This is a genomic window from Streptococcus oralis, from assembly GCF_001578935.1.
In the GTDB taxonomy this organism is placed as follows: Bacteria; Bacillota; Bacilli; order Lactobacillales; family Streptococcaceae; genus Streptococcus; species Streptococcus oralis_R.
The window spans coordinates 789,777-845,738 of the sequence record NZ_KQ969521.1 but is presented as its reverse complement, the minus strand read 5'-3'; the positions used below and the strand labels follow the sequence as shown (position 1 = coordinate 845,738).

The window sequence follows — 55,962 nt, the reverse complement described above, 5'->3', positions numbered from 1 at the left end:
GGCTTCTCTTTTACCTTTAGAGGAGGCTGGTGTAACCCAAGCTCCCTTTGTGACCGTGTTTGATAAAATCGGGATTCCCTATGCTGCTGATATCATGAACTTTGTCATTTTAACCTCGATTTTATCTGCGGGAAATTCTGGACTTTACGCCTCTAGTCGCATGCTCTGGTCCTTGGCAAATGAAGGCATGATTAGCAAGAAAGTCGTGAAAATCAATCAACATGGGGTGCCGATGCGGGCTCTCCTCCTGTCCATGATTGGGGCAGTTCTAGCACTCTTTGCCAGCATCTATGCAGCTGACACTGTCTTTCTTGCCTTGGTTTCCATCGCAGGATTTGCTGTAGTAGTGGTTTGGCTCTCCATTCCCCTCGCTCAAATTCGCTTCCGAAAAGAATGGCTCAAAGAGCATAGCGAGAATGAACTTGCTTATAAGACCCCTTTTAACCCATACTTGCCTTATGTGACCATCTTGTTATTGATTGTTTCGATTATTGGAATTGCCTTGGATGAATCGCAACGACCTGGGCTTTACTTTGGTTTGCCCTTTATGGCTGTAACCTATCTTTACTATTATCTTGTTCATAAAAAGTGGTGATACTATGGGAATTTTAAAAGAACTCTTAGAAAAAAAGCAAGTGCTCCTTTTAGATGGAGCACTAGGAACAGAACTGGAGTTGCAGGGACATGACATCTCTGGAAAACTCTGGTCTGCCAAATATCTGGTAGGCGATCCTAGCGTTTTAGTGGATCTCCATGCCCAGTATGTGGCAGCGGGTAGCGACTTAATTACCAGTGCAAGCTACCAAGCCAGCCTAACAGGATTTTTGGAGGAAGGCTTGAGTTTAGAAGCAGCCAAGGCAGCTCTGACTTCAACGATTGGTTTAGCACGACAAGGAATCGAAAGAGCCTGGTCACACTTACCTGAGAAGGAGAAAGAGAAGCGCATCTATCCACTGGTCGGAGCCAGTATCGGACCTTACGCAGCCTATCTGGCAGATGGGTCTGAATACACGGGGCATTATCCAATCGGTCGCAAGGAACTGGAGGCATTTCATCTGGAAAGGATGGAACTGCTTGTCGAAGCAGGAGCGGACTATCTGGCTCTTGAAACCATTCCAAATAAGCTTGAGACTGAAGTTTTGCTCTCGCTCCTGGATAAATTTCCACAAGTAGATGCCTATATTTCTTTTTGCTCCCAGGATGGCAAAAGGATTTCAGATGGCACTCCCATCGAGGAAGTCGGTCAACTTTGTGAGTCAGTAGAAAACCTCGTGGCGGTTGGCCTCAATTGCACAGCACCACGTCACATCACTCCATTGTTAGAGAAGCTGTCAATTGTCACTAAGAAACCCTTGTTAGCCTATCCAAACTCAGGCGAGATTTATGATGGGGAACTAAAATGCTGGCATGAGGCACCAGCAGAAGAAGGTAGTTTAGTTGAAAATAGTCAAACGTGGATCAAATCCGGTGTACAACTCTTAGGCGGCTGTTGCAGAACCAGACCAGCAGATATTGCCAATTTGCGCAAAGCTCTGTTTGAATAACGAAAAACCACCGTGGTTGCGGTGGTTCTTTTTATGGATTAGTGCTGTTTCCCGTACTTGGAGTTGAACTTGTATCTGTATTCTGGCTATTAGATGCCAGAGTTTCTGAGGCAGTCGTTTGGGTATTAGCATCTGATTTTTGCTCATTTTTGCTACTAGAAGCAGGAGTTTCTTCTGTTGTCTTTTCTTGACTAAGGTCACTTCCTTGATTGGCAGTGGTATTTTCCTGAGGGACTTCTTTCTGAATTTCCTTGACAATCGTCGTTTGGGGCGTTGAGTTGTCCTTCTGTTTATCCTGATTTTTATTCATGGCGTTCATAATGGTGATAGTAGCGGTGATTAGACCTAGGATACTACCGATGGTAGCAATCGTTTTTTGAAAGACAGTAAATCCCTTTTTGATGTGTTCTGTTTTTGCTTTAGGTTTTGAACTTGAAGTTCTACGATAGTTAGACATGATACTCTCCTTTGATTATGATTTATTATACCTCATTTCTTTAAAAAAATCTTAAAAGAAGGAGATTTTTCTACACGAACTTCAGTAGTCTTAGTTGAAATAAATATAATTTATGATAAAGTAAAATTAAGAAAGCGGTTACAAAAAGGAGGGCGTTTTATGTTCGAAATCAGAAACTTGAGTCTTTCTTTTACAGGTAGGCAGTTGCTAGAGCCGACAGATTTGATATTTGAAAGGGGAAAAGTATATACAATATATGGGAAGTCGGGCGTAGGAAAATCTTCTTTACTAAATAAAATTGGTTTAATCTCTGCTAGTGACCCTAGTGTTTCCTATTTCTTTGATGGAAAAGAGATTGATACCGAAAATAAGAAATCAGTCTCTGCCTTTATAGCTGAAGAAATCGCCTTTGTATTTCAAGGTCAAAATCTAATAAATGATTTGGCCGTATATGAAAATTTAAGACTAGCTTTAAACTTTTATGACTTGGGTCCAGATGAAATAGAAAGCAAAATTGATACAGTATTGGCGGATTTACAGATTTCTTCTTTAAAGCATGCTTATCCAGAAGATTTATCCGGTGGTGAAGAACAACGAGTGGCAATCGCAAGAGCCTTAGTTACAGAAAAGACTCTCATCCTAGCTGATGAACCAACAAGTTCCTTGGATAAAGAAAATAGAGAAAAAGTCTCCTCTTTGTTGATTGATCTAGCTCACAAATATCATAAAATTGTATTGATTGTTTCACATGATGAGGCGATGATTGAAAAAGGAGATGTTCAGCTTCATTTTAAAGACCATCAATTAGTTGGGAATGGTCATATTTTGAATTCTGATGAAGGGAGAAAGGATTCTAAAAAATGGTCTTCCCATTTGTTACCTTCTCACACAAAATTATCCGTTTTGAAGCATAGAAGACCTTTTTTACCTAGATTATTAGCATTTTTTATCGCATTTGTAGTTGCTATAGCAGTCACTTCTATTCATTTTCAGTCCTTATTTGCAGATAAGTATCACCAACTGGTGAACAACTCACTCGAAAATGGCTTCTTGGTGATTCATGATTCGCTTCATTTAAAAACTACAAAAGTATTGGATGATTTTCTCAGTTTTGATAAGGAGGAAATCACCTCAATTAGCACAAGTCAGAATATTCAAACCGTTAAGCCTTATATAGAGTTTCTCTCTTTAGGGATGACGTTTGATAATTCAAAAGACTATTCACAACTTCAAAAGAACTTTCAGCCAACTTTGACGATTGATGGTCAGACCAGAAGTTTGACAAGAAATTTTTCAATTCAACCCTTGTATCAGACAAATACAACACAGAGGCAGATAGAGTATTTTGATAGGAGCAATGAAAAAGGGATTTATCTATCTGAGCAGTTCATTTCAGATGAAAAACTACCCAATATCGTATCGGGTTCTACCGTGACACTGACTTTTTACATTCCAATTTCTTTATATGAATCCAGTATAGAGAAAGAGGGGAATGTATTGAAAGGAGATGGCGATTTATTTGTCAAAGTGGAGAAAACCTATCCTGTTTTAGGCATCGTTAAAAAAAGTTATCCGTTTGAATATTCCCCTCATGGGAACACCCTATTTATGAATATTGCTGAAATGGAAGAATTGCAAAATAAAGCAATTCAACAGCATCCCATGACGAAGATGACTTTGGATGGTTTTCCTTTGAAATCATGGATGCCGAGTGCTGTTCATGTGTTGCTAAAGGATAGCGGTGCTATTCCTGAAGAATTGAGCAGGATAAGAGCCATCTCTCCACAAATTACCATTCTATCCTCATATGAAAACTATGAAGAATTTAATAAAGGACTCACCTATATAAGGCAATTTTTAATGCTACTCTCCCTAGTCCTTCTCATCCTTGTCATCGCAGTATTGTCCTTTGTTTTCTTTTTGCTCAATCGTCCTCGACGCTTTGAAGTAGGGATTTTAAAATCTTTAGGATACAGTACTCAGAATATTGTTTGGCTTTTCTTAAAAGAATTAATCGGTTATAGTAAAACGATTTCGCTCTTAGCAAGTTGTGTTCTCGTTATTCTTTCCATTTTAGCCATTCAAGTGCTTCAATTGGAAATCTCTGCTGTTTTTCAATTCTATCTAACTTCCGTTTTCACTTTAATTGGCTTATCAGTTTCAGTACTGATCATCAGTGGCTTACTTCCTATATCCACAACTTGTAGGTAAACAGTGGTGGATACTATCCGAAAGAATGGATGAGGTGTCATCATGAAACAAGAAGATAATAAAGAAAATCATTGTAGCGGTGTTTACTAGCCTATTGGTAACATTCTCAAATCAGGTACATGCAGGATATGTCAGTAAATCTAGTTCTTTAGATGGGTATAGTTTGGTAGGTTTGAATGTTCTTAATGTGACTTTTCATGCTTCTGGCTATTCTTATGCTTATAGTGGCAGTGTGTCAAATATGTATTTCACTGACTGGGCTTGGTTTCCTAATACGATCAGCAATCGTTCCACTTGGAAAAGTTCGATTCCCTATGGTCAACGTGCAAATGGTACAGTCCAGATAGGTGTAGGAGTCAATTCTCCTTGGGGAGCGGTTAATCTCTGGGGCGGACAACATTACTTTTCTTTAGATTTTTAATAGAGATAATCAAAGTTAGATAGAATGAAACAGAATACTCTTGGTGATGGTATCAAGAGTATTTTATGTTATTCAGATTAATGTAAACATTGCCCTTTCTTGTCGCAGGTCTCTTTTCGTGATACAATAGAGGGAGTGATTTTAGAAAGCGTGAGAAAACATGATCTACTTTGATAATTCGGCGACAACCAAGCCTTATCCTGAAGCACTTGAAACTTACATGCAGGTCGCTTCAAAAATTGTAGGAAATCCGTCTAGTCTCCATCGTTTGGGAGATCAGGCAACACGAATTTTAGATGCTTCCCGGCAGCAAATTGCAGATTTGATTGGCAAGAAGAGTGAGGAAATCTTCTTTACCTCTGGTGGAACAGAAGGAGATAACTGGGTCATCAAAGGTGTGGCCTTTGAAAAAGCCCAGTTTGGCAAGCACATTATCGTATCAGCTATTGAACATCCTGCGGTCAAGGAGTCAGCTCTTTGGCTGAAAAGTCAAGGTTTTGAGGTGGACTTTGCTCCAGTAGATGATAAGGGATTTGTGGATGTGGAGGCGTTAGGAAGTTTGATTCGCCCTGATACGACCCTCGTTTCTATCATGGCAGTAAACAATGAAATCGGCTCTATTCAACCTATCAAGGCTATCTCAGAACTTTTGGCAGATAAGCCGACCATTTCTTTCCACGTTGATGGCGTTCAAGCTCTGGCTAAGATCCCGACAGACAAGTATTTGACGGACCGAGTAGATTTTGCTACTTTCTCTAGCCACAAATTTCATGGTGTCCGTGGTGTTGGCTTTGTCTATGTTAAGTCTGGCAAGAAAATTACGCCTTTGTTAACGGGTGGCGGTCAGGAGCGTGATTATCGTTCGACGACTGAAAATGTCGCTGGGATTGCTGCTACGGCTAAGGCTCTTCGTTTGGCTATGGAGAAACAGGACTTGTTCGCGAGCAAGACAGCCCAGATGAAGGCCGTTATTCGCCAAGCTCTTTTCGATTATCCCGATATTTTGGTCTTTTCGGATGAGGAGGAGTTTGCCCCTCATATCCTGACTTTTGGGATCAAGGGCGTGCGTGGTGAAGTCATTGTTCACGCTTTTGAAGACTACGATATTTTCATTTCCACGACCTCTGCTTGCTCGTCCAAGGCAGGGAAACCTGCGGGAACCTTGATCGCTATGGGAGTGAATAATGACAAGGCTCAGTCCGCCGTACGTCTCAGTCTGGACCTTGAAAATGATATGAGTCAGGTTGAGCAGTTCTTGACCAAGCTAAAATTAATTTACAATCAAACTAGAAAAGTAAGATAGGAGTATCCATGCAGTATTCAGAAATTATGATTCGCTACGGAGAGTTGTCAACCAAGGGCAAAAACCGTATGCGTTTCATCAACAAACTTCGTAATAATATCTCGGACGTTTTGTCTATCTATCCCCAAGTTAAGGTGACAGCTGATCGCGACCGTGCTCACGCTTACCTGAATGGAGCCGACTACATAGCAGTTGCAGAATCACTAAAACAAGTCTTTGGAATTCAAAACTTTTCTCCTGTTTATAAGGTAGAAAAGTCTGTGGAAATTCTGAAGTCTTCTGTCCAAGAGATTATGACAGATATCTACAAGGAAGGTATGACCTTTAAGATTTCTAGTAAGCGTAGCGACCACAACTTTGAACTTGACAGTCGTGAACTCAATCAAACTCTCGGTGGAGCAGTATTCGAAGCTATTCCAAATGTCCAAGCTCAAATGAAAAATCCTGATATCAATCTTCAGGTGGAGATTCGTGAGGAAGCGGCTTATCTTTCTTATGAAACTATTCGTGGAGCAGGTGGCTTGCCTGTGGGAACTTCTGGTAAAGGTATACTCATGTTGTCAGGAGGGATTGACTCACCTGTGGCAGGTTATCTTGCTCTTAAACGAGGGGTAGATATTGAGGCGGTTCACTTTGCCAGTCCGCCATACACGAGTCCTGGTGCCCTTAAGAAAGCCCAAGATTTGACCCGTAAATTGACCAAGTTTGGCGGCAATATCCAGTTTATCGAGGTGCCTTTCACAGAGATTCAAGAGGAAATCAAGGCTAAAGCGCCAGAAGCCTACCTCATGACCTTGACGCGTCGTTTTATGATGCGGATTACCGACCGTATTCGTGAGATACGAAATGGTTTAATTATCATTAATGGGGAAAGTCTTGGTCAAGTAGCCAGCCAGACCTTGGAAAGCATGCAGACTATCAACGCTGTGACCAGCACTCCTATCATTCGTCCCGTGGTTACCATGGACAAGTTGGAAATCATTGATATCGCGCAGGAAATCGATACCTTTGAAATTTCAATCCAGCCTTTTGAGGACTGCTGTACTATTTTTGCACCTGACCGTCCTAAGACCAATCCTAAGATAGAGAATGCAGAGCAGTATGAAAAACGCATGGATGTTGAAGGCTTGGTTGAGCGAGCAGTGGCTGGGATTATGATTACTGAAATCACTCCCCAGGTTGAAAAAGATGCTGTCGATGAGTTAATTGACAATCTCCTCTAATCAGAAAATCCAGAAGAATTCAGAAAAACAAATGAAGAAAGTTAGTTATTTATCCTTAAAATGGACATTAACTGACTTTTTTTCTATTTTTATGGTATAATAAGATAAAATTTTGAATATAGAGAGTTTTCTGACAATGAATCATTCCTACTTTTATTTAAAAATGAAAGAACACAAACTCAAGGTTCCTTATACTGGAAAAGAGCGTCGTGTGCGTGTTCTTCTGCCTAAGGACTACGAGAAAGACACAGACCGTTTTTATCCTGTAGTTTACTTTCATGATGGGCAAAATGTCTTTTACAGCAAGGAGTCTTATATCGGGCACTCTTGGAAGATTATTCCGGCCATTAAGCGGAATCCTGATATCAGTCGCATGATTGTCGTTGCCATAGATAATGATGGTATGGGGCGGATGAATGAGTATGCAGCTTGGAAGTTTCAAGAATCTCCTATCCCAGGTCAGCAGTTTGGTGGTAAGGGTGTGGAGTATGCCGAGTTTGTCATGGAGGTGGTCAAGCCTTTTATCGATGAAACCTATCGTACCAAAGCTGATCGCCAGCACACGGCTATGATTGGTTCGTCGCTAGGAGGCAATATCACCCAGTTTATCGGACTAGAGTACCAAGACCGAATTGGTTGTCTAGGTATCTTCTCATCTGCCAATTGGCTTCACCAAGAAGCCTTTAACCGCTATATCGAGCGTAAGAAATTGTCGCCTGAACAGCGCATTTTCATCTATGTAGGAACAGAAGAAGCAGACGATACGGACAAGACCTTGATGGCTGACAACATCAAGCAAGCCTATATCGACTCGTCGCTTCGCTATTACCGTGATTTGATTGCGGGTGGAGTAGGCTTGGATAATCTTGTCTTGAAAGTTCAGTCTGGTGCCATCCATAGTGAAATCCCTTGGTCGGAAAATTTGCCAGACTGTCTCCGATTTTTTGCAGAGAAATGGTAAGTTAAGAAAGGAGAAAATATGCATATTGAAAACCTCAGCCACTGGAGTGGCAATCTCAACCGTGAAATGTACCTCAACCGTTATGGACATGCTGGGATTCCAGTTGTTGTTTTTGCTTCATCTGGTGGCAGTCACAACGAATACTATGATTTTGGTATGATAGATGCCTGTGCTTCCTTTATCGAGGAGGGACGCGTCCAGTTCTTTACTCTCTCCAGCGTAGACAGTGAGAGCTGGCTAGCCACTTGGAAAAATGGTCATGACCAAGCGGAGATGCATCGTGCCTACGAACGCTATGTGATTGAGGAGGCCATTCCTTTTATCAAGCATAAGACAGGTTGGTTTGACGGAATGATGACGACAGGTTGCTCGATGGGGGCTTACCATGCACTCAATTTCTTTCTCCAGCATCCAGATGTCTTTACCAAGGTGATTGCCCTCAGTGGTGTTTACGACGCACGTTTCTTCGTTGGTGATTACTACAATGACGATGCAATTTACCAAAACTCACCTGTTGATTATATCTGGAATCAAAACGACGGCTGGTTTATTGATCGTTACCGTCAGGCAGAAATCGTCGTTTGTACGGGACTTGGTGCCTGGGAACAAGACGGTCTACCATCTTTCTACAAGCTTAAAGAAGCCTTTGACCAGAAACAAATTCCAGCCTGGTTTGCTGAATGGGGACACGATGTCGCCCACGACTGGGAATGGTGGCGCAAACAAATGCCCTATTTTCTTTGGACACCTGTATCTATAAAAGGAGTTGCCTATGAATTACCTTGTTATTTCTCCCTACTATCCGCAAAACTTCCAACAATTTACCATCGAGCTAGCCAATAAAGGCATCACCGTTTTGGGAATTGGTCAGGAGCCTTACGAGCAACTAGATGAACCTTTGCGCAATAGCCTAACCGAGTATTTCCGTGTAGACAATCTTGAGAACATAGACGAAGTCAAGCGTGCAGTTGCCTTTCTGTTCTACAAGCATGGACCAATCGACCGCATCGAATCTCACAATGAATACTGGCTTGAGCTGGACGCAACACTCAGAGAGCAATTCAATGTTTTTGGTGCCAAACCAGAGGATCTCAAAAAGACGAAATATAAGTCTGAGATGAAGAAACTTTTCAAAAAAGCAGGCGTCCCTGTGGTACCTGGTGCTGTTATCCAGACGGAAGCAGATGTGAATAAAGCTGTGAACGAAATCGGTCTACCAATGATTGCCAAACCTGACAATGGAGTGGGAGCAGCAGCGACCTTTAAGCTTGAGACAGAAGACGATGTAAATCACTTTAAGGCTGAATGGGACCATTCAACCGTGTATTTCTTTGAGAAATTTGTCACTTCTAGCGAAATCTGTACCTTTGACGGACTTGTGGACAAGGATGGTAATATCGTCTTTTCAACGACTTTTGACTACGCCCATACACCACTTGATCTCATGATTTATAAGATGGACAATTCCTACTATGTACTCAAGGATATGGATCCCAAACTGCGCAAGTATGGTGAGGCCATAGTCAAGGAATTTGGAATGAGAGAACGCTTTTTCCATATCGAGTTCTTCCGTGACGGGGACGACTACATTGCCATTGAGTACAATAACCGTCCTGCAGGTGGTTTTACCATTGATGTTTATAACTTCGCTCACTCCTTGGACCTCTATCGAGGTTATGCGACGATTGTTGCAGGTGAAGAGTTCCCAGCATCAGAGTTTGAACCACAATACTGTTTAGCTACATCACGTCGTGCCAATACAAACTATGCCTATTCAGAAGAAGACTTGCTTGCTAAGTACAGCCAGCAATTCAAGGTCAAAAAAATCATGCCCGCAGCCTTTGCAGAGCTACAAGGGGACTACCTTTATATGCTGACTACTCCGAGTCGCCAAAAGATGGAGCAGATGATTGTAGACTTTGGTCAACGTCAAGAATAACGAATAGGATGAAAGGAGTTTGACTCCTTTCATCCTATTCTTAAAGATAAGTTAAATAAAGCGTTTTCCATAGATTCTTTTAGAAAAGATATTGCTAAAAGGCCTAAAAATTGATAGAATAAGGAATGTCTAAAAAAATTTAAGGAGAATCTATCAAATGGATTTTACATGGGCTATTAAATATGCCACAGAATTCTTGGGAACTGCTATTTTGATCATTCTTGGTAATGGTGCAGTTGCTAACGTTGAACTTAAAGGTACGAAAGGTCACCAAAGTGGCTGGCTCGTTATCGCGGTTGGTTATGGTATGGGGGTTATGATCCCAGCTTTGATGTTTGGTAATGTATCTGGTAACCACATCAACCCAGCTTTCACTCTTGGACTTGCTGTTAGTGGACTTTTCTCTTGGGAGCAAGTACCATATTACATCCTAGCACAAGTTTTGGGAGCAATCTTCGGTCAAGCTTTGGTTGTAGCGACTCACCGTCCTTACTACTTGAAGACAGAAAACCCTAACAATATCTTGGGTACCTTCTCAACAATTTCAAGCATCGACCACGGTACAAAAGAATCACGTTTTGCAGCTACTATTAACGGATTCCTCAATGAGTTTGTAGGTTCATTTGTTCTTTTCTTTGCAGCACTTGGTTTGACTAAAAACTTCTTTGGTGCTGAGGTTCTTCAATACATGAAACAAATGGCTACTCAAGCTGGACAAACTGTTGATTTAAGTGAATTGGCAGTGAAAGCTCAAGTAGCTCCACATACAGCTGCTGGGATTTCAGTTGCGCACTTGGCACTTGGTTTCCTAGTGATGGCCTTGGTAACTTCACTTGGTGGACCTACTGGACCTGGTTTGAACCCAGCTCGTGACTTTGGACCACGTCTTCTTCACGAACTCCTTCCAAAATCAGTTCTTGGTCAACACAAGGGTGATTCAAAATGGTGGTATGCATGGGTTCCAGTTGTAGCTCCAATTGCAGCGGGTATTGCAGCAGTAGCATTATTTAAACTACTTTACCTATAAGAAATGAAACTGGGAAATCCCAGTTTTTTTGTTGATAAATTTCTAAAATAAAATAGATAGGGCTTGTAAAATATTCGAAAATCCTTTAAAATAAAAGAGTTGGAGGAATTTATGAATGTGAATGAGATTGTTCGGATCGTTCCGACTTTAAAAGTTAATAATCGAAAATTAAATGAAAGATTTTACATTGAAACCCTGGGGATGAAACCTTTGCTGGAAGAGTCTGCCTTTATTTCTCTAGGTGATCAGACAGGTACGGAGAGATTGATTTTAGAAGAGTCTCCAAGCATGCGAACACGCAGAGTTGAAGGACTTAAGAAGCTAGCTAGACTCTTGATAAAGGTTGAGAATCCTTCTGAAATCGAGGGTCTTCTTTCTCAGATGAAGTCTCTTCCTCGCCTATTTAAAGGTAACCGTGGGTATGCTTTTGAGATTGTCTCTCCTGAAGAGGATGTGATCCTTGTTCATGCAGAAAATGATATAAGAGATTTGGTTCCACTGGAAACCGTTCCTGAATTTTATTCAAATACAAGTATAAAATACGTGAGTCAATTTGAGGTTTCTATGGAGTTGCGTTTACCTGAAGGGATAGAGAGTTTACTTGATCCTGAAGGAGTAGCGCCAGCAATCACCTTTACTAAAGGGCAAGGAGCAGATTTGGCTGTTGAAAATAATGTCACTTGGGACCTGACGATGTTGAAATTTTTAGTCAAGAATTTTGATCTAACCAGTCTTCGTCAGAAATTTGAAAAGACAGGCTACTTTGTCCCTAAGTCTGAAAAATTCTTCCTTGGTAAAGATACCAATAACATTGAATTGTGGTTTGAAGAAGCATGAAGTTGGAAAAAATTCTAAGAAAAATAGAAAATCAAATCGAGGCAGGGATTTATCCCGGAGCCTCTTTTGCGTATTATAAGGATGGTGAATGGAAAGAATCTTATCTAGGATTGAGTGATCCAGAACGGGGCTTAAAGACAGAGAGCGGTTTGGTTTATGATTTGGCGAGTGTGAGTAAGGTCGTGGGAGTGGGGACGGTTTTTACCTTCTTGTGGCAGCAGGACAAATTCGATATTGATCGACCGGTGACGGATTTTTTATCGGAGTGTGATTATCCTGATATCACTATACGGCAACTTTTGACCCATGCCACAGACTTGGACCCCTTTATTCCCAATCGAGACAAGTTAAGTGCAGAGAAATTAAGAGAAGCCATGTTTCACCTCAATAGACGAAATCAGCCAGCCTTCCTATACTCGGACGTTCACTTTTTACTCTTGGGCTTTCTTTTGGAAAAAATCTTTAACCAAGACTTGGATCAGATTATAGAAGAACAAGTTTTGAAACCATGGGGGATGAAAGAGACCAAGTTTGGTCCCGTTGAGGTTGCTGTACCAACAGTGAGAGGAGCGGAGGCCGGAATCATTCACGATCCCAAAGCCCGTCTATTAGGGAAGCACGCTGGAAGTGCTGGTTTGTTTTCGACTGTTAAGGATTTGCAGATCTTTCTGGAACATTACTTGAAAGATGATTTCGCTGTAGGTTTGTGCCGAAATTTTTCTCCCTTAGATGATAAGGAGCGTTCTCTAGCCTGGAATCTGGAAGGGGCTTGGCTCGACCATACGGGCTATACGGGTACCTTTATCATGTGGAATCGAGAGAAACAAGAAGCTGCTATCTTTTTATCCAATCGAACCTATGAGAGGGATGAGCGTGCTCAGTGGATAATCGATCGGAATCAAGTGATGGATATGATTCGTAGGGAAGAGTAGGGGTGAAGCATGTCAAAAACCGTAAAAGGAACTCTATATACAGTAGTGGCAGGGATTGCTTGGGGCTTGTCTGGAACTAGTGGTCAATACCTGATGGCACACGGGATTTCCGCTCTAGTCTTGACCAATTTGCGACTTATCATTGCAGGTTTGGCACTGGTAGTCTTATCCTATGTGACTTCAAAGGATAAACTCCTTTCTTTTTTAAAAGACAGAAAAAGCCTTTTATCTCTGTTGTTATTTGCCTTGTTTGGACTTTTCTTAAACCAGTTTGCCTATCTTTCTGCCATTCAGGAAACCAATGCTGGAACGGCGACAGTTCTCCAATATGTGTGCCCCGTTGGGATTTTGGTTTATACCTGTATGAAAGATAAGGTAGCTCCGACACTGGCTGAGATTATTTCGATTGGATTGGCCATAGGAGGAACTTTTCTGATCGCGACGCACGGGAAAGTTGACCAGTTGTCTATCACACCCCTAGGTCTGTTCTGGGGCCTCTTTTCAGCCTTGACCTATGCTCTTTATATTATTCTTCCAATCACTCTGATTAAGAAATGGGGCAGTATTTTGGTGATTGGTGTGGGCATGGTTATTTCTGGTGTAGGCGCTATTCCCTTTACAGGGGTTTTGCAAGCCAGTATACCGACCAGCTTAGATTTTCTCTTTGCATTTGCTGGGATTATCATCATCGGAACGGTCTTTGCCTATACCGCTTTCCTAAAAGGAGCTAGTCTGATAGGTCCTGTTAAGTCTAGTTTATTTGCTTCCATAGAGCCAATTTCAGCCGTTTTCTTTGCCTTTCTGATTATGAAGGAACAGTTTTATGCGATTGATTTTGTCGGCATGGCCATGATTTTACTAGCCGTGACCATTATTTCATTGAAAGATTTACTGCTGGAAATAAAGAGTAAGTAATAAAATAATCCACTCAATCGAGTGGATTTTGTGTGTATAGATGATTAGTCTTTATTTTCGTGTGGCAAAATCAAGTTTAAGATAATTCCTGTCATGGCTGATAGAGCAGTACCTGAAAGTGTAACTGGGCCAAGTTTGAGGATAGCTCCACCAAGTCCAAGTACCAACATGGCACTTGCGATGATGAGGTTACGCATCTGGCTGAAGTCAACGCGTTCCTTAATCAAAACTTTCAAACCATTGCTGGCGATAACTCCGTAGAGAAGGATGGACATGCCACCGAGCACAGCATTTGGAATGGTTGAAATCAAGGCAGTGAATTTACCTAGGAAGCTAAGAGCAATGGCGATGAAGGCCGCGTTACGGATAACAGAGACAGAAGCGATACGAGTCATCCCGATAACTCCTGTATTTTCTCCGTAAGTCGTATTAGCTGGTCCACCGAGGAAGGCCGATACAGATGTTGCGATACCGTCACCGAGAAGCGTACGGTGAAGACCTGGATCTTTCAAGAATTGACGGCCACAGATTTGACTCAAAACTGTGTGGTCTCCGATGTGTTCTGAAATTGTTACGATTGCAATTGGCAAGATAGCGATTGTTTCAGGACCGAAGTACAAGTTGTACTCTTTAAAGGCTCCACCAGTGCTAAATGGCAAGTAGAAACCAGGAATTTCAAACCAATTGGCTTGAAGGACTGGGGTAAAGTCAACCAAACCAAGCATCATAGCGAAGATATAACCACCGATGATGGCAAAGAGGAAAGGAATGATACGGAGGAAACCTTTTCCTTTTGTATTGATAAAGGCGGCAATCAAGAACGTCACGACAGCTACAAGAGCGTTTTTCCAGTTTCCGTCTGCTACAAGTCCAGCATTCGTTACAGCAGAACCAGCAAGACCAAGACCGATAACGATGATCATTGGTCCGATAATGATTGGGGGCAAGAGTTTGTCAATCCATTTTGTACCTGCAAAACGAACACTTGCTGCTACAAGGACATAGACAAAACCAGTCAAAATAACCCCAGTTTGAGCAGCAGATACATCGCCCCCCATTTCTTTCATGGCTAGTGACATAGCCGTGATAAAGGCGAATGAAGAACCTAGGTAAACTGGAACCTTAAAGCCAGTAGAAATCATGTAGATCAGTGTTCCAATACCGGATGCGAAGAGAGCAACCGATACGGGCATTCCCAAAATTAAGGGAACGAGAATGGTTGCACCAAACATAGCAAACACGTGCTGGAAGCTTAGAAGAATGCCTTTACCAGCAGAAGGACGTTGATCAATGTCTAGTAACAAGTCAACAGTTGATTCCTGTTTCATAAAAACCTCACTTTTGGGCACCAAAAAAGAGCCCATTATTTTGCAGCAATAGGCCCTCAGAGTAAGACTTTTTAAAAAATAGCTATCTTTTAAAAATTTATATAAATCTGCGCCTTCGTCACCTCACAGGATGACATTAAAAACCTTTGCTTAGGATAGTATAGCAGAAAAAAATGATTTTGTAAATCATTTTTTCCCGAGCCCAGAAATGCGAGAGCGAGGTTGATTTTGTAAATTGTTTAAAGTGGGCGTTTGTTGGGCATGCCAGCCTTACGTGGATATTTGTTTGGGGTCTCCTTTTTCTTTTCGACGACAGTGATGTAGCGCGGATCTCCATTTGGTAGGGCATAGCTGAGGTTGTCCTCTACCTTACTAAAGAGGAGGTTGAGGGCATTCTTGGCTTCTAACAATTCCTCTGGGGCATTGCTGGCCTTGAGTGCCAATAGTTTTCCGCCGACTTTAAGATAGGGAATGGTCAGCTCAGACAAAACCTGCATACGAGCAACCGCACGAGCTGTTACAAAGTCATATTGAGCACGGAAGTTTTTGTCTTGGGCAAAGTCTTCTGCCCGCCCATGGTAGAAATGAACTCCGTCCAAATCCAGCTCTTGAGCCAAAAGCTGAAGGAAGTTGATGCGCTTATTTAGCGAATCAATGATGGTCACATCTAACTGAGGATAGAGGATTTTCATGGGTAGACTAGGAAATCCTGCCCCCGCCCCGATATCAAGAAGTTTGATAGTTTCATTTGAAATCAAGCCTTGCAGAATAGGTGCAATTGAATCATAAAAATGTTTGAGATAAACTTCTTCCTTGTCTGTAATAGCGGTCAGGTTAATCTTTTCATTCCATTCGACCAAGACCTCAAAATAGCGTTCAAATTGGTTCTTTTGCTGGTCCGAAAGTGGAAGATTTTGCTCGGCAAGCAAGTTGTAAAATGTTTCTGGTTTCATAGTTATTTCCTTCTTTAGTATCATCTTATTTTACCACAATCATTAAAAATTTGATATACTGGTAGTAATCTAAAAGCAGAAAGGACTTATATCATGACTTGGATTATTCTTGGAGTTTTGGCTCTTGTTGTTATTTTTGTGATTGTTAGCTATAACGGTTTGGTTAAAAATCGTATGCAGACCAAGGAGGCTTGGAGCCAAATTGATGTTCAGTTGAAACGTCGTAATGATCTCCTCCCAAACTTGATTGAAACAGTCAAAGGCTATGCGAAGTATGAAGGTTCTACCCTTGAAAAGGTGGCAGAACTGCGTAATCAAGTGGCGGCAGCGACTTCACCAGCAGAAGCTATGAAAGCTAGTGATGCCCTCACTCGTCAGGTTTCAGGTATTTTTGCAGTTGCAGAAAGCTACCCAGACTTGAAAGCCAGTGCCAACTTTGTTAAATTGCAAGAGGAATTGACCAATACAGAAAATAAAATTTCTTACTCTCGCCAACTCTACAACAGTGTTGTCAGCAACTACAATGTAAAACTTGAAAGTTTCCCAAGCAACATCATCGCAGGACTATTTGGATTTAAAGCTGCAGATTTCCTTCAAACACCTGAAGAGGAAAAGATAGTTCCTAAAGTTGATTTTAGTGGTTTAGGTGACTAAGATGTTGTTTGATCAAATTGCAAGCAATAAACGAAGAACCTGGATTTTGTTGCTGGTTTTCTTCCTACTCTTGGCCTTGGTTGGCTATGCGGTTGGTTACCTCTTTATGCGGTCTGGTCTTGGTGGCTTGGTTATCGCACTGATTATCGGCTTTATCTACGCTTTAACTATGATCTTTCAATCGACAGAGATTGTCATGTCTATGAATGGGGCGCGTGAGGTTGATGAGCAAACGGCACCAGACCTCTACCATGTAGTGGAAGATATGGCTATGGTCGCTCAGATTCCCATGCCGCGTGTTTTCATCATTGAGGATTCTTCTTTAAATGCCTTTGCGACAGGTTCTAACCCTCAAAACGCAGCGGTTGCTGCGACGTCAGGTCTTCTAGCAATCACGAATCGTGAAGAACTAGAAGCTGTTATGGGGCATGAAGTCAGTCATATCCGAAACTACGATATCCGCATTTCGACCATTGCTGTCGCCCTTGCCAGTGCCATTACCCTTCTGTCTAGTATGGCAGGACGGATGATGTGGTGGGGTGGCGCAGGTCGAAGACGGAGTGATAATGATCGTGATGGAAATGGTTTGGAGATTATCATGCTTGTTATCTCTCTCTTAGCCATTGTTCTAGCACCTCTCGCAGCAACCTTAGTGCAACTAGCCATTTCCCGTCAGAGGGAATTTTTGGCGGATGCATCCAGTGTGGAGCTGACTCGCAATCCTCAAGGGATGATCAATGCCTTGCGTAAGTTGGACAATAGCGAGCCGATGCACCACCATGTCGATGATGCCAGCAGCGCTCTTTATATCAATGATCCTAAGAAAGGTGGGGGACTTCAAAAACTCTTTTATACCCACCCACCTATCTCAGAACGAATCGAACGCTTGAAACACATGTAAACAAAATCCAGAGATCGGCTCTGGATTTTTGCTTTCAGTATCTCGCTTTTAACTTGTTATCTCACCGGGAAATAGTATAATATATGTAATTCTATATAATTGAGGTGAATGATGTATAAGCGCTGGATGACGTTTTTCTTGATTTTGATTTTTTTGCCGATTCATTTGAGTATAGCAGAGAAAATCATGCGAATAAATTCATTGCCGCTATCAATCCTTTTTACACTTGTTGAACTTGCAATATTTTTATATGTAGGAAAAAAGTATGACATGTTTCACATTCGGAAAATCCGCCTAAAAGATATTCTTAAATGTTTTCTTTCATACGCCTTGCTTTTCCTCTTTTATATTTTGATCAATTTTTTAGGCTCTACCCAATCAGAGACAATTCAAACTGTGCAAAGTTTATCACTTTCCTGGTCTGTACTTTTTGTGGATCTCTGTGTTTTGGCGCCTGTCACGGAAGAAATCTTTATGCGAGGTATGTTACAGGGGATAGTATTTAAGAATACATATTTTGGCTTGTTTGCTACATCGCTTCTTTTTGCTTATCTGCATGGTCCCTATACTATTCCTAGCTTTATCACCTATTTAGGTATGGGATTTGCATTTGGGATAAGGTATAAGACTTCTGACAACCTATGGAATTCCATTCTTTTGCATGTCCTCAATAATCTGGTTGCGTTTTGCTTTTTGTATATGAGATAATGCTGCATTAGAATGCTTTGAGCTGTAAAATAGTAAAAAATGATTTCTAGTTTATACAATTTAAACAAAAGCCAGAGCATAATATGTCACGTAGATGATGCCAGCAGCGCTCTGTGCATCAATTGTCCTAAGAAAGGCGTATGTAAAATATCCAGAGAAATCTCTCTGGATTTTTGCTATGTTCAACATTTATAAATCTTGTAAATCGACGACCTCCAAACCATTTTCTGTCAAACGATAGATACTCGTACAGACCTCTTTTAAGAAGCGTCTGTCATGGGAAACAGTGATGAGACCGCCAGGATAAGAGGCAAAGAGTTTTCTGATTTCGGGTTGAGAAGTGGGAGAAAAGTTTCGTGTAGGCTCATCCAGAAGGAGAAAGTTTGGTTTGCGCAACACTAAATCCAAAAGTAGGAGTTTACCTTGTTGCCCGCCAGATAGGGAGCGGATTTGGTGGTGCATCTCTGGATAGCTGAAATTAAGACTGGCTAGGTGAGATTGGATTTTCTGTAGTTCCTCTTTTTCCCCAGTTTTTCTGAGATAGGCTACTGGAGATAGATCCAATTGCAGTTTTTTATGGTAATCTTGTGGCATAAAATCAAGCGAAATCTCTCTTTTGGCGCTGAGCAGTTGTTGCAACTTGGCTAACAGAGTTGATTTTCCAACACCATTTGGCCCTATGATACCGATTTTATCTTGGCCACGGACCGTTAGTTGTAACTCCTGAGCTAAAATGCGCTGGCCAATGGACAAATTTTCTTTTTCCAGTTGGAATAAGACTTTAGAAGCCGGTAATGGTTGGATGTCTGAAAAGAAAAGTTGGATTTGTTCCTCTTCAAGTGGCTTTTTGGTCATGGACTGAGCTTCCTTTTCAAAGCGTTTTTCTTGAGAGAGAACAGTTTTCATCTTTTTAGCCAATAGGCGACCAGCAACATCATTTTTAGTGTTACGTAAGGCAGTTTCTACATTTTGCTTGACGCGGCGATGCTTTTCTATGGTTTTGTCATAGAGTCTCTGGTCGTTGGCAGCTTGCTGGCTTTGTCTAGCAAAATTAGCCTTTCTCTGCTCACTATAGCGTTCATAGCCTACATGCTCGACTAGTGTTTCTGCTTCTTTCCGGTGCTTGACCTGTTTCAGGTGGACAATCGTATCTGCCGTTTCAGAAAGAAAGTCTTCATCATGAGAAATGAAAATAACAGTTTGCCTCATCTTCTGTATCTTCCTTTTTAGCCAATCAACTGTTTCAAGGTCTAGGTCATTTGAAGGTTCATCTAAAAATAGAATCTCAAAGGGTTTGGCTAATTCATGGATGAGTTGAATTTTCAAAGCTTCACCCCCCGAGAGGCTGCCAATTTCTTGGTCGCTAGCAAAACGGTCGCTATCAAAGTGTAACTCCTCAGCTAAGCGATAGAGGATACTGTAGTCTAAATCAGCAAAATCCAAAAAGAAGTAGTCATGTAGAGTTTTCTTTTTCAGGTTCTCAGCTATCTTTTGTGGAATGTAGGCTAGTGATTGAAGGTCAGACTGGATGTCGCCCTTGATAGTAAAATCAGGCAATTCTTCTCCCATTAAAGCTCCTAGTAAAGTCGATTTACCATTTCCTTCTTCACCAATAATAGCAACCTTTTCTCCGTCTTGGATGGTCATGCTTAGGTCAGATACAAGGTCCCGCAAATCTTTGTTTTGAGTGATGGTTAGATGATTGATGTTTATCATATTATCGCCCTTTCTAGAATGTCGATAGTGCATAACAAAAAGCTCTACTTTACCTAGTAGAGCCCAAAGTCACTGTCAAAACTCTATTATCCTCGTTGAAAAGCTCGTCAAACTAGCTTGGAAATACCTACCCTAACTCAAGAGAAGCATAACTTTCCAGTTTTTTGATTTTCAATGAGGACAAGATACTAGAAAATCTAGTATAAAAAGAGCACACAAAAAGAGACAAAAACAAGATCTACTAAATAAAGTTCTTTATTTGATAGATTAGTTGTTCATGTCTCCCATACCTCCGAGTATTAGTACCTTTATCCTATACCTTTAAGGAAATTTTGTCAACAGAAAACAAGTAATTTCAAGCTCTAAAAACCAAAAACAGGCCCATAGAGAGTCAATATGTGTTTGACATGTTCGTAGTGGAACTTGTCATAGTTGCGCCAAGCAGTACGAGCTTGATTGTTTAGTTTTAGGCTACCCAGTCCAATCAGTAGACTGGTACGTTGGTAAAATTTCTCAAGGTCGATTAAGATACTGTTGTCCAGCTTTTCTGCTTTTTTTAGTTCCTTAAGAGTGGTGTTCAGCAACTCTTGCAGTCGAAGATCATCGGCAGTTCCTTGTTTACAGCTTTGGTAGCTTTTATTTAACTCGGAAAGGAGTTGGTAAGCTTCAGTGATGAGTTCTTTATCTTCCATATGAGCATCCTCCTTGCTCTGATGTATTCTTGCCTATAGTATAGCACTTATAGGGGAATTTGTCATGGTAAATATGTTAAAAATGAGATTTTAATCTCAAAGTTTGGGAGGCTGACTTATAGCCTTTTCATGGTATAATCAAGTGAGTACATCTTTATGGAGGAAATATGAAGTTAAATATTCAAGAAATTCGTAAGCAACCTGAAGGCTTGCACTTTGAACAAGCTTTAGATCTGGCAGCAGACTTGCGTAAACGGAACCAAGAGATTTTAGATGTCAAAGATATCTTAGCAGTGGGAAAGGTGCAGTACGAAGACCGTCTGTATTTTTTAGACTATCAGTTGTCATATACTATTGTTCTTGCTTCCAGCCGCAGTATGGAGCCAGTTGAGTTGGCTGAGTCTTATCCAGTCACAGAAGTTTTCATGGAAGAAGCGATCAACCAACTGGACCAGGAAGTTCTAGACGATGACTTAGTCTTGCCTATCGAAAATGGGGAAATCGACCTTGCTGAGAGCGTAGCAGATAATATCTTGCTCAATATCCCAATCAAGGTCTTGACGGCAGAAGAAGAGGCGGGCCAAGGTTTTGTGTCTGGAAATGACTGGCAAATCATGACTGAAGACGAATATCAAGCCCAACAAGCAGTCAAGAAAGAAGAAAGCAGTCCTTTTGCTGGCTTGCAAGGACTATTTGATGGAGACGAGTAGATGGTTTTATCTAAGAAACGTGCCCGTCATGTCATAGAGGAAATTATTGCCCTCTTTCCAGATGCTAAGCCTAGTCTTGATTTTACCAATCACTTTGAACTCTTGGTTGCAGTGATGCTATCAGCCCAGACAACAGATGCAGCGGTAAATAAGGCCACGCCAGGTCTATTTGCTGCTTTTCCAACGCCACAAGCCATGTCTGTGGCTACTGAGAGTGAAATTGCTTCGCACATTTCTCGCCTGGGACTGTATCGAAATAAGGCTAAATTTCTTAAAAAATGTGCCCAACAGTTACTAGACGATTTTGACGGTCAAGTGCCTCAGACTCGAGAGGAATTAGAAAGTTTAGCTGGTGTTGGTCGTAAAACAGCAAATGTCGTCATGAGCGTGGGCTTTGGAATTCCTGCTTTTGCAGTGGACACCCATGTGGAGCGTATCTGCAAGCATCACGATATCGTTAAAAAATCAGCTACGCCACTTGAGGTAGAAAAACGTGTCATGGACATCCTACCACCAGAAGAATGGTTAGCAGCCCACCAGGCCATGATTTACTTTGGACGAGCTATCTGTCATCCCAAAAATCCAGAATGCGATCACTATCCCCAACTGTATGATTTTAGTAACGTTTAAGGGGACTCTGAAAAAGTTTTTGCTTGATTTTAAGGGTGCTTTGTGCTATAGTAAATGATAACTAAATAGTCCTTTAATCCTGTCCCGTGAGGCAGGCAAGGAGCGCGATAAAGTAGAAGGGTGAAGTCTATACTGTATACAGTAAGGCTCGCTTGGCTATACATTTCAAGTCTCCTTGTAGAAGGAGACTTTTCTTTTTGGAGGTTTGTCATGAAGACAAAAGAAGTTGTAGACGAATTGACTGTCAAACGAGCGATCACGCGAATTACTTATGAGATTATTGAGCGCAATAAAGATTTGAATAAAATTATCCTAGCGGGGATAAAAACGCGTGGTGTTTTCATCGCTCATCGTATCAAAGAACGCTTGGAGCAGTTGGAAAATATCACTGTTCCTGTTGTGGAATTGGACACCAAGCCTTTCCGTGATGATGTTAAAAGCGGAGAAGATACTTCTTTGATTTCTGTTGATGTCACTGACCGTGAAGTTATCTTGGTGGATGATGTACTCTATACAGGCCGTACCATCCGTGCTGCTATCGATAATATTGTTGGCCATGGTCGTCCTGCGCGCGTGAGTCTTGCGGTGCTAGTTGACCGTGGACATAGAGAATTGCCAATCCGTCCAGATTACGTTGGGAAAAATATCCCAACCAGCCGTTCTGAAGAAATCATCGTAGAGATGACAGAACTTGATGGTCAAGACAGAGTTCTGATTACTGAAGAAGCTTAGAAAGCTGAAGGAGTAGCTATGTCAGAAAATCACCAAGCATTGAACCATGTGGTTTCCATGGAAGACCTTACAGTTGATCAAGTGATGAAATTGATTAAACGAGGTATCGAGTTTAAAAACGGAGCCCAACTTCCCTACGAGAACAAACCTATCGTATCGAATCTCTTCTTTGAAGATTCTACACGGACACATAAGTCCTTTGAAGTGGCAGAGATTAAGCTAGGGTTGGAGCGACTAGACTTTGATGTGAAGACTAGTTCGGTCAATAAGGGTGAAACACTGTATGATACCATCTTGACCCTATCTGCTCTAGGAGTGGACGTCTGTGTGATTCGTCACCCAGAGGTCGACTATTACAGAGAGTTGCTTGCGAGTCCATCGATTACGACTTCCATCATCAATGGTGGGGATGGTTCGGGACAACATCCTAGTCAGAGCTTGCTTGATTTGATGACTATTTATGAGGAATTTGGTCACTTTGAGGGGCTCAAGGTCGCTATTGCAGGTGACTTGGACCACTCACGCGTTGCCAAATCCAATATGCAGATTTTGAAACGCTTGGAAGCTGAACTTTTCTTTGCAGGACCTGAGGAATGGAGAAGTCAAGAGTTTGCGGACTATGGACAGTTTGTAACTATTGATGAGATTGTTGATCAGGTGGATGTTTTGATGTTACTCCGAGTTCAACATGAACGCCACGAAAGTGGAGCCGTTTTTTCAAAAGAAGACTACCATGCCCAACATGGCTTGAACCAAGAACGCTATAATCGCTTAAAAGAAACAGCAATCATTATGCATCCTGCTCCAGTTAATCGAGATGTGGAAATTGCTGACCACTTGGTTGAAGCTCCAAAATCACGCATTGTCCAACAAATGACCAACGGTGTCTTTGTTCGAATGGCAATTTTAGAATCCGTATTGGCGAGTAGAAACGCCAACTAAAACACAAGACGTTAAAAGACGCCAGTGAGCGTCCACGAGAGGTGAAAATATGACAAAAAGACTTCTAGTATTAGAAGATGGCACAGTTTTTGAAGGCAAGGCCTTCGGAGCAGATATTGATGTAACAGGTGAAATCGTCTTTAACACAGGGATGACCGGCTACCAAGAATCCATTACAGACCAGTCTTATAATGGACAAATCTTGACCTTTACCTATCCTTTGGTGGGAAATTATGGAATTAACCGTGATGATTATGAATCCATCATTCCAACTTGTAAGGGAGTTGTCGTTTTCGAAGAGGCGCGTCGAGCTAGCAACTGGCGCAACCAAATGACCTTGGACGAATTCTTGAAAGCCAAGAAAATTCCAGGTATCTCAGGGATTGATACGCGTGCCCTTACTAAGATTATCCGTAAGCATGGTACGATGCGTGCAACCTTGACCCATGTTGGAGACAGTATGGACCATGTGACGGACCAGCTACAAGCAACAGTCTTGCCAACAGATAATATCAAGCAGGTTTCCACTAAAACTTCCTATCCAGCTCCTGGAGTTGGTTTGAGTGTGGTCTTAGTAGACTTTGGTCTCAAACACTCAATCCTACGTGAACTTTCTAAGCGTAACTGTAACGTGACGGTTGTTCCGTATTCAACAACGGCAGAAGAAATTCTCCACCTAAATCCTGATGGAGTTATGTTGTCAAATGGTCCAGGTAACCCAGAAGACGTTCCAGAAGCACTGGACATGATTCGTGGTGTGCAAGGGAAAATTCCAATTTTCGGTATTTGTATGGGACACCAACTCTTTGCCATGGCAAACGGTGCTAAAACCTACAAGATGAAATTTGGTCATCGTGGATTTAACCACGCGGTACGTGAGATTGCTACAGGCCGTGTAGACTTTACTAGCCAAAACCACGGTTATGCAGTCAGTCGTGAGGACTTGCCAGAGCATTTGATCATTACCCACGAAGAAATCAATGACAAATCAGTTGAAGGAGTTCGTCACAGATACCAACCAGGTTTTTCTGTTCAATTCCACCCAGATGCAGCTCCTGGTCCACACGACGCTAGCTACCTCTTTGATGAATTTATCGAGATGATGGAAGCTTTTAAACAATCAAACTAAGAACGAGTAAAAGCTCGTCGGAGAATTTATGTAACTGAACACGGACGGAAAGCTCGGAATTTAGAGAAACCAACTTGGATTGTCAATCCTTCCTTGGTCTCCTAAAATTCAATCGCTTTCTATTCGTCCTTTGTATCTTATTTAATGTCAACCTGAGAGTTGCCGAATAGAAAGGCAGGTCGTTTCTTTTAGTCGCTATCGGGCGAACTAAAAACTCCCTGCACTAGATTTTTTATCGAAAAATATCGTTTCTCTAAAAAATCGTCGGAGAATTTATTTAATGGCAACCTGAGAGTTGCCGAATAGAAAGGAGAAGATACATTGTTCGCGGAAGTGAACACGCCCTAAGAACTGTGTGAAAAAGATAAACATCGTCTTGACGCTAAAGGTGTCTGCACCGAGTTTCCTATTTTCACTATGTTCTTTACGGGCTTTGTATCATAAACTATGCCTAAACGTACTGATATTCAAAAAATTATGGTGATTGGTTCTGGTCCGATTATTATTGGTCAGGCTGCTGAGTTTGACTACGCGGGGACCCAGGCCTGCTTGTCTTTGAAGGAGGAAGGTTATGAGGTTGTCTTGGTGAACTCAAATCCTGCCACCATCATGACAGATAAGGAGATTGCGGACAAGGTCTACATCGAACCGATTACACTGGAGTTTGTGACTCGTATCCTCCGTAAGGAACGTCCAGATGCCTTGCTCCCCACACTTGGTGGTCAGACGGGTCTGAACATGGCCATGGAATTGTCTAAAAATGGTATTCTAGATGAATTGGGAGTAGAACTTCTCGGTACTAAATTGTCTGCCATCGACCAAGCGGAGGACCGTGACCTCTTTAAACAATTGATGGAAGAGCTTGAGCAGCCAATCCCAGAATCTGAAATTGTCAACACAGTGGAAGAAGCTGTTGCCTTTGCGGCGTCAATTGGTTACCCAGTTATCGTTCGTCCAGCCTTTACCCTTGGTGGTACTGGTGGTGGTATGTGTGCCAATGAGGAAGAACTACGTGAAATTGCTGAAAATGGGTTGAAACTGTCACCTGTTACCCAGTGTTTGATTGAGCGTTCCATTGCTGGTTTCAAGGAAATCGAGTACGAAGTCATGCGTGACTCAGCTGACAATGCTTTGGTTGTTTGTAACATGGAAAACTTTGACCCAGTGGGGATTCATACAGGGGATTCTATCGTGTTTGCTCCTGCGCAAACCATGTCAGACTATGAAAACCAAATGCTACGTGACGCGAGCTTGAGCATTATCCGCGCTCTCAAGATTGAAGGTGGGTGTAACGTTCAGCTGGCCCTTGATCCGCATAGCTTCAAGTACTATGTTATCGAAGTAAACCCTCGTGTATCGCGTTCGTCAGCACTCGCTTCTAAGGCGACAGGTTATCCGATTGCCAAATTGGCTGCCAAGATTGCAGTAGGTTTGACCTTAGATGAGGTTATTAACCCCGTTACGGGCTCAACTTATGCCATGTTTGAACCAGCCCTTGACTATGTGGTTGCGAAAATTCCACGTTTCCCATTTGACAAGTTTGAAAAAGGTGAGCGTCGTCTTGGAACTCAGATGAAGGCGACTGGAGAAGTCATGGCCATTGGTCGTAATATAGAGGAATCACTTCTTAAGGCATGTCGTTCACTTGAAATTGGCGTTCACCACAATGAAATGCCTGAACTGGCAACCGTTTCTGACGATGCCTTGATTGAAAAAGTTGTCAAGGCCCAAGATGACCGTCTCTTCTACGTATCAGAAGCCATTCGCCGTGGCTACACGCCAGAAGAAATCGCTGAGCTTACGAAAATTGATATCTTTTATCTTGATAAACTCTTGCACATCTTTGAAATTGAGCAAGAATTAGGTGCCCATCCACAAGATCTAGAAGTCTTGAAAACAGCTAAACTCAATGGATTTTCAGACCGTAAGATTGCTGAACTCTGGAAAACGACAGCTGAGCAAGTTCGCCAACTTCGCTTGGAAAACAAGATTGTCCCAGTTTACAAGATGGTCGATACCTGTGCGGCAGAATTTGACTCTGAAACACCATACTTCTATTCAACCTATGGATGGGAAAATGAGTCTATCAAGTCTGATAAGGAATCCGTCCTAGTCCTAGGTTCAGGTCCAATCCGTATCGGACAAGGGGTTGAATTTGACTACGCAACCGTTCACTCTGTTAAGGCGATCCAAGCAGCTGGTTATGAAGCCATCATCATGAACTCAAACCCAGAGACCGTTTCAACCGACTTCTCGGTATCAGACAAACTTTACTTTGAGCCGTTAACATTCGAAGATGTCATGAATGTTATCGATTTGGAGCAACCAAAAGGCGTTATCGTTCAGTTCGGTGGTCAAACAGCTATCAACCTTGCCGAGCCATTGGCAAAAGCAGGTGTGACCATCCTTGGTACGCAAGTCGCTGACTTAGACCGTGCCGAAGACCGTGACCTCTTCGAGCAAGCCCTTAAAGACTTGGATATTCCACAGCCACCAGGTCAAACGGCTACCAATGAAGAAGAAGCCGTACTTGCAGCTCGCAAGATTGGATTCCCAGTCCTCGTTCGCCCATCTTATGTCTTGGGTGGACGTGCTATGGAAATCGTCGAAAACGAAGAAGATCTTCGTTCTTACATGCGTACCGCTGTTAAGGCCAGTCCAGACCACCCAGTCCTTGTTGACTCTTACATCGTTGGGCAAGAGTGTGAAGTTGATGCCATCTCAGATGGGGAAAATGTTCTCATCCCTGGTATTATGGAACATATCGAACGTGCCGGTGTCCACTCAGGTGACTCAATGGCCGTTTATCCACCACAAACCTTGTCGCAAAAGGTGCAGGAAACAATCGCTGACTATACCAAACGTCTAGCAATCGGTCTTAACTGTCTTGGAATGATGAACATCCAGTTTGTCATCAAGGATGAAAAAGTCTACGTTATTGAGGTCAATCCACGTGCCAGCCGTACGGTGCCATTCCTTTCTAAGGTAACTAATATTCCTATGGCTCAGGTAGCGACTAAGCTCATTCTTGGGCAGAGTCTTGAAGAACTGGGTTACCAAGATGGACTTTATCCAGAAAGCACTCGCGTTCATATCAAGGCACCAGTCTTCTCCTTTACGAAACTAGCTAAGGTAGATAGCTTACTCGGTCCTGAAATGAAGTCAACAGGGGAAGTTATGGGTTCTGATACTACTCTTGAAAAAGCTCTCTACAAGGCCTTTGAAGCTTCCTACCTACACTTGCCAACCTTTGGGAATGTGGTCTTTACCATTGCTGATGATGCCAAAGATGAAGCCTTGGACTTGGCTCGTCGTTTCCAAAATATCGGTTATGGTATCCTTGCGACAGAAGGGACAGCAGCCTTCTTTGCCAGTCATGGACTTCAAGCCCAACTTGTTGGTAAGATTGGTGACGATGAACAGGATATCCCAAGCTTTGTCCGCAAAGGGAAAATCCAAGCGATCATCAATACTGTCGGAACCAAACGAACTGCTGACGAAGATGGTGAGCAAATCCGTCGTTCAGCCATTGAACACGGTGTGCCCCTCTTTACAGCCCTAGATACAGCTAATGCTATGCTCAAGGTGCTAGAAAGCCTTAGCTTTGTCACAGAAGCGATCTAGTTGAGAAAAATTTTTCCCAGTTTTAAAGCCAGCGTCAGAAATCGCTGGCTTTTATAATACTGATGTTACTTATTTCAACTATCATGCTTTTCTTAAGAATCATTTTAAAATGTGATATAATAAGAAAGAATTGGAAATGGGAAACTATTTTCATGATATTTTCAAAAACTCTATTAAGAAAATAGGTAAAGACAGATTAGAAAGTGTAAAATTCCGATGTCTTCTTACAAAAAAGTCTCTCTTTCTGAGATCAACCAATCTATTGAAACTCCCAATAACAATCATTTTTGGCAAAATCTAAAAGCTTTTTTAGGACCTGGAGCTCTTGTAGCAGTTGGCTACATGGATCCTGGAAACTGGATTACCAGTGTGGTTGGTGGTGCTTCCTACAAATATAGTCTTTTATTTGTTATTTTGATTTCATCCATTATTGCTATGCAGTTACAACAGATGGCTGGAAAGCTCGGTATCGTGACTAGGATGGACCTAGCACAGGCAACAGCTCATCATGCTCCCAAGTGGCTTCGCTATAGTTTGTGGCTGATTTTAGAATTAGCTTTAATGGCGACAGACTTAGCCGAGGTTTTAGGCTCAGCGATTGCCTTAAATCTTTTATTTAAAATACCGATTATGGTCGCTATCCTCCTAACCGTTTTAGATGTATTTCTTTTGTTATTGTTGATGAAATTCGGCTTCAAAAAAATTGAAGCCATTGTTACGACCCTTATTTTAACCATATTAGCCATCTTTACCTATCTGGTAGCTTTATCCAATCCAAGTATTCAGGGTATTTTTGGTGGTTATTTACCGACTCCAACATTATTTGAAACACCATTACCAGGTCATGAAAGCCAATTGACCTTGGCTCTAGGGATTGTAGGTGCGACAGTCATGCCCCATAATCTCTATCTCCATTCCTCCCTATCCCAAACAAGGAAAATCAATCACAAAGATAAGAAGGATGTTCGAAAAGCCGTGCGTTTTATGACCTGGGATTCAAATATTCAGCTGTCTCTAGCCTTTATTGTCAATTCCTTGCTTCTTATTTTAGGGGCATCTCTCTTTTTTGGGCATGCATCTGAAATTTCAGCTTTCTCCCAAATGTACAATGCTTTACAGGATTCGACAATAGCAGGAGTGATAGCCAGCTCAACTCTATCAACTTTATTTGCCCTAGCCCTCTTAGCAAGTGGGCAGAATTCGACCATTACAGGTACCTTAACAGGACAGATTGTCATGGAAGGCTTCTTACATCTGAAATTGCCTCAGTGGATTATCCGTATCGGTACACGGATTTTTGCCTTACTCCCTGTGATTATTGTTGCCGTTTTGTTTGGGCACCAAGAAAAAACTTTGGATCAGTTATTGGTCTATTCACAGGTATTTCTGTCAATCGCTCTTCCGTTTTCAATCTTCCCCTTAATCTATCTGACCTCTAAGAAGTCACTGATGGGAGAATTTACCAATGCCAAGTGGAATACAATCCTAGGTTACGCAGTTTCAATCATCTTGACCATTCTCAATATCAAGCTTCTTTTCGATATTTTTTAAACTCGTTTGAAATCAATTATAGTGTCAGCGTGAAGGTTGACAAATAGAAAGTAGTAGTGGTTGGTTCATAAAAAGAAGTACAAAAAAAGAACAGTGGTAACTGTTCTTTTTCTTATTATTTGAGACCGTATTTTTTGTTGAAACGATCCACGCGTCCATCTGCTTGAGTGAACTTTTGACGTCCAGTGTAGAATGGGTGTGAGTCTGATGAAATTTCCACACGGATCAATGGGTAAGTTTCGCCTTCGAACTCAACAGTTTCGTTAGAGCGTTTTGTTGAACCGCTAAGGAATTTGTAACCAGTAGTTGTGTCCATGAAGACAACTGGGCGATATTCTGGATGGATATCTTTTTTCATTTTGCAATATTTCCTTTCTGCCATGGTCTCTTTGCGAGCCATAGATTGTTACCATACTAGTCTATCAGATTCTGATAAGTTTGGCAAGTATTTTCCCTGATTTTATTAAAAATCTTGATAAAAAATCACTCCAGTGTTTACTGGAGTGAGGGTAGAAGAATGATTAGTTCTCTTGATTTGGAGCTTTTTCTTCTTGTTGATTTTTTACTTCTGTTTCTTTTACTGGTTCTACGTTTTCTGCTGCTGATTCAGCTTCTTTTTCAGATTCAGTAGTTTCTGTTTCTGTTGGTTCGTTTACTGGCTCAGCTTCTGTTTTTGTTTCAGATTCAGTAGTTTCTTCTTTTACTGGTTCTGCGTTTTCTGCTGCTGATTCAGCTTCTACATTAGCTGGTTCCTTAGCTTCTTCTTTTTTACGTTCTTGAGATTCTTTTTTGATTTCTTCGACCGCAGTTTTAACGGTAGAGCTTGTTACACGTCCGACAGTTTGAGCAAAATCTTTACTAGACTCAGCTAATTCAGTAAATGATTCTTTGGTAATTTTACCACCTGACATTGCCAAGAGACCAGTTACAACTAGTGCAATGCTAGCAAGAATAGCTAAAATCAAACCAAAGCCGATTGAAATGCCATATCCACCAAAGTTAGACATGTATTTATTTACATTAAAGAGACTATTTAGTGTGACGAGAGTTGCAATTGCACCCGCAACAATGACACCAATTGAGAACCCTTTAGGCATTGCTTTATTCATATTATTCAAGCACGCAAGAACAATAGACACAATAGCCGCGATAATGACAAACCACCCATCTCCTTGGTAACCATTCACACTATAGGATCCAAAAGCACCTGCATTTAAACTAGCCCATGGCAAGAGTGAACCAAGGATTGCTACTCCAGCAGAAATGAGGATAAACAAACGATTTTTTTCCATTATTATGTCTCCTTTTATTCAGTTTGATTTATTATACCATAAACTGAGGTACAAAGAAACCGTATATTTTAAGAATCTAGCATATAAAAGGCCAAGAAAATTCTTTCTTAGCCTTGGTGAATCTGTAGAGCCTCTTTCAGTTCTTGGTATATTTGTTCGTTTTCTTCTAGACTATAGGAATTGGCACCACTGGCTAATGGATGCCCTCCTCCATCGTGTCGTTTGGCAATTTCATTGATAGGGATGATTTTACTGCGCATTCGCACACGGAAGTGCCCATCAGCTTGTTCAACAAAGATAGCCCAAGCCTTAATAGTATCAATTCGACCTGGTGCTCCGACAATCGCAGCTGTTTCAGCATCCGTAACCTTATATTTTTCCAAGATGTCTTGAGTAAGCAGAACGCGTGCAGCTCCATTCTCATCAACTTCTAAGTGGTTATAAACATACCCTTGCAGTTTTGCAATCTTGAAGCTCATGGTATCCATTTGACGAGACAATCCAGCAAAGTCAAAATCAGCTTCTCGGAGCTGGCCAGCTACTCTAAAGGTACGGGCACTAGTTGACGGGTAGAGAAAACGCCCTGTGTCCCCGACAATTCCTGCATAGAGAAGTCGTGCCGCTTCACTAGATAAAGCTAGCTGATTTTCTTGAGCAAATAATGCAATCATCTCACTGGCACTGCTTGAACTTGTATCCACCCAAGATAGGTCACCATAGATATCATCATTTGGATGGTGATCAATTTTGATGGTGAAAGCAGCTTGATCGTAGCGTTTATCATCGATACGAGGACGATTCGCTGTATCACAAATAATAGCAAGAGCTCCTTGGTAGTCACTGTCTTGGACAGTATCCATTTCCGCCATCCAAGTTAGAGTTGGTTCGTTAAAACCGACTGCTTTGATAGTCTTTTCTGGAAAATGGTGTGTAAGAAGAGTTTTCAAGCCTACCTGACTTCCCAAGGCATCAGGGTCTGGTTTCATATGACGATGAATGATAATGGTATCGTATTCTTTGATTTTCTCTAATATTTGCTGGCAAATTTCCATAAATAACCTCAATTCTTTCTCATTTCATTGTAGCACAAGAATTTTTATTTTTAAAATGAAAAAGATATGATATAATGGAGAAAGATAAATTGAGGAGGACGATATGGCATTAGCAAAAATTGTATTTGCCAGTATGACCGGTAATACCGAAGAAATTGCAGATATTGTAGCAGACAAATTGCGTGACTTGGGCTTGGATGTCGATGTGGATGAATGTACGACGGTTGACGCTTCAGACTTCTTGGAGGCGGACATCGCAATCGTTGCGACTTATACTTACGGTGATGGAGAATTGCCTGATGAGATGATGGACTTCTACGAAGACCTAGCAGATCTCAACTTGAATGGCAAAATCTACGGAGTGGTCGGTTCAGGAGATACCTTCTACGACGAATTCTGTAAGGCTGTTGATGACTTTGATCGCGTTTTTGTAGCGACAGGAGCAGAAAAAGGTTCGGAGTGTGTTAAAGTTGATCTTTCTGCCGAAGAAGAAGACATCGAACGTTTGGAACAATTCGCAGAAGAATTGGCTGCAAAAGTAGGATAAGAATCAAACTGCGCTGACTGGAAGAAGTCAGTGCTTTTTTTATTAGTTTTTTTGGATTTTACTAGCCTATTTAGAGGCTTTTTGATACAATAATTCAAATAAAGGAGGAGACACTATGGATTTAGATATTATTCGGCAAGAAATTGATCAAATCGACGATCAAATCGTCAAGCTCCTGGAAGAACGGATGCACCTAGTTGAAGGGGTTATCACTTATAAGAAAGCATCTGGTAAGCCAATCTTAGATTCTAAGAGAGAAGAAGTTATTTTTGAAAAAGTCAAAAATCGAGTAGAAGATAAGCGCTATCAGGAGACCATTGTTGCGACTTTTTCAGACATTCTCAAACGTTCGCGTGATTATCAGGATCAAAACATCAAATGAAAAAAGAACAGTTTTATCCGCTAGGAATTTTTCTGACTGCAATGGTGGGAGGCCTTGTCCGCTATCTGGTTTCCACTTGGTTACCAGCCAGTCCCGACTTTCCTTGGGGGACCCTTCTCGTCAACTATCTGGGAATATTCTGCCTGGTCTATCTGCTAAAAGGCTATCTGGCCTATAAGGGAACCAGCAAAGGCTTGGTTTTGGCGCTGGGGACAGGATTTTGTGGTGGCTTGACAACTTTTTCTAGCCTAATGCTTGATGCCGTGAAACTGCTTGATACCGGGCGTTATCTTAGTTTAGGCATTTACTTACTTTTGAGCATTGGTGGAGGTCTACTCTTGGCTTATGTTCTAGGGAGGAAGAAATGGTAATCGTTTATCTTGCAATCGCCTGCGGGTTTGGAGCCCTGGTGCGTTATTTCTTTTCCCGCTATAATCAAGCTTCAAAATTACCTCTAGGAACTCTCATAGCCAATCTTCTAGGATGTTTTTTGATCGGCCTACTCTACAATCATGTGGAGTCCAAGGAAGTCTATGCTATCCTAGCGACAGGTTTTTGTGGAGGATTAACGACATTTTCAACCTTGAATGACGAGCTGCAAAGACTGTTAAGTGACAAGAAGGTATTTTATAGCTATTTTCTCTTAACTTACATAGGCGGTTTTCTAGCGATTTTTTTAGGAATTCTGCTATAAATTTCTTTACTTTTAGGTGGAAATTTGGTAAACTGTATTTTGTGTGTAATGGACGCACAAAAATACAGTTTATCCGCTGAGGAAGGTTCCTCAAGATTGACAAAGATAGGAGAATAAAATGAATCCATTAATCCAAAGCTTGACTGAAGGTCAACTTCGTACAGATATCCCATCATTCCGTCCTGGTGACACTGTTCGTGTACACGCGAAAGTTGTCGAAGGTAACCGTGAACGTATCCAGATTTTTGAAGGTGTTGTTATCGCACGTAAAGGTGCTGGCATCTCAGAAAACTACACAGTTCGTAAAATCTCTAACGGTGTTGGTGTAGAACGTATCTTCCCAATCCACACTCCACGTGTTGAAAAGATCGAAGTTGTTCGTTACGGTAAAGTACGTCGTGCGAAATTGTACTACTTGCGTGCGCTTCAAGGTAAAGCAGCTCGTATCAAAGAAATTCGTCGTTAATTCGACTTGAGAGGCTAAGAGAAATCTTTTGCCTCTTTTAAGTCCCCTTAGTTCAATGGATATAACAACTCCCTCCTAAGGAGTAGTTGCTGGTTCGATTCCGGCAGGGGGCATGTAATTAGACATCAAAAACCGCTCTGCTGAGCGGTTTTCGTCTATTCTTTCCTTTTACAATACCCATGTACGGATGGCATGGGCAACGCCAGATTCGTCATTTGTTTTGGTGATGTATTTGGCGATTTTTTTGAGTTCAGGATTTCCATTTTCCATGACAACGGGATTTCCAACGACTTCCAGCATGGAGCGGTCATTTTCTTCGTCCCCGATAGCCATGGTTTCCTCTTTAGTCAATCCGAGTTTTTCAGCTAGATGGGTAATAGCTGAACCCTTGTCTACATTCTTTTTAAGGAGTTCGAGGTAGAAAGGAGCAGATTTGCTGATGGAGTAGTGTTCGTAAAATTCGGCTGGTATCTTTTCAATGGCAGCATCGAGAATCTCTGGTTCATCGATAAACATACACTTGACGATTTCCTTGTCAGCCATTTCTTCAGGTGTGCGGTAGAAAATGGGCATGTTGACGAGGGTCGATTCGCGCACTGTGTATTTTCCGATATTGCGATTGGCAGTATAGATACCGTCCTTAGTAATAGCGTGCATGTGGACACCGAGTTTGCGACTGAGAAATTCCATATCTAGATAATCCTCATAGGTCAAGGATTCACTGATAATCTCATGGCCAGTAGCCGTTTCTTGGACAAGGGCACCGTTGAAGGTCACGACATAGTCACCTTGGTCTCTCAACTGTAAGTCGTCCAGAAGTTTGGCAACGCCTGCGATAGGACGACCCGTTGCAATCACGACTTTGACACCAGCTTCTTTGGCATCTTGGATGGCAGAAAAGACTTCAGGAGTGATTTCCTTTTTACTGTTGACTAGGGTACCATCGATATCGACGGCGATTAGTTTAATACTCATAAATTTCCTCTATTCGTTCTTATTTGGGGTAAAATGATCGTTCTCAATTAAGTGTAAAAATTGCTGGGTAATGCTTGCGAAGATGCTGTTTTGGTCCAACATTTCTTTTGGAAAATAGAAACGATTGTCTCCGTGGCGGCTGCCAGCAAGGGATTGGACGATAGGGGACAGGCTAGATAGTTCTGCCAGTTCACCATTTTTCTGTAGAATCTCAATCTGAGTCCGTGGATTTTCAGATTCGGGACGATAGATATCATAAGGGAGGTCAAAATTCTTATGAATAGCAGTATAGTAGTCGGGATCAAAACCGATTTCTTCAACCAGTTGTCTCATGGTTGCGAGTTGGTCTTGGTCTTTTTCTGAAAAAGTAATGGATTTAAAGACCTTGCGGTTGACAAAACGTTGCGACAAGTCGGCTAGTATCTTGTCAGGACTGGTCATCCAGAGTTGAAAGTAGGTATTCATCACGCCATCATCCAGAGCTAGATAGTCAGACAAGGTCACATTTTTTTCAAAGAAAGGGAGGAGATGTGGAGAAGTGCGTGCAAAGAAATCCTTATCCTCAGGATAGAGTTCCTTGGCGCGTTTGAGAAGATTCTGTAGGAGAACCTCCATGGCCCGTGTTGCTGGGTGGAAATAAACCTGCATATACATCTGGTAGCGACTGAGAACATAGTCTTCGATGGCATGCATGCCATTGCGCTGAAAGGCGATCCCATTTTCGACAGGTCGAATCACCCGTAGGATGCGAGTCAGGTCAAATTCTCCATAAGATGCTCCTGTAAAATAGGAGTCGCGCAAGAGATAGTCCATGCGGTCCGCATCAATCTGACTGGAAATGAGTTGCACGACCTGCTTGTTAGGATAGGTATGGTCAATGACACTGGCTACCTTTTTGGGGAAATCAGGTGCCACTTGTAGCAGGACTTGGTGAATCTCTGTCTCAGGACTTTGGATGATTTCCTGGGTAATGGCCTCATGATCTGTATCAAAGAGATGTTCAAAAGTATGGGAGTAGGCACCATGCCCGAGGTCATGTAGGAGCGCAGCTGTCATGGTCAAGAGAGATTCAGCAGGATCCCATTCTTCAGGATATTTTTCTTCAAAAATCTCTGTGATGCGTCGTGCAATCTCATAGACCCCCAAACAGTGGGAAAAGCGACTGTGCTCGCCACCATGGAAGGTATAGCTGGAAGTTCCTAGCTGTTTGATACGGCGCAGACGTTGAAATTCTTTTGTATTGATCAAGTCATAGATGACCTGATTATTAACATGTATATAGTTGTGAACTGGGTCACGGAATACTTTTTCGTTCATATGACCATTATAGCAAAATCCTGCTCTTTTTGGTAAAATAGTAGGACAAGAGACATGAAAGAGGATTTGATGTGAAGATTCGGATGCGAAATAGGATTCAGTTTGATGAGCAGTTGGAAGTCATTGACCAGCTTTATGACGTTGAAGTGCGCGAAAAAGGGGATTTTAGCTATTTACTCTTTTATAATGAGGAAAAGGAAAAAGTGGTTCTCAAGTTTCATAGTCAAGAACTGGTGATGACCCGTTTCTCGAGTCCCAAAACCATCATGCGTTTTCTAAAGGATAGTGATAGTTTGGCCTATATTCCTACACCAATGGGGATGCAGGAGTTCATCATTCAAACGAATCACTACAAATTGGATGGGCAAAAGATTGAGCTCGCCTATCAACTGCAAAATCAAGAGGGACAACCCTTTGCCAGCTATCGATTAGAAATTACTTGGGGATAAGAAAAAGGTTGGCGAATGCCAACCTTATTTGATATAGAGTTCTTGATTTTTTAGAACAATTTCACGAACACTTGCGAATTTCTTGAGTTTTTTAAGTTCTTCAGGATGGGTAACTAGAGTGATAACATAGCCCTCTTTACCCATGCGACCTGTGCGGCCAGCGCGGTGAGTGTAAGTTTCCATGTCTCTAGGAACATCAAAGTTTACGACACATTCTAGGCTATCGATATCAATTCCACGTGCCAAAAGGTCAGTTGCAAGGAGCAGGGTTAACTGTTTGTCTTTAAACTTTTCTAAGATGACTTTTCGAAATTTAACATTGACATCACTAGCGAGGGAGACAGCCAAGATATCGCGATACTGTAGTTTTTCCTCCGCACTTCCAAGATCTGACAAGCTGTTAAAGAAGACCAGGCCACGGAAATCCTCTACATGAGCTAGTTTTCGTAGCATATCCACTCGGTGACGTTGGTCTACCTGCATGTAGAAATGTTGGATGTTGTCCAGTCTTTGACCAGAGAGATCAATGGTACGTGTATTAGGTGCAATCTTTTCTTGGTCAAACTTGGTCGTCGCACTCATGTAGATGAGTTGCTGGTCACGAGGTGCATAGTGAGTGATTTTCTCGACAAAGTGAATCTGAGAATCATCGAGCAATTGGTCAAATTCATCCAGAATGATGGTTTCCACATTCATCATCTTGATTTTTTTTAATTTAATCAACTCAAAGATACGGCCAGGGGTTCCAATCAGAATTTCTGGTCCTTTTTTAAGGCGTTCGATCTGGCGTTTCTGACTTGAACCTGATAGGAAGAGCTGAGCAGTCAAGCCGATAGCTTCAGCCCACGATTTACATACGTCAAAAATCTGTCCAGCAAGCTCCGTATTTGGTGCTAGAATCAAGAGTTGCTGCGCTTTTTTCTTTTTCAGTCTGAGAAGACTAGGTAAGAGATAAGCGAGGGTCTTACCAGTTCCTGTAGGGCTTACTCCTAGGAGGTTTTCTCCAGCAAGTATAGGCTCAAATAGTTGAGTTTGAATGGGGGTAAATTCTTGGAAACCGAGTTGGTTGCTCAATTTCTGCCATTCAGTGGGTAGTTTGGTTTTCATTTTTCTGCCTCAAATCTAATGCCAGCAGTCTGGCGCATGGTATAGAGTAAATCATGAACAGAGCCTGCATCATCCAGCCAAGTCAGGTAAAGCGTCTGGTCTGGTTGCTGGATCATGTGTGCAAATGCAGCAACTTCCTCAGTCATCGTATAGGGAGCTTGTTGGATAGGTAGCTGAACTTGATTTCCTTGGTGGTCGCTAAAAATAGCTGAGCGGACATGTTCAATCGTGTTGAGCGTCAGGGTTCCATCTGTCGTATAAATCTCGCAAGGAAGATTGGAAGTGATGTTTTTCCCAGCCTTGATATGAACTTGAAAGTCAAGGTAGAAGAGGATACCGTCTCCATTTAGGTCAATGCTATTGTCAAGCTGTTGAGCTTGATAAATCGCGTCTTGAGCCTTTCCAAAGAGGTGAACGGCAGCGTAGAGAGGATAAATCCCCAAATCCATAAGGGCTCCACCAGAAAAACGGTCTGAAAAGACATTTGGTGTCTGCCCAGCCAACAAGTTCGGCATCTTGGATGAATACTTGGCATAGTTGAAATCAGCTCCCAACACTTGCTTGTCTGCCAAAAAATTCTTGATAGTGGTAAAAGATTCCTCGTGGTAATTACGAGCTGCTTCAAAGATAAAACAATTATTTTTCTCAGCTGTCTGTCTCAAATCCAGCCATTCTTGTGGCTGAGTGACAGCTGGCTTTTCAAGAATAACATGTTTACCCGCAGACAAGGCAGCTTGTGCCTGAACAAAATGCAAGGAGTTTGGACTGGCGATATAGACTACATCAAAGGAAGACTTAAAGAAGTCTTCTAATTGATCAAAGAGTTGGATATCCTGATACCGAGAAGCAAAGGTTGCGGCTGTTTCTAGCTTTCTAGAATAGACTGCGACCAGTTGGTATTCTCCGCTAGCATGGGCTGCTTCTATGAAATGATGGCTGATAGCGCCTGTTCCGATAACACCTAATTTAAGCATAGATACTCCTTTTCCGATTCTTCCTTCATTATAACATAGAAAGACCTGACTATCCAACAGGGAGTAAAAAATTCAAATAAGCTACTAGGACTTTCCCAAAGAAAGTGGTACAATAATGAGATGAGTAAATGAAATGGGAGGGAAAATGAGGTTACTACCTATAAGAAAAATATCACGTCAGTCTAAGAGGCTAGCGCTTTTTTTGACTTTTTGCGCAGGATATGTGGACGCCTATACTTTTATTGTGCGAGGGAATACTCTTGTAGCTGGACAAACTGGAAATGTCGTCTTTCTATCAGTGGGGCTCATTCAACATAATGTGTCAGATGCCAGTGCCAAAGTAATGACCTTACTAGCTTTTATGATGGGGGTCTTTTTACTAACGATTTATAAGGAGAAATTGAGAATTGTTAAAAAACCTATTCTGTCATTGATTCCTTTAGCAATCTTATCAATCATTATTGGATTTGTGCCGCAAACGGTTGATAATATCTATCTCGTACCGCCCTTAGCCTTTTGTATGGGACTGGTGACAACAGCCTTTGGAGAAGTGTCAGGGATTGCCTATAATAATGCTTTTATGACAGGGAATATCAAACGTACCATGTTGGCTTTTGGAGATTATTTCCGGACCAAGCATACGCCTTTCCTACGAGAGGGCTTGATTTTTGTTAGCTTGCTTAGCAGTTTTGTCTTCGGAGTTGTTTTTTCAGCTTATTTGACGATTTACTATCAGGAGAAGACAATTCTAGGTGTTCCTCTTATGATGAGTATCTTTTACTTCAGTATGCTTTTTGCTTCTTGGAGAAAAAAAGGAAAGAAAAAGCTTAAATTCGATTGATTTTACTTGTAAGAAAAAAGAAGATATGCTATACTTGAAGAGTTGACTATGCACAGTCCTGTGCAACCGCACGAACATCGTTTGCTCGTCGTATAACAAATTTAAACTTTGTTATACTTAGAGTTCTTCTTTTAAGTGGTTCGTCCCACGATGCTAGGCGAGTCTTCACAAAAATACGGGGAAACCCTAAAAATCATAGGAGGTGCATAATGAGCACATACGCAATTATCAAAACTGGCGGAAAACAAGTTAAAGTTGAAGTTGGTCAAGCAGTTTACGTTGAAAAATTGAACGTTGAAGCTGGTCAAGAAGTTACTTTTAACGAAGTTGTTCTTGTTGGTGGTGAAAACACTGTTGTCGGAACTCCACTTGTTGCTGGAGCTACTGTAGTTGGAACTGTTGAAAAACAAGGAAAACAAAAGAAAGTTGTTACTTACAAGTACAAACCTAAAAAAGGTAGCCACCGTAAACAAGGTCACCGTCAACCATATACAAAAGTTGTCATCAACGCGATCAACGCTTAATTTTTAAGGAGAACACATGATACAAGCAGTCTTTGAGAGAGCCGAAGATGGCGAGCTGAGGAGTGCGGAAATTACTGGACACGCCGAAAGTGGCGAATACGGCTTAGATGTCGTGTGTGCATCGGTTTCTACGCTTGCCATTAACTTTGTCAATTCCATTGAGAAATTTGCAGGCTATGAACCAATCTTAGAATTAAACGAAGATGAAGGTGGCTATCTAAAGGTTGATATACCAGCGGATCTTCCTTCACACCAGAGAGAAATGACCCAGTTATTCTTCGAATCATTTTTCTTGGGTATGGCAAACTTATCGGAGAACTCTTCTGAGTTCGTCCAAACCAGAGTTATCACAGAAAACTAACACGGAGGAAAACATTATGTTAAAAATGACTCTTAACAACTTGCAACTTTTCGCCCACAAAAAAGGTGGAGGTTCTACATCAAACGGACGTGATTCACAAGCGAAACGTCTTGGAGCTAAAGCAGCTGATGGACAAACTGTAACAGGTGGATCAATCCTTTACCGTCAACGTGGTACACACATCTATCCAGGTGTAAACGTTGGACGTGGTGGAGACGATACTTTGTTCGCTAAAGTTGAAGGCGTAGTACGCTTTGAACGTAAAGGACGCGATAAAAAACAAGTTTCTGTTTACCCAATCGCAAAATAATCGCTCTAAGTAGCATTAAATAAGGCTTTCCGAGTTTTCGGAGAGCCTATTTTTTTGTTTTGATACCCATATTTAAAATCCTATATAGCTTGCGAACTTATAAACTATTTTATCTTTTGTTGTAAAATTATAAAATAGTAGCATGTGAAGCTTTTTCAGTAATGAATTTTATAAGGGAATAAGATATTGTAAAAATTGCTAATATTTGATATTATAATTGTATCTAAAAGAAGAAGTAAGAAGAATGAAAGGAAGTGAACCTATATGAAAAAAATTATCACAGTTATAGTCTGTTCAATCTCTTTTCTTGTTCTATCTGCTTGCGTTAGTAACAAAAAACTTATTCTTCCTGAACCAGAAACGATATCAGGAATTTATTTGCAGAAAAGTATCTCTGGAGATGTTAAAATTATGAATAAGAAAGATGATATCTCAAAATTGATTAAGGAGTTGCAGAAACAATCAAAATTTACAACTTTGGAGAGTGTAAATGATCAACCGATAAATGTTAAAGATCACATCATTATCAAATTTTTGCATCAAAATGAAGAAAGTGATAGTGTAGCCTATCTCTATACTATGAAGGAAAAACAGTATATTGAACAACCTTATGCCGGTATTTGGGAAGTAAATCCAGATATAGCTAATAGGATTGAAGAGGCTTTTTCTAGTTGATTTATAGGTCAAAAGAAAATGTTAGAGGCCATATTATAAACGGTAAATCAAAAAGATTTACTGTTTTTATTTGCTTGAAATCAGATAAGGACTGAAAAAAGACATTATTCTAATTCTTGGATTGGGATGTTAGAGTCTTCATTGAGTCTTGAAAATTTCCATACTTTTTCCTTTTTGGAAAACTTCTAAAATATGATATAATGAACAGATAGAGAAGTTGGGGGTAAAAGATGAACATTCAACAATTACGCTATGTTGTGGCCATTGCCAATAGTGGTACTTTCCGTGAAGCTGCTGAAAAGATGTATGTTAGTCAGCCGAGTCTGTCTATTTCTGTACGCGATTTGGAAAAAGAGCTAGGCTTTAAGATTTTCCGTCGGACGAGTTCGGGGACTTTCTTGACCCGTCGTGGGATGGAATTTTATGAGAAAGCGCAGGAGTTGGTCAAAGGCTTTGATGTTTTTCAAAATCAGTATGCCAATCCTGAGGAAGAAAAGGATGAATTTTCCATTGCCAGTCAGCACTATGACTTCTTGCCACCAACCATTACGGCTTTTTCAGAACGTTATCCTGATTATAAGAACTTTCGTATTTTTGAGTCTACTACAGTTCAAATATTAGACGAAGTGGCCCAAGGACATAGTGAGATTGGGATTATTTACCTCAACAATCAAAATAAAAAGGGCATCATGCAACGGGTTGAAAAGCTTGGTTTAGAAGTTATTGAACTAATTCCTTTCCAGACTCACATTTATCTTCGTGAAGGGCATCCTTTAGCACAGAAAGAGGAATTGGTCATGGAGGATCTAGCGGATCTGCCAACGGTTCGTTTCACTCAGGAAAAGGATGAGTATCTTTACTATTCAGAGAACTTTGTCGACACCAGCGCGAGCTCCCAGATGTTCAATGTGACCGACCGTGCTACTTTGAATGGTATTTTGGAGCGGACGGATGCTTATGCGACTGGATCTGGGTTTTTAGATAGTGACAGTGTTAATGGTATCACAGTCATTCGTCTCAAGGACAATCTAGATAACCGCATGGTCTACGTCAAACGTGAGGAAGTGGAGCTTAGCCAAGCTGGGACTCTTTTCGTTGAGGTCATGCAAGAATATTTTGATCAAAAGAGGAAATCATGAAAAAAAGAGGAATAGTAGCAGTCATTATACTGCTTTTGATTGGGTTGGATCAGTGGGTTAAAGCCTATGTTGTCCAGCAGATTCCACTGGGTGAAGTGCGTTCGTGGATTCCCAATCTCGTTAGCTTGACCTACCTGCAAAATCGAGGGGCAGCTTTCTCCATGCTGCAAGATCAGCAGTGGTTATTTGCTGTCATTACACTGGTCGTCATGGTAGGAGCCATTTGGTATTTACATAAACACATGGAGGACTCTCTCTGGATGGTTTTCGGACTGACCCTGATAATCGCGGGAGGTCTGGGCAACTTTATCGACAGAATGAGTCAGGGTTTTGTGGTGGATATGTTTCACCTAGACTTTATCAACTTTGCGATTTTCAATGTTGCTGACAGCTATTTGACAGTTGGTGTGATTATTCTATTGATTGCAATGCTTAAAGAGGAAGTAAATGGAAATAAAAATTGAAACTGGTGGGCAACGTCTAGACAAGGCTTTGTCGGACCTGACAGAATTGTCACGCAGTCTCGCGAATGAACAAATCAAGGCTGGACAAGTTTTGGTGAATGGGCAAGTCAAGAAAGCAAAATACACTGTCCAAGAGGGGGATATCGTCACCTATCATGTGCCAGAACCAGAGGTTTTAGAGTATGTGGCTGAAGATATTCCGCTAGACATCATCTACCAAGATGAGGATGTAGCCGTTGTTAACAAACCTCAGGGGATGGTGGTGCATCCGAGTGCTGGTCATACTAGCGGAACCTTGGTCAATGCCCTCATGTACCATATCAAGGACTTGTCAGGTATCAATGGGGTTCTCCGTCCGGGCATTGTTCACCGCATTGACAAGGACACGTCTGGTCTCCTTATGATTGCTAAGAATGATGAGGCCCACTTAGCACTTGCCCAAGAACTCAAGGCTAAGAAGTCTCTCCGCAAATATTGGGCGATTGTTCATGGCAATCTTCCCAATGATCGTGGTGTCATTGAAGCGCCGATTGGTCGTAGTGAAAAAGACCGTAAGAAACAGGCTGTGACTGCTAAAGGAAAGCCTGCCGTAACACGCTTTCACGTCTTGGAACGCTTTGGAGATTATAGTTTGCTAGAGTTGCAACTGGAAACAGGACGTACCCACCAAATCCGTGTTCATATGGCTTATATTGGCCATCCAGTCGCTGGTGATGAAGTCTATGGTCCTCGTAAGACACTTAAGGGACGTGGGCAATTCCTCCATGCTAAGACTCTAGGTTTTACTCATCCGAGAACAGGTGAAACCTTGGAATTCACAGCAGATATTCCAGAGATTTTTAAAGAAACGCTGGAAAGATTGCGTAAAACTGAGAATAGATAAAAGAGTTGAGATGCCTAGTCTCAACCTTTTTCATTTCAAGTCTTTTCTATTTTAAAGCATTCATGTTATAATGGATAAATATGAAGAATCGGAGTGAGAATATGAAGTACAAACGAATCGTCTTTAAGGTAGGGACCTCCTCCTTAACAAATGAAGACGGGAGTTTATCAAGAAGCAAAGTAAAGGCAATTACCCAGCAATTGGCTATGCTGCATGAAGCAGGACATGAGTTGATTTTAGTGTCATCTGGGGCAGTAGCCGCTGGATTTGGAGCTTTGGGTTTTAAAAAACGTCCGACCAAGATTGCAGATAAACAAGCTTCGGCTGCAGTTGGTCAGGGACTTTTGTTGGAGGAATACACAACCAACCTCCTCATGCGCCAGATCGTCTCTGCACAAATCTTGCTGACCCAGGATGACTTTGTAGATAAGCGCCGTTATAAAAATGCCCATCAGGCCTTGTCTGTATTGCTTCATCGTGGTGCAATTCCTATCATCAATGAAAATGATAGTGTCGTCATTGACGAACTCAAGGTGGGTGATAATGACACCCTGAGTGCCCAGGTAGCGGCGATGGTTCAGGCGGATCTTTTGGTTCTCTTGACGGATGTGGACGGTCTCTATACTGGCAATCCTAATTCGGATCCAACAGCCAAACGTCTTGAGAAAATCGAGACTATCAATCGTGAGATTATTGATATGGCTGGTGGAGCAGGTTCGTCAAACGGTACTGGGGGTATGCTGACAAAAATCAAAGCTGCAACTATTGCGACGGAGTCGGGTGTACCAGTCTATATCTGCTCTTCCTTGAAATCTGATGCCTTGATTGAGGCAGCGGAGGAGACCAAGGATGGTTCCTTCTTTGTTGCGCAAGAGAAGGGACTTCGTACCCAGAAACAATGGCTGGCCTTCTATGCTCAAAGTCAGGGAACGATTTGGGTAGATGGTGGAGCTGCAGAGGCACTTTCAAAAAACGGGAAAAGTCTCCTTTTATCAGGCGTGGTAGAAGTGGAAGGAAACTTCTCCTACCACGATATTGTCACAGTAGCAGATAAAGAAACAGGTCAATCTCTTGGAAAGGGACGTGTCCAATTTGGTGTCTCAGCCCTAGAAGATATGCTCCGTTCTCAAAAAGCTAAGGGAGTCTTGATTCACCGTGATGACTGGATTTCAATCACTCCTGAAATCCAGCTGCTCTTTACAGAATTTTAGAGGTGAACGATGGTAAGTACACAAGAACAATTTGAACAGGTACAAACTGTTAAAAAATCAATCAATACTGCTAGTGAAGCAGTGAAAAACCAAGCATTGCTAGCCATGGCTGATCATTTATTGGCAGCTACTGAGGAGATTTTAGCAGCCAATGCCCTCGATATGGCAGCGGCTAAGGGGAAAATCTCAGATGTTATGCTAGACCGTCTTTATTTGGATGCAGGGCGTATAGAAGCGATGGCAAGAGGGATTCGTGAAGTGGTTGCTTTACCAGATCCCATTGGCGAAGTCCTAGAGACAAGTCAGCTTGAAAATGGCTTGGTTATTACTAAGAAGCGTGTGGCCATGGGGGTTATTGGGATTATCTATGAAAGCCGTCCAAATGTGACGTCTGACGCAGCTGCTTTGGCTCTCAAGAGTGGGAATGCGGTCGTTCTTCGTAGTGGGAAGGATGCCTATCAAACAGCTCATGCTATTGTCACAGCCTTGAAGAAGGGCTTGGAGACAACTGCCATTCATCCAGAGGTGATTCAACTAGTGGAAGATACCAGTCGTGAAAGTAGCTATGCTATGATGAAGGCCAAGGGCTATCTAGACCTTCTCATACCTCGTGGAGGCGCTGGTTTGATCAATGCTGTGGTTGAAAATGCTATCGTGCCTGTTATTGAGACAGGAACTGGGATTGTCCATGTCTATGTCGATAAGGATGCAGATGAAGACAAGGCTCTATCGATCATCAACAATGCTAAAACCAGCCGTCCTTCTGTCTGCAATGCTATGGAGGTCTTGCTGGTTCATGAAGACAAGGCAGCAAGCTTCCTTCCTCGCTTGGAGCAAATGCTGGTTGCAGATCGAAAAGAAGCTGGACTGGAACCAATTCAATTTCGTTTGGATAGCACAGCAAGTCAGTTTGTTTCAGGTCGAGCAGCCGAGGCACAAGACTTTGACACCGAGTTTTTAGATTATATCCTAGCGGTTAAGGTTGTGAGCAGTTTAGAAGAAGCGGTTGTGCATATTGAAACTCACAGTACCCATCATTCGGATGCGATTGTGACGGAAAATGCTGAAGCTGCAGCTTACTTTACAGATCAAGTGGACTCTGCAGCAGTCTATGTCAATGCTTCAACTCGTTTCACCGATGGTGGGCAATTTGGTCTTGGATGTGAAATGGGAATTTCTACCCAGAAATTGCACGCGCGTGGACCTATGGGCTTGAAAGAGTTGACCAGCTACAAGTATGTGGTTACTGGTGACGGACAGATAAGGGGGTAAGAGATGAAGATTGGATTTATCGGTTTGGGGAATATGGGTGCTAGCTTGGCCAAGGCTGTCTTGCAGGGCAAGACGGGTGTTCAGATTCTTCTTGCCAATCGTAGTCAAGTGAAAGTAGATGCTTTCACCACTAATTTCGGCGGTCAGGCTTCCAGCAATGAAGAAATTTTTGCAGAAGCAGATGTGATTTTTCTAGGAGTTAAGCCTGCTCAGTTTTCTGAACTGCTTTCTCAATATCAGACCATTCTTGAAAAACGAGAGAGCCTTCTTTTGATTTCCATGGCGGCTGGATTGACCTTGGAAAAACTAGCTAGTCTTATCCCAAGTCAACACCGGATTATTCGCATCATGCCCAATACACCAGTGGCTATCGGTCAAGGAGTGATTAGTTATGCCATGTCAGCAAATTGTCGTGCTGAGGACAGGGAACTCTTTTGTCAACTTTTAGCCAAGGCTGGTCTCTTGGTTGAACTTGGGGATGGCTTAATTGACGCAGCGACAGGTCTTGCAGGATGTGGACCAGCTTTTGTCTACCTCTTTATAGAGGCTTTGGCAGATGCAGGTGTTCAGACTGGATTGCCACGAGAAAGGGCCTTGAAAATGGCAGCCCAAACAGTAGTCGGCGCTGGGCAAATGGTTCTCGAAAGCCAGCAACATCCTGGAGTTTTGAAAGACCAAGTTTGTAGCCCAGGCGGTTCGACTATCGCTGGTGTGGCGAGCTTAGAAGAGCATGCTTTTCGAGGAACGGTCATGGAGGCAGTTCATCAAGCCTATAAACGAACACAAGAATTAGGTAAATAAGAGGTGGCTTTGACTGCCTCTTTTATGGTGCATGGAATAAGAAGACAAAAAGATTGTCACAAACCCCTATTTTTTTGATAGAATAGAAGTAGTAAAAAAGAAATGAGTTAGACATGTCAAAAGGATTTTTAGTCTCTCTTGAGGGACCGGAGGGAGCAGGCAAGACCAGTGTTTTAGAGGCTCTGCTCCCAATTTTAGAGGAAAAAGGAGTAGAGGTGCTGACGACCCGTGAACCTGGCGGAGTCTTGATTGGGGAGAAAATTCGTCAAGTGATTTTGGATCCAAGTCATACTCAAATGGATCCTAAAACGGAACTCCTTCTCTATATCGCCAGTCGCAGACAGCACCTGGTGGAAAAAGTTCTTCCAGCACTTGAAGCTGGCAAATTGGTCATTATGGATCGTTTCATCGATAGTTCCCTTGCTTATCAGGGATTTGGTCGTGGCTTGGACATCGATGCCATTGATTGGCTCAATCAATTTGCGACAGATGGCCTCAAACCTGATTTGACACTTTATTTTGACATTGAGGTGGAAGAGGGGCTGGCTCGCATTGCTGCTAATAGTGATCGCGAGGTCAATCGTTTGGATTTAGAAGGCTTGGACTTGCACAAGAAAGTTCGCCAAGGTTACCTTTCTCTTCTGGACAAAGAAGGAAATCGCATGGTCAAGATTGATGCGAGTCTTCCTTTGGAGCAAGTTGTGGAAACGACCAAGGCTGTCTTGTTTGACAGAATGGGCTTGGATAAATGAAACAAGAACAACTAAAAGCTTGGCAACCAGACCAGTTTGATCGCTTTGTCCGTATCCTAGAACAAGACCAGCTCAATCATGCCTATCTCTTTTCGGGTTTCTTTGGAAGCTTGGAAATGGCGCAGTTTTTGGCTAAGAGCCTCTTTTGTACGGATAAAGTAGGCGTTTTGCCGTGTGAGAAATGCCGAAACTGCAAGCTGATTGAGCAGGAAGAATTTCCTGATGTTACTTTAATCAAGCCAGTCAATCAGGTCATCAAGACAGAACGCATTCGGGAATTGGTGGGTCAGTTTTCCCAAGCAGGGATTGAAGGTCAGCAGCAGGTTTTTATTATCGAGCAGGCGGAGAAAATGCATCCCAATGCAGCCAATTCTCTGCTCAAGGTCATCGAAGAACCCCAGAGTGAAGTTTACATTTTCTTCTTGACCAGCGATGAGGAAAAGATATTACCGACCATCCGAAGTCGGACGCAGATTTTCCACTTTAAAAAGCAAGAAGAAAAGCTCATCTTGCTCTTAGAACAAATGGGACTGGTTAAGAAAAAGGCGACTCTTTTAGCCCAGTTTTGTCAGTCACGAGCTGAAGCTGAAAAATTGGCAAATCAGGCAAGTTTTTGGACCTTGGTGGATGAAAGTGAGCGCCTGCTGACCTGGTTATTAGCTAAGAAAAAAGAAAGTTATCTCCAAGTTGCTAAATTAGCCAGCTTGGCAGACGATAAGGAAAAACAAGATCAGGTTTTACGGATTCTCGAAGTGCTCTGTGGGCAGGATCTCTTGCAAGCAAGGATTCGACAGATTCTACAAGATTTGCTAGAAGCTAGAAAAATGTGGCAAGCTAATGTCAGCTTTCAAAACGCCATGGAATACCTGGTCTTGAAAGAAATGTAAACTCAAAGAAGGATTAAGAAAGGAAAGGGCTGGTTTATGGACAAAAAAGAATTATTTGATGCACTAGACGATTTTTCCCAACAGCTACTAGTGACCTTGGCCGATGTAGAAGCTATCAAGAAAAATCTCAAGAGCCTGGTAGAGGAAAATACAGCTCTTCGCTTGGAAAATAGTAAGTTGCGCGAACGCTTAGGTGAGGTGGAAGCAGATACTCCCGTCAAGGCCAAGCATGTTCGTGAAAGCGTCCGTCGAATCTATAAAGACGGATTTCACGTATGTAATGATTTTTATGGACAACGCCGAGAGCAGGACGAGGAATGTATGTTCTGTGATGAGTTGTTATACAGGGAGTAAGCATGCAGATTCAAAAAAGTTTTAAGGGACAATCTCCCTATGGCAAGCTTTACCTAGTAGCAACACCGATTGGCAATCTAGACGATATGACTTTTCGTGCCATCCAGACCTTGAAAGAGGTGGATTGGATTGCAGCTGAGGACACCCGTAACACAGGGCTTTTACTCAAGCATTTTGATATTTCAACCAAACAGATCAGTTTTCACGAGCATAATGCCAAGGAAAAAATTCCTGATTTGATTGATTTTTTGAAATCAGGACAAAGTATTGCTCAGGTATCCGATGCGGGTCTGCCTAGTATCTCGGACCCTGGTCATGATTTGGTTAAGGCAGCTATTGAGGAAGAAATTGCAGTAGTGACAGTTCCGGGTGCCTCTGCAGGGATTTCTGCTTTGATTGCCAGTGGTTTAGCTCCACAACCACATATCTTTTACGGTTTCTTACCAAGAAAATCAGGCCAGCAAAAGCAATTCTTCGACTCAAAAAAAGACTATCCAGAAACTCAGATTTTCTACGAATCACCTCATCGTGTGGCAGATACATTGGAAAATATGCTAGAAGTCTACGGTGACCGCTCGGTAGTCTTGGTTAGAGAATTAACCAAAATCTATGAAGAATACCAACGAGGAAAAATCTCAGAGCTACTAGAAAGCATCGCTGAAACGCCACTCAAGGGTGAATGCCTTCTCATCGTTGAAGGTGCCAGTCAGGATGTGGAGGAAAAGGACGAGGAGGACTTGTTTTCAGAAATCCAATCTCGTATCCAGCAAGGTGTGAAGAAAAATCAAGCTATCAAGGAAGTTGCGAAACTCTACCAGTGGAATAAAAGCAAGCTCTACGCTGCCTACCACGATTGGGAAGAAAATGACTAAACAGGGAAGTTTGCCTTCTTCCCTTTTTTTGTTATACTAGTAGAAGAAAAAATAGAAAGATTTGTGGGTGTCAAATAGTCTAGTAGCTTGTTTTTATTTGGACTTAGTTTCCACCCAAAGAGGTATTAGTGTCGTGTCTCAATCTTATATCAATGTTATAGGTGCTGGTTTGGCAGGTTCTGAAGCAGCCTACCAAATCGCAGAACGTGGTATTCCAGTTAAACTTTATGAAATGCGTGGTGTAAAGCCTACACCCCAGCACAAAACAGACAATTTTGCTGAGTTAGTTTGTTCTAACTCCTTACGTGGAGATGCTTTGACCAATGCTGTCGGGCTTCTTAAGGAAGAAATGCGTCGCTTGGGTTCTGTTATCTTAGAATCTGCTGAAGCTACACGTGTTCCTGCTGGTGGAGCTCTTGCGGTGGACCGCGATGGTTTCTCTCAAATGGTGACCGAAAAAGTAGCCAATCACCCCTTGATTGAAGTGGTTCGTGATGAAATTACAGAATTGCCGATAGATGTTATTACAGTTGTCGCTACTGGTCCTTTGACCAGTGATGCCCTAGCTGAGAAGATTCATGCCCTTAATGACGGTGATGGCTTCTATTTCTACGACGCGGCAGCGCCGATTATCGATGTCAACACCATCGATATGAGCAAAGTTTATCTCAAATCTCGTTATGACAAGGGAGAGGCGGCCTACCTCAACGCTCCAATGACCAAGCAAGAATTTATGGATTTCCATGAAGCCTTGGTCAATGCGGAAGAAGCACCGCTCAATTCGTTTGAAAAAGAAAAGTACTTTGAAGGATGTATGCCTATCGAAGTCATGGCCAAACGTGGCATTAAAACCATGCTTTATGGTCCTATGAAACCAGTGGGACTTGAGTATCCAGATGACTATACAGGGCCTCGTGATGGAGAGTTCAAAACCCCTTATGCGGTTGTTCAACTTCGTCAGGACAATGCGGCTGGTAGCCTCTACAATATCGTCGGTTTCCAGACCCACCTCAAATGGGGAGAACAAAAGCGTGTCTTCCAAATGATTCCAGGTCTTGAAAATGCGGAGTTTGTTCGTTATGGGGTCATGCACCGCAATTCTTACATGGATTCACCAAATCTTCTTGAACAGACCTATCGTTCTAAGAAACAGCCAAATCTCTTCTTTGCTGGTCAGATGACGGGTGTAGAAGGCTATGTTGAGTCAGCAGCATCAGGCTTAGTTGCAGGTATTAATGCCGCTCGACTCTTCAAGGGTGAAAGTGAAGCTATCTTCCCAGAGACCACAGCGATTGGAAGTCTGGCTCATTACATCACTCACGCTGATAGCAAACATTTCCAACCAATGAACGTCAATTTCGGGATTATCAAGGAGTTGGAAGGCGAGCGTATCCGTGATAAAAAAGCTCGTTATGAAAAAATTGCAGAGCGTGCCCTTAACGATTTAGAGGAATTTTTAACGGTCTAATTTTTTTGAAAGAATTGCTCATGGCACTATAAAAATCTTAGAAATTGTGATAAAATAGGTAGGATAAAAAAAGGAGAGTAAAAATGGCGAACCCCAAGTATAAACGTATTTTAATCAAGTTATCAGGTGAAGCCCTTGCCGGTGAACGTGGCGTAGGGATTGATATCCAGACAGTTCAAACAATCGCAAAAGAGATTCAAGAAGTTCATAGCTTAGGTATCGAAATTGCCCTTGTTATTGGTGGAGGAAATCTCTGGCGTGGAGAACCTGCTGCAGAAGCAGGAATGGACCGTGTTCAGGCAGATTATACTGGAATGCTTGGGACCGTGATGAATGCTCTTGTGATGGCAGATTCATTGCAACAAGTTGGTGTCGATACGCGTGTACAAACAGCTATTGCTATGCAACAAGTGGCAGAACCTTACGTACGTGGACGTGCTCTTCGCCACCTTGAAAAGGGTCGTATCGTTATCTTTGGTGCCGGAATTGGTTCACCATACTTCTCAACAGATACAACAGCAGCCCTTCGTGCAGCTGAAATCGAAGCGGATGCCATCCTTATGGCTAAAAATGGCGTAGACGGTGTTTACAATGCCGATCCTAAGAAAGACAAGACTGCCGTTAAGTTTGAAGAATTGACCCACCGTGACGTTATCAACAAAGGTCTTCGTATCATGGACTCAACGGCCTCAACCCTCTCTATGGATAACGACATTGACTTAGTTGTCTTTAACATGAACCAACCAGGCAACATCAAACGTGTCGTATTTGGTGAAAATATCGGAACAACAGTTTCAAATAATATCGAAGAAAAGGAATAAGAAAATTATGGCTAACGCAATTGTAGAAAAAGCTAAAGAGAGAATGACCCAGTCTCACCAATCACTTGCTCGTGAATTTGGTGGTATCCGTGCTGGTCGTGCCAACGCAAGCTTGCTAGACCGTATCCACGTAGAATACTATGGAGTTGAAACTCCCCTTAACCAAATCGCTTCTATTACCATTCCAGAAGCGCGTGTCTTGTTGGTAACACCATTTGACAAGTCTTCGTTGAAAGACATCGAACGTGCCTTGAACGCTTCTGACCTAGGTATCACACCAGCTAATGACGGTTCTGTAATCCGCTTGGTTATCCCTGCTCTTACAGAAGAAACTCGTCGTGACCTTGCTAAAGAAGTGAAGAAGGTCGGTGAAAATGCTAAAGTGGCTGTCCGCAATATCCGTCGCGATGCTATGGACGAAGCTAAGAAACAAGAAAAAGCCAAAGAAATCACTGAAGACGAATTGAAGACTCTTGAAAAAGATATTCAAAAAGTAACAGATGATGCTGTCAAACACATCGACGACATGACTGCCAATAAAGAAAAAGAACTTTTGGAAGTCTAAAAATAAACAGAAAAACTCAGTTGGCATTGCTGGCTGAGTTTTATTCGAAAGAAGGAAATATGAATACAAATCTTGCAAGTTTTATCGTTGGACTCATCATCGATGAAAATGACCGTTTTTACTTTGTGCAAAAGGATGGTCAGACCTATGCTCTTGCCAAGGAAGAAGGTCAGCATACAGTAGGTGACACGGTCAAAGGTTTTGCCTATACCGATATGAAGCAGAAACTCCGCTTGACCACTATAGAAGTGACTGCTACTCAGGAACAATTTGGTTGGGGAACCGTAACAGAAGTTCGTAAGGACTTGGGTGTCTTTGTGGATACAGGTCTACCTGATAAGGAAATCGTTGTGTCACTCGATATCCTCCCTGAGCTCAAGGAACTCTGGCCTAAGAAAGGTGATAAACTTTACATCCGCCTTGAAGTGGGCAAGAAAGACCGAATCTGGGGACTTTTGGCCTATCAGGAAGACTTCCAACGTCTGGCTCGTCCTGCTTACAACAACATGCAGAACCAAAACTGGCCAGCCATTGTTTACCGTCTCAAGCTGTCAGGAACCTTTGTTTACCTACCAGAAAATAACATGCTTGGTTTTATCCACCCAAGTGAGCGCTACGCAGAGCCACGTTTGGGGCAAGTGTTAGATGCGCGTGTCATTGGTTTCCGTGAAGTGGACCGTACCTTGAATCTATCCCTCAAACCACGTTCTTTTGAGATGTTGGAAAATGATGCCCAGATGATTTTGACCTACTTGGAAAGCAATGGCGGTTTCATGACCTTGAATGATAAGTCGTCTCCTGAGGACATCAAGGCAACCTTTGGTATCTCTAAAGGTCAGTTCAAGAAAGCACTCGGTGGCTTGATGAAGGCTGGCAAAATCAAGCAAGACCAGTTTGGGACAGAGTTGATTTAGGGAGGCTTATGAGAAAATCATTTTACACTTGGCTCATGACTGAGCGCAATCCGAAAAGTAATAGCCCTAAAGCCATTTTGGCAGACCTCGCTTTTGAAGAGTCAGCCTTCCCAAAACACACGGATGATTTTGATGAGGTGAGTCGCTTTTTGGAGGAGCATGCCAGCTTCTCTTTTAACCTAGGAGACTTTGACGCCATCTGGCAAGAATACTTAGAACACTAGAGACAATGAGATGAGGCTAGTATTTTATTGTTCTCTTTGCTATAATAAAAAGAAATAAACGGATTAGAGAGGTTCTTTATTTGAAGGAACATTCAATAGACATTCAACTAAGTCACCCAGATGACTTGTTCCATCTTTTTGGTTCCAATGAGCGCCATCTTCGTTTGATGGAAGAAGAGCTCGATGTGGTGATTCATGCCCGTACGGAGATTGTCCAGGTTTTGGGCGAAGAGACTGCCTGTGAGGAAGCACGTCAGATTATTCAGGCTTTGATGGTCTTGGTGAATCGAGGAATGACGGTTGGCACGCCAGATGTGGTGACTGCGATTAGCATGGTCAAAAACGATGAAATCGACAAGTTTGTCGCCCTTTACGAAGAAGAAATTATCAAAGACAATACTGGGAAACCGATCCGTGTCAAAACCTTGGGTCAAAAGCTTTATGTGGACAGTGTCAAACAGCATGATGTGACCTTTGGAATCGGACCTGCAGGTACGGGGAAGACCTTTCTTGCAGTGACCTTGGCAGTGACAGCCCTTAAACGTGGGCAAGTCAAGCGGATTATCCTCACTCGACCAGCAGTCGAAGCAGGTGAGAGTCTAGGATTTCTTCCGGGTGATCTTAAAGAGAAGGTGGATCCTTACCTTCGACCAGTTTACGATGCCCTGTATCAGATTCTGGGAAAAGATCAAACGACCCGTCTCATGGAGCGTGAAATTATTGAAATCGCGCCCCTTGCTTACATGCGTGGACGGACCTTGGATGATGCCTTTGTCATTCTCGATGAGGCACAAAATACGACCATCATGCAGATGAAGATGTTCTTGACTCGTTTAGGCTTTAATTCTAAGATGATTGTCAATGGGGATATCAGTCAGATTGACCTTCCGCGTAACATCAAGTCCGGTTTGATTGATGCCCAAGAAAAACTCAAGAACATTCACCAAATCGACTTTGTTCACTTTTCAGCCAAGGATGTGGTTCGTCATCCAGTTGTCGCTCAAATCATCCGAGCTTATGAACTAGCTCCAGTTAAGGTTGAAGAAAAGAACCAAGAAAAAGAATAGCAAAAAAGCAGTTCAGATGTGAACTGCTTTTTTTTAATGAGTGTCTAGCTTTAAACAAGTTCGTCGATAGAAGTGTGCTCTTTATCGAGTCCTTGAGCAACTGGGAGGCTGGTCAAGTAACCTTGATAAGTGGTCACACCTTGACGTAAGCCCTCATCTTCAGCAATTGCTTGTGTGAATCCTTTGCCAGCCAATGCCTCGATATAAGGAAGAGTGACATTAGTTAGGGCGGTAGTAGAAGTACGGGCGACAGCACCAGGAA

At 42.1% G+C, this 55,962-nt stretch carries 61 protein-coding genes, 1 tRNA gene, 3 pseudogenes and 1 other annotated feature (1 of these 66 cut by a window edge); of the genes and pseudogenes, 51 read left to right on the top strand and 14 right to left on the bottom strand.

Going from position 1 to position 55,962, the window contains the following annotated elements; genetic code table 11:
* Both SORDD15_RS04245 and mmuM read left to right on the top strand, forming a co-directional pair.
* Positions 1-595, top strand: partial view of an amino acid permease gene (locus SORDD15_RS04245; protein WP_061415667.1) — the final stretch only. 782 nt of this gene lie to the left of the window's left edge; only the last 595 of its 1,377 coding nucleotides appear in the window; its start codon lies off the left edge, out of view; it ends in the stop codon at positions 593-595.
* Between the two features lie 4 nt (positions 596-599).
* Entirely contained in the window at positions 600-1,544 is a 945-nt protein-coding gene (mmuM, locus tag SORDD15_RS04240) for a homocysteine S-methyltransferase (RefSeq protein WP_061414705.1), read from the top strand.
* A gap of 31 nt (positions 1,545-1,575) precedes the next feature.
* Here the strand turns inward: mmuM and SORDD15_RS04235 are convergent, their stop codons facing one another.
* Positions 1,576-2,001 (bottom strand): DUF6556 family protein, encoded by a 426-nt coding sequence (locus SORDD15_RS04235; RefSeq protein ID WP_061414702.1) that lies wholly within the window; start codon positions 1,999-2,001, stop codon positions 1,576-1,578.
* A 159-nt stretch (positions 2,002-2,160) separates the two neighbouring features.
* On the opposite strand from SORDD15_RS04235, the gene SORDD15_RS04230 reads away from it, so the two are divergent.
* From SORDD15_RS04230 to SORDD15_RS04180, 11 genes and pseudogenes are all read left to right on the top strand, one after another.
* On the top strand, positions 2,161-4,212 hold the full coding sequence (locus SORDD15_RS04230; protein ID WP_061414699.1) for an ABC transporter ATP-binding protein/permease: 2,052 nt from the start codon (positions 2,161-2,163) through the stop codon (positions 4,210-4,212).
* A 163-nt stretch (positions 4,213-4,375) separates the two neighbouring features.
* The gene (locus SORDD15_RS04225) at positions 4,376-4,633 is read left to right on the top strand and encodes a hypothetical protein (protein ID WP_231097629.1); all 258 of its coding nucleotides are present in this window, start codon (positions 4,376-4,378) and stop codon (positions 4,631-4,633) included.
* Between the two features lie 160 nt (positions 4,634-4,793).
* The gene (locus tag SORDD15_RS04220; protein WP_061414693.1) at positions 4,794-5,936 is read left to right on the top strand and encodes a cysteine desulfurase family protein; all 1,143 of its coding nucleotides are present in this window, start codon (positions 4,794-4,796) and stop codon (positions 5,934-5,936) included.
* A gap of 8 nt (positions 5,937-5,944) precedes the next feature.
* Positions 5,945-7,159: a tRNA uracil 4-sulfurtransferase ThiI gene (thiI, locus tag SORDD15_RS04215; protein ID WP_061414690.1), complete on the top strand. Its 1,215-nt coding sequence runs from the start codon at positions 5,945-5,947 to the stop codon at positions 7,157-7,159.
* Between the two features lie 136 nt (positions 7,160-7,295).
* Complete coding sequence (locus tag SORDD15_RS04210) at positions 7,296-8,120, top strand: alpha/beta hydrolase (protein WP_061414686.1); 825 nt, start codon at positions 7,296-7,298, stop codon at positions 8,118-8,120.
* A gap of 18 nt (positions 8,121-8,138) precedes the next feature.
* Positions 8,139-8,880, top strand: a pseudogene (locus SORDD15_RS04205) (esterase family protein).
* 12 nt (positions 8,881-8,892) lie between these two features.
* Positions 8,893-10,059, top strand: coding sequence for an ATP-grasp domain-containing protein (locus SORDD15_RS04200; protein ID WP_061414683.1), 1,167 nt, complete (start codon positions 8,893-8,895; stop codon positions 10,057-10,059).
* A 157-nt stretch (positions 10,060-10,216) separates the two neighbouring features.
* A complete protein-coding gene (gene gla / locus SORDD15_RS04195; protein ID WP_061414680.1) occupies positions 10,217-11,086 on the top strand; it encodes an aquaglyceroporin Gla in 870 nt (289 codons plus the stop codon).
* A gap of 111 nt (positions 11,087-11,197) precedes the next feature.
* The gene (locus SORDD15_RS04190; protein ID WP_061414676.1) at positions 11,198-11,923 is read left to right on the top strand and encodes a CppA N-terminal domain-containing protein; all 726 of its coding nucleotides are present in this window, start codon (positions 11,198-11,200) and stop codon (positions 11,921-11,923) included.
* A complete protein-coding gene (locus SORDD15_RS04185; protein ID WP_061414673.1) occupies positions 11,920-12,855 on the top strand; it encodes a serine hydrolase domain-containing protein in 936 nt (311 codons plus the stop codon). The genes SORDD15_RS04190 and SORDD15_RS04185 overlap by 4 nt, the downstream gene beginning before the upstream one ends.
* Positions 12,856-12,864: 9 nt before the next feature.
* Positions 12,865-13,770: a DMT family transporter gene (locus tag SORDD15_RS04180; RefSeq protein WP_061414670.1), complete on the top strand. Its 906-nt coding sequence runs from the start codon at positions 12,865-12,867 to the stop codon at positions 13,768-13,770.
* Between the two features lie 44 nt (positions 13,771-13,814).
* On the opposite strand, the gene SORDD15_RS04175 is transcribed toward SORDD15_RS04180, so the two are convergent.
* Both SORDD15_RS04175 and rsmG read right to left on the bottom strand, forming a co-directional pair.
* Entirely contained in the window at positions 13,815-15,098 is a 1,284-nt protein-coding gene (locus SORDD15_RS04175; RefSeq protein ID WP_061414667.1) for a uracil-xanthine permease family protein, read from the bottom strand.
* A gap of 239 nt (positions 15,099-15,337) precedes the next feature.
* Positions 15,338-16,051 (bottom strand): 16S rRNA (guanine(527)-N(7))-methyltransferase RsmG, encoded by a 714-nt coding sequence (gene rsmG / locus SORDD15_RS04170; RefSeq protein WP_061414664.1) that lies wholly within the window; start codon positions 16,049-16,051, stop codon positions 15,338-15,340.
* A gap of 93 nt (positions 16,052-16,144) precedes the next feature.
* Here rsmG and SORDD15_RS04165 point away from each other — a divergent pair, with 93 nt between their 5' ends.
* From SORDD15_RS04165 to SORDD15_RS04155, 3 genes are all read left to right on the top strand, one after another.
* The gene (locus SORDD15_RS04165) at positions 16,145-16,705 is read left to right on the top strand and encodes a LemA family protein (RefSeq protein ID WP_061414661.1); all 561 of its coding nucleotides are present in this window, start codon (positions 16,145-16,147) and stop codon (positions 16,703-16,705) included.
* Position 16,706: 1 nt separating this feature from the next.
* Entirely contained in the window at positions 16,707-17,606 is a 900-nt protein-coding gene (gene htpX / locus SORDD15_RS04160) for a zinc metalloprotease HtpX (RefSeq protein ID WP_061414658.1), read from the top strand.
* Between the two features lie 108 nt (positions 17,607-17,714).
* Positions 17,715-18,314 carry a CPBP family intramembrane glutamic endopeptidase gene (locus SORDD15_RS04155; protein WP_231097628.1) on the top strand — a complete coding sequence of 200 codons (600 nt, stop codon included), beginning with the start codon at positions 17,715-17,717 and terminating at the stop codon, positions 18,312-18,314.
* Positions 18,315-18,503: 189 nt separating this feature from the next.
* On the opposite strand, the gene SORDD15_RS04150 is transcribed toward SORDD15_RS04155, so the two are convergent.
* Both SORDD15_RS04150 and SORDD15_RS04145 read right to left on the bottom strand, forming a co-directional pair.
* Positions 18,504-20,063, bottom strand: a complete 1,560-nt coding sequence (locus tag SORDD15_RS04150) for an ATP-binding cassette domain-containing protein (RefSeq protein WP_061414653.1) — start codon at positions 20,061-20,063, stop codon at positions 18,504-18,506.
* Positions 20,064-20,392: 329 nt separating this feature from the next.
* Positions 20,393-20,722 carry a hypothetical protein gene (locus SORDD15_RS04145; RefSeq protein WP_061414651.1) on the bottom strand — a complete coding sequence of 110 codons (330 nt, stop codon included), beginning with the start codon at positions 20,720-20,722 and terminating at the stop codon, positions 20,393-20,395.
* A gap of 167 nt (positions 20,723-20,889) precedes the next feature.
* Between SORDD15_RS04145 and SORDD15_RS04140 the strand changes: the two genes are divergently transcribed.
* The 7 genes from SORDD15_RS04140 to SORDD15_RS04110 all read left to right on the top strand — a co-directional run bounded on the left by SORDD15_RS04140 (position 20,890) and on the right by SORDD15_RS04110 (position 30,040).
* The gene (locus SORDD15_RS04140) at positions 20,890-21,432 is read left to right on the top strand and encodes a YceD family protein (protein WP_061414648.1); all 543 of its coding nucleotides are present in this window, start codon (positions 20,890-20,892) and stop codon (positions 21,430-21,432) included.
* The gene (nth, locus tag SORDD15_RS04135; RefSeq protein WP_061414645.1) at positions 21,433-22,062 is read left to right on the top strand and encodes an endonuclease III; all 630 of its coding nucleotides are present in this window, start codon (positions 21,433-21,435) and stop codon (positions 22,060-22,062) included.
* Positions 22,063-22,272: 210 nt separating this feature from the next.
* Positions 22,273-22,794: a bifunctional pyr operon transcriptional regulator/uracil phosphoribosyltransferase PyrR gene (gene pyrR / locus SORDD15_RS04130; protein ID WP_000850018.1), complete on the top strand. Its 522-nt coding sequence runs from the start codon at positions 22,273-22,275 to the stop codon at positions 22,792-22,794.
* Positions 22,795-22,812: 18 nt separating this feature from the next.
* On the top strand, positions 22,813-23,736 hold the full coding sequence (locus SORDD15_RS04125) for an aspartate carbamoyltransferase catalytic subunit (RefSeq protein ID WP_061414642.1): 924 nt from the start codon (positions 22,813-22,815) through the stop codon (positions 23,734-23,736).
* A 49-nt stretch (positions 23,737-23,785) separates the two neighbouring features.
* The gene (locus tag SORDD15_RS04120) at positions 23,786-24,865 is read left to right on the top strand and encodes a carbamoyl phosphate synthase small subunit (RefSeq protein ID WP_000166848.1); all 1,080 of its coding nucleotides are present in this window, start codon (positions 23,786-23,788) and stop codon (positions 24,863-24,865) included.
* Positions 24,866-25,312: 447 nt separating this feature from the next.
* Entirely contained in the window at positions 25,313-28,489 is a 3,177-nt protein-coding gene (carB, locus tag SORDD15_RS04115) for a carbamoyl-phosphate synthase large subunit (RefSeq protein ID WP_061414639.1), read from the top strand.
* Positions 28,490-28,705: 216 nt separating this feature from the next.
* Positions 28,706-30,040, top strand: coding sequence for an Nramp family divalent metal transporter (locus tag SORDD15_RS04110; RefSeq protein WP_061414636.1), 1,335 nt, complete (start codon positions 28,706-28,708; stop codon positions 30,038-30,040).
* A gap of 115 nt (positions 30,041-30,155) precedes the next feature.
* On the opposite strand, the gene SORDD15_RS04105 is transcribed toward SORDD15_RS04110, so the two are convergent.
* From SORDD15_RS04105 to SORDD15_RS04095, 3 genes are all read right to left on the bottom strand, one after another.
* Positions 30,156-30,398: a type B 50S ribosomal protein L31 gene (locus SORDD15_RS04105; protein WP_000710762.1), complete on the bottom strand. Its 243-nt coding sequence runs from the start codon at positions 30,396-30,398 to the stop codon at positions 30,156-30,158.
* 163 nt (positions 30,399-30,561) lie between these two features.
* The gene (locus SORDD15_RS04100) at positions 30,562-31,332 is read right to left on the bottom strand and encodes a hypothetical protein (protein WP_061414634.1); all 771 of its coding nucleotides are present in this window, start codon (positions 31,330-31,332) and stop codon (positions 30,562-30,564) included.
* Between the two features lie 107 nt (positions 31,333-31,439).
* Positions 31,440-32,384 carry a DHH family phosphoesterase gene (locus tag SORDD15_RS04095; protein WP_061414631.1) on the bottom strand — a complete coding sequence of 315 codons (945 nt, stop codon included), beginning with the start codon at positions 32,382-32,384 and terminating at the stop codon, positions 31,440-31,442.
* 103 nt (positions 32,385-32,487) lie between these two features.
* Between SORDD15_RS04095 and SORDD15_RS04090 the strand changes: the two genes are divergently transcribed.
* From SORDD15_RS04090 to SORDD15_RS04065, 6 genes are all read left to right on the top strand, one after another.
* On the top strand, positions 32,488-32,931 hold the full coding sequence (locus tag SORDD15_RS04090; RefSeq protein ID WP_001162125.1) for a flavodoxin: 444 nt from the start codon (positions 32,488-32,490) through the stop codon (positions 32,929-32,931).
* 115 nt (positions 32,932-33,046) lie between these two features.
* Positions 33,047-33,313: a chorismate mutase gene (locus tag SORDD15_RS04085; RefSeq protein WP_061414628.1), complete on the top strand. Its 267-nt coding sequence runs from the start codon at positions 33,047-33,049 to the stop codon at positions 33,311-33,313.
* On the top strand, positions 33,310-33,684 hold the full coding sequence (gene crcB / locus SORDD15_RS04080) for a fluoride efflux transporter CrcB (protein ID WP_061414625.1): 375 nt from the start codon (positions 33,310-33,312) through the stop codon (positions 33,682-33,684). The genes SORDD15_RS04085 and crcB (SORDD15_RS04080) overlap by 4 nt, the downstream gene beginning before the upstream one ends.
* Positions 33,678-34,007, top strand: a complete 330-nt coding sequence (gene crcB / locus SORDD15_RS04075) for a fluoride efflux transporter CrcB (RefSeq protein ID WP_000237395.1) — start codon at positions 33,678-33,680, stop codon at positions 34,005-34,007. Before crcB (SORDD15_RS04080) ends, crcB (SORDD15_RS04075) begins: the two co-directional genes overlap by 7 nt.
* A gap of 118 nt (positions 34,008-34,125) precedes the next feature.
* Positions 34,126-34,473: a 50S ribosomal protein L19 gene (gene rplS, locus SORDD15_RS04070; protein ID WP_001068669.1), complete on the top strand. Its 348-nt coding sequence runs from the start codon at positions 34,126-34,128 to the stop codon at positions 34,471-34,473.
* A 41-nt stretch (positions 34,474-34,514) separates the two neighbouring features.
* Positions 34,515-34,586: transfer RNA gene (locus SORDD15_RS04065), tRNA-Arg, on the top strand.
* Positions 34,587-34,641: 55 nt separating this feature from the next.
* Here SORDD15_RS04065 and yidA read toward each other — a convergent pair.
* Both yidA and SORDD15_RS04055 read right to left on the bottom strand, forming a co-directional pair.
* Entirely contained in the window at positions 34,642-35,448 is an 807-nt protein-coding gene (yidA, locus tag SORDD15_RS04060; RefSeq protein WP_061414622.1) for a sugar-phosphatase, read from the bottom strand.
* A gap of 9 nt (positions 35,449-35,457) precedes the next feature.
* Positions 35,458-36,765: an HD domain-containing protein gene (locus SORDD15_RS04055; RefSeq protein ID WP_061414619.1), complete on the bottom strand. Its 1,308-nt coding sequence runs from the start codon at positions 36,763-36,765 to the stop codon at positions 35,458-35,460.
* Positions 36,766-36,836: 71 nt separating this feature from the next.
* On the opposite strand from SORDD15_RS04055, the gene SORDD15_RS04050 reads away from it, so the two are divergent.
* On the top strand, positions 36,837-37,214 hold the full coding sequence (locus SORDD15_RS04050) for a YwiB family protein (protein WP_081102358.1): 378 nt from the start codon (positions 36,837-36,839) through the stop codon (positions 37,212-37,214).
* Between the two features lie 24 nt (positions 37,215-37,238).
* Here SORDD15_RS04050 and SORDD15_RS04045 read toward each other — a convergent pair whose 3' ends face one another.
* Together SORDD15_RS04045 and SORDD15_RS04040 are read right to left on the bottom strand one after the other, a co-directional pair.
* A complete protein-coding gene (locus tag SORDD15_RS04045) occupies positions 37,239-38,321 on the bottom strand; it encodes a DEAD/DEAH box helicase (RefSeq protein ID WP_061414611.1) in 1,083 nt (360 codons plus the stop codon).
* Entirely contained in the window at positions 38,318-39,295 is a 978-nt protein-coding gene (locus SORDD15_RS04040; RefSeq protein WP_061414607.1) for a Gfo/Idh/MocA family protein, read from the bottom strand. Before SORDD15_RS04040 ends, SORDD15_RS04045 begins: the two co-directional genes overlap by 4 nt.
* Positions 39,296-39,440: 145 nt before the next feature.
* Between SORDD15_RS04040 and SORDD15_RS04035 the strand changes: the two genes are divergently transcribed.
* From SORDD15_RS04035 to SORDD15_RS04015, 5 genes are all read left to right on the top strand, one after another.
* Positions 39,441-40,136 carry a YoaK family protein gene (locus SORDD15_RS04035; RefSeq protein WP_061415665.1) on the top strand — a complete coding sequence of 232 codons (696 nt, stop codon included), beginning with the start codon at positions 39,441-39,443 and terminating at the stop codon, positions 40,134-40,136.
* Positions 40,137-40,190: 54 nt separating this feature from the next.
* Positions 40,191-40,311 (top strand) — a sequence feature (ribosomal protein L21 leader region).
* Positions 40,312-40,345: 34 nt separating this feature from the next.
* Positions 40,346-40,660, top strand: a complete 315-nt coding sequence (gene rplU / locus SORDD15_RS04030; RefSeq protein WP_000109141.1) for a 50S ribosomal protein L21 — start codon at positions 40,346-40,348, stop codon at positions 40,658-40,660.
* A gap of 16 nt (positions 40,661-40,676) precedes the next feature.
* A complete protein-coding gene (locus tag SORDD15_RS04025) occupies positions 40,677-41,021 on the top strand; it encodes a ribosomal-processing cysteine protease Prp (protein ID WP_000613704.1) in 345 nt (114 codons plus the stop codon).
* Between the two features lie 16 nt (positions 41,022-41,037).
* The gene (gene rpmA / locus SORDD15_RS04020) at positions 41,038-41,331 is read left to right on the top strand and encodes a 50S ribosomal protein L27 (protein ID WP_000916509.1); all 294 of its coding nucleotides are present in this window, start codon (positions 41,038-41,040) and stop codon (positions 41,329-41,331) included.
* A 264-nt stretch (positions 41,332-41,595) separates the two neighbouring features.
* The gene (locus SORDD15_RS04015) at positions 41,596-42,006 is read left to right on the top strand and encodes a DUF5301 domain-containing protein (protein ID WP_061414605.1); all 411 of its coding nucleotides are present in this window, start codon (positions 41,596-41,598) and stop codon (positions 42,004-42,006) included.
* A gap of 163 nt (positions 42,007-42,169) precedes the next feature.
* Here the strand turns inward: SORDD15_RS04015 and SORDD15_RS10515 are convergent.
* Positions 42,170-42,244 (bottom strand): annotated as a pseudogene (locus SORDD15_RS10515) (AraC family transcriptional regulator); the annotation flags it as partial.
* Between SORDD15_RS10515 and SORDD15_RS04010 the strand changes: the two are divergent.
* The 16 genes from SORDD15_RS04010 to SORDD15_RS03935 all read left to right on the top strand — a co-directional run bounded on the left by SORDD15_RS04010 (position 42,237) and on the right by SORDD15_RS03935 (position 55,700).
* Complete coding sequence (locus SORDD15_RS04010; protein WP_001025717.1) at positions 42,237-43,145, top strand: LysR family transcriptional regulator; 909 nt, start codon at positions 42,237-42,239, stop codon at positions 43,143-43,145. The pseudogene SORDD15_RS10515 and the gene SORDD15_RS04010 overlap by 8 nt on opposite strands.
* Positions 43,142-43,609, top strand: a complete 468-nt coding sequence (gene lspA, locus SORDD15_RS04005; protein ID WP_061414602.1) for a signal peptidase II — start codon at positions 43,142-43,144, stop codon at positions 43,607-43,609. Before SORDD15_RS04010 ends, lspA begins: the two co-directional genes overlap by 4 nt.
* The gene (locus tag SORDD15_RS04000; protein ID WP_061414599.1) at positions 43,593-44,492 is read left to right on the top strand and encodes an RluA family pseudouridine synthase; all 900 of its coding nucleotides are present in this window, start codon (positions 43,593-43,595) and stop codon (positions 44,490-44,492) included. The genes lspA and SORDD15_RS04000 overlap by 17 nt, the downstream gene beginning before the upstream one ends.
* Before the next feature lie 101 nt (positions 44,493-44,593).
* On the top strand, positions 44,594-45,703 hold the full coding sequence (proB, locus tag SORDD15_RS03995) for a glutamate 5-kinase (protein WP_061414596.1): 1,110 nt from the start codon (positions 44,594-44,596) through the stop codon (positions 45,701-45,703).
* 9 nt (positions 45,704-45,712) lie between these two features.
* The gene (locus SORDD15_RS03990; protein WP_061414593.1) at positions 45,713-46,975 is read left to right on the top strand and encodes a glutamate-5-semialdehyde dehydrogenase; all 1,263 of its coding nucleotides are present in this window, start codon (positions 45,713-45,715) and stop codon (positions 46,973-46,975) included.
* 3 nt (positions 46,976-46,978) lie between these two features.
* Positions 46,979-47,776, top strand: a complete 798-nt coding sequence (proC, locus tag SORDD15_RS03985) for a pyrroline-5-carboxylate reductase (RefSeq protein ID WP_061414590.1) — start codon at positions 46,979-46,981, stop codon at positions 47,774-47,776.
* Positions 47,777-47,889: 113 nt separating this feature from the next.
* Complete coding sequence (gene tmk / locus SORDD15_RS03980) at positions 47,890-48,528, top strand: dTMP kinase (protein WP_061414585.1); 639 nt, start codon at positions 47,890-47,892, stop codon at positions 48,526-48,528.
* Positions 48,525-49,415: a DNA polymerase III subunit delta' gene (locus SORDD15_RS03975; protein WP_061414582.1), complete on the top strand. Its 891-nt coding sequence runs from the start codon at positions 48,525-48,527 to the stop codon at positions 49,413-49,415. Before tmk ends, SORDD15_RS03975 begins: the two co-directional genes overlap by 4 nt.
* 36 nt (positions 49,416-49,451) lie before the next feature.
* Complete coding sequence (yabA, locus tag SORDD15_RS03970; RefSeq protein ID WP_000358229.1) at positions 49,452-49,769, top strand: DNA replication initiation control protein YabA; 318 nt, start codon at positions 49,452-49,454, stop codon at positions 49,767-49,769.
* 2 nt (positions 49,770-49,771) lie between these two features.
* On the top strand, positions 49,772-50,641 hold the full coding sequence (rsmI, locus tag SORDD15_RS03965) for a 16S rRNA (cytidine(1402)-2'-O)-methyltransferase (protein WP_061414579.1): 870 nt from the start codon (positions 49,772-49,774) through the stop codon (positions 50,639-50,641).
* A 133-nt stretch (positions 50,642-50,774) separates the two neighbouring features.
* Complete coding sequence (trmFO, locus tag SORDD15_RS03960; RefSeq protein ID WP_061414576.1) at positions 50,775-52,109, top strand: methylenetetrahydrofolate--tRNA-(uracil(54)-C(5))-methyltransferase (FADH(2)-oxidizing) TrmFO; 1,335 nt, start codon at positions 50,775-50,777, stop codon at positions 52,107-52,109.
* Positions 52,110-52,192: 83 nt separating this feature from the next.
* Positions 52,193-52,930, top strand: coding sequence for a UMP kinase (gene pyrH / locus SORDD15_RS03955; RefSeq protein ID WP_000002996.1), 738 nt, complete (start codon positions 52,193-52,195; stop codon positions 52,928-52,930).
* A 7-nt stretch (positions 52,931-52,937) separates the two neighbouring features.
* Positions 52,938-53,495 carry a ribosome recycling factor gene (frr, locus tag SORDD15_RS03950; RefSeq protein ID WP_001262236.1) on the top strand — a complete coding sequence of 186 codons (558 nt, stop codon included), beginning with the start codon at positions 52,938-52,940 and terminating at the stop codon, positions 53,493-53,495.
* Positions 53,496-53,554: 59 nt separating this feature from the next.
* Positions 53,555-54,409 (top strand): RNA-binding virulence regulatory protein CvfB, encoded by an 855-nt coding sequence (gene cvfB / locus SORDD15_RS03945; protein WP_061414573.1) that lies wholly within the window; start codon positions 53,555-53,557, stop codon positions 54,407-54,409.
* An 8-nt stretch (positions 54,410-54,417) separates the two neighbouring features.
* A complete protein-coding gene (locus SORDD15_RS03940; protein WP_001232084.1) occupies positions 54,418-54,633 on the top strand; it encodes a YozE family protein in 216 nt (71 codons plus the stop codon).
* 80 nt (positions 54,634-54,713) lie between these two features.
* Positions 54,714-55,700: a PhoH family protein gene (locus tag SORDD15_RS03935; protein WP_061414568.1), complete on the top strand. Its 987-nt coding sequence runs from the start codon at positions 54,714-54,716 to the stop codon at positions 55,698-55,700.
* A 50-nt stretch (positions 55,701-55,750) separates the two neighbouring features.
* Here SORDD15_RS03935 and SORDD15_RS03930 read toward each other — a convergent pair.
* Positions 55,751-55,962: pseudogene (locus SORDD15_RS03930) on the bottom strand (alanine dehydrogenase); the annotation flags it as partial.

Bases quoted from the DNA above. Each gene is read 5' to 3' on its own strand.
- SORDD15_RS03990 (WP_061414593.1), top strand. From the start codon at position 45,713: ATGGTAAGTACACAAGAACAATTTGAACAGGTACAAACTGTTAAAAAA.
- frr (WP_001262236.1), top strand. From the start codon at position 52,938: ATGGCTAACGCAATTGTAGAAAAAGCTAAAGAGAGAATGACCCAGTCT.
- SORDD15_RS04095 (WP_061414631.1), bottom strand. From the start codon at position 32,384: ATGGAAATTTGCCAGCAAATATTAGAGAAAATCAAAGAATACGATACC.
- SORDD15_RS04155 (WP_231097628.1), top strand. From the start codon at position 17,715: ATGATGTATAAGCGCTGGATGACGTTTTTCTTGATTTTGATTTTTTTG.
- SORDD15_RS04090 (WP_001162125.1), top strand. From the start codon at position 32,488: ATGGCATTAGCAAAAATTGTATTTGCCAGTATGACCGGTAATACCGAA.
- thiI (WP_061414690.1), top strand. From the start codon at position 5,945: ATGCAGTATTCAGAAATTATGATTCGCTACGGAGAGTTGTCAACCAAG.
- SORDD15_RS04120 (WP_000166848.1), top strand. From the start codon at position 23,786: ATGACAAAAAGACTTCTAGTATTAGAAGATGGCACAGTTTTTGAAGGC.
- SORDD15_RS04220 (WP_061414693.1), top strand. From the start codon at position 4,794: ATGATCTACTTTGATAATTCGGCGACAACCAAGCCTTATCCTGAAGCA.
- crcB (WP_061414625.1), top strand. From the start codon at position 33,310: ATGAAAAAAGAACAGTTTTATCCGCTAGGAATTTTTCTGACTGCAATG.
- rsmI (WP_061414579.1), top strand. From the start codon at position 49,772: ATGCAGATTCAAAAAAGTTTTAAGGGACAATCTCCCTATGGCAAGCTT.
- tmk (WP_061414585.1), top strand. From the start codon at position 47,890: ATGTCAAAAGGATTTTTAGTCTCTCTTGAGGGACCGGAGGGAGCAGGC.
- mmuM (WP_061414705.1), top strand. From the start codon at position 600: ATGGGAATTTTAAAAGAACTCTTAGAAAAAAAGCAAGTGCTCCTTTTA.
- SORDD15_RS04180 (WP_061414670.1), top strand. From the start codon at position 12,865: ATGTCAAAAACCGTAAAAGGAACTCTATATACAGTAGTGGCAGGGATT.
- SORDD15_RS04190 (WP_061414676.1), top strand. From the start codon at position 11,198: ATGAATGTGAATGAGATTGTTCGGATCGTTCCGACTTTAAAAGTTAAT.
- pyrH (WP_000002996.1), top strand. From the start codon at position 52,193: ATGGCGAACCCCAAGTATAAACGTATTTTAATCAAGTTATCAGGTGAA.
- proB (WP_061414596.1), top strand. From the start codon at position 44,594: ATGAAGTACAAACGAATCGTCTTTAAGGTAGGGACCTCCTCCTTAACA.
- SORDD15_RS04015 (WP_061414605.1), top strand. From the start codon at position 41,596: ATGAAAAAAATTATCACAGTTATAGTCTGTTCAATCTCTTTTCTTGTT.
- SORDD15_RS04085 (WP_061414628.1), top strand. From the start codon at position 33,047: ATGGATTTAGATATTATTCGGCAAGAAATTGATCAAATCGACGATCAA.
- SORDD15_RS04040 (WP_061414607.1), bottom strand. From the start codon at position 39,295: ATGCTTAAATTAGGTGTTATCGGAACAGGCGCTATCAGCCATCATTTC.
- SORDD15_RS04230 (WP_061414699.1), top strand. From the start codon at position 2,161: ATGTTCGAAATCAGAAACTTGAGTCTTTCTTTTACAGGTAGGCAGTTG.
- pyrR (WP_000850018.1), top strand. From the start codon at position 22,273: ATGAAGACAAAAGAAGTTGTAGACGAATTGACTGTCAAACGAGCGATC.
- SORDD15_RS04145 (WP_061414651.1), bottom strand. From the start codon at position 20,722: ATGGAAGATAAAGAACTCATCACTGAAGCTTACCAACTCCTTTCCGAG.
- SORDD15_RS03940 (WP_001232084.1), top strand. From the start codon at position 54,418: ATGAGAAAATCATTTTACACTTGGCTCATGACTGAGCGCAATCCGAAA.
- SORDD15_RS04100 (WP_061414634.1), bottom strand. From the start codon at position 31,332: ATGGAAAAAAATCGTTTGTTTATCCTCATTTCTGCTGGAGTAGCAATC.
- yabA (WP_000358229.1), top strand. From the start codon at position 49,452: ATGGACAAAAAAGAATTATTTGATGCACTAGACGATTTTTCCCAACAG.
- SORDD15_RS04055 (WP_061414619.1), bottom strand. From the start codon at position 36,765: ATGAACGAAAAAGTATTCCGTGACCCAGTTCACAACTATATACATGTT.
- rpmA (WP_000916509.1), top strand. From the start codon at position 41,038: ATGTTAAAAATGACTCTTAACAACTTGCAACTTTTCGCCCACAAAAAA.
- SORDD15_RS04110 (WP_061414636.1), top strand. From the start codon at position 28,706: ATGTCTTCTTACAAAAAAGTCTCTCTTTCTGAGATCAACCAATCTATT.
- SORDD15_RS04140 (WP_061414648.1), top strand. From the start codon at position 20,890: ATGAAGTTAAATATTCAAGAAATTCGTAAGCAACCTGAAGGCTTGCAC.
- rplS (WP_001068669.1), top strand. From the start codon at position 34,126: ATGAATCCATTAATCCAAAGCTTGACTGAAGGTCAACTTCGTACAGAT.
- SORDD15_RS04185 (WP_061414673.1), top strand. From the start codon at position 11,920: ATGAAGTTGGAAAAAATTCTAAGAAAAATAGAAAATCAAATCGAGGCA.
- gla (WP_061414680.1), top strand. From the start codon at position 10,217: ATGGATTTTACATGGGCTATTAAATATGCCACAGAATTCTTGGGAACT.
- nth (WP_061414645.1), top strand. From the start codon at position 21,433: ATGGTTTTATCTAAGAAACGTGCCCGTCATGTCATAGAGGAAATTATT.
- SORDD15_RS04125 (WP_061414642.1), top strand. From the start codon at position 22,813: ATGTCAGAAAATCACCAAGCATTGAACCATGTGGTTTCCATGGAAGAC.
- SORDD15_RS04105 (WP_000710762.1), bottom strand. From the start codon at position 30,398: ATGAAAAAAGATATCCATCCAGAATATCGCCCAGTTGTCTTCATGGAC.
- rsmG (WP_061414664.1), bottom strand. From the start codon at position 16,051: ATGAAACCAGAAACATTTTACAACTTGCTTGCCGAGCAAAATCTTCCA.
- htpX (WP_061414658.1), top strand. From the start codon at position 16,707: ATGTTGTTTGATCAAATTGCAAGCAATAAACGAAGAACCTGGATTTTG.
- SORDD15_RS04010 (WP_001025717.1), top strand. From the start codon at position 42,237: ATGAACATTCAACAATTACGCTATGTTGTGGCCATTGCCAATAGTGGT.
- SORDD15_RS04235 (WP_061414702.1), bottom strand. From the start codon at position 2,001: ATGTCTAACTATCGTAGAACTTCAAGTTCAAAACCTAAAGCAAAAACA.
- SORDD15_RS04200 (WP_061414683.1), top strand. From the start codon at position 8,893: ATGAATTACCTTGTTATTTCTCCCTACTATCCGCAAAACTTCCAACAA.
- SORDD15_RS04210 (WP_061414686.1), top strand. From the start codon at position 7,296: ATGAATCATTCCTACTTTTATTTAAAAATGAAAGAACACAAACTCAAG.
- SORDD15_RS04165 (WP_061414661.1), top strand. From the start codon at position 16,145: ATGACTTGGATTATTCTTGGAGTTTTGGCTCTTGTTGTTATTTTTGTG.
- cvfB (WP_061414573.1), top strand. From the start codon at position 53,555: ATGAATACAAATCTTGCAAGTTTTATCGTTGGACTCATCATCGATGAA.
- SORDD15_RS04175 (WP_061414667.1), bottom strand. From the start codon at position 15,098: ATGAAACAGGAATCAACTGTTGACTTGTTACTAGACATTGATCAACGT.
- SORDD15_RS04025 (WP_000613704.1), top strand. From the start codon at position 40,677: ATGATACAAGCAGTCTTTGAGAGAGCCGAAGATGGCGAGCTGAGGAGT.
- carB (WP_061414639.1), top strand. From the start codon at position 25,313: ATGCCTAAACGTACTGATATTCAAAAAATTATGGTGATTGGTTCTGGT.
- SORDD15_RS04150 (WP_061414653.1), bottom strand. From the start codon at position 20,063: ATGCACTATCGACATTCTAGAAAGGGCGATAATATGATAAACATCAAT.
- rplU (WP_000109141.1), top strand. From the start codon at position 40,346: ATGAGCACATACGCAATTATCAAAACTGGCGGAAAACAAGTTAAAGTT.
- lspA (WP_061414602.1), top strand. From the start codon at position 43,142: ATGAAAAAAAGAGGAATAGTAGCAGTCATTATACTGCTTTTGATTGGG.
- SORDD15_RS04000 (WP_061414599.1), top strand. From the start codon at position 43,593: ATGGAAATAAAAATTGAAACTGGTGGGCAACGTCTAGACAAGGCTTTG.
- yidA (WP_061414622.1), bottom strand. From the start codon at position 35,448: ATGAGTATTAAACTAATCGCCGTCGATATCGATGGTACCCTAGTCAAC.
- SORDD15_RS03975 (WP_061414582.1), top strand. From the start codon at position 48,525: ATGAAACAAGAACAACTAAAAGCTTGGCAACCAGACCAGTTTGATCGC.
- SORDD15_RS04035 (WP_061415665.1), top strand. From the start codon at position 39,441: ATGAGGTTACTACCTATAAGAAAAATATCACGTCAGTCTAAGAGGCTA.
- SORDD15_RS04045 (WP_061414611.1), bottom strand. From the start codon at position 38,321: ATGAAAACCAAACTACCCACTGAATGGCAGAAATTGAGCAACCAACTC.
- proC (WP_061414590.1), top strand. From the start codon at position 46,979: ATGAAGATTGGATTTATCGGTTTGGGGAATATGGGTGCTAGCTTGGCC.
- crcB (WP_000237395.1), top strand. From the start codon at position 33,678: ATGGTAATCGTTTATCTTGCAATCGCCTGCGGGTTTGGAGCCCTGGTG.